The 57,671-nt window shown below is 65.4% G+C and carries 44 protein-coding genes, 1 tRNA gene and 1 CRISPR repeat array; of the genes, 25 read left to right on the forward strand and 20 right to left on the reverse strand.

Annotation, left to right across the window (positions count from 1 at the left end):
- On the reverse strand, positions 1-532 hold a 532-nt coding region (locus IG178_RS04355), incomplete at its 3' end, for a hypothetical protein (protein ID WP_193211299.1).
- Between the two features lie 75 nt (positions 533-607).
- On the reverse strand, positions 608-781 hold the full coding sequence (locus IG178_RS04360) for a hypothetical protein (protein ID WP_193211300.1): 174 nt from the start codon (positions 779-781) through the stop codon (positions 608-610).
- A gap of 125 nt (positions 782-906) precedes the next feature.
- Here IG178_RS04360 and IG178_RS04365 point away from each other — a divergent pair, with 125 nt between their 5' ends.
- The 4 genes from IG178_RS04365 (at position 907) to IG178_RS04380 (ending at position 5,819) form a co-directional block, all read left to right on the forward strand.
- A complete protein-coding gene (locus IG178_RS04365) occupies positions 907-3,258 on the forward strand; it encodes a sensor histidine kinase (RefSeq protein ID WP_193211301.1) in 2,352 nt (783 codons plus the stop codon).
- Between the two features lie 3 nt (positions 3,259-3,261).
- Complete coding sequence (locus IG178_RS04370; RefSeq protein ID WP_193211302.1) at positions 3,262-3,891, forward strand: response regulator transcription factor; 630 nt, start codon at positions 3,262-3,264, stop codon at positions 3,889-3,891.
- Positions 3,892-3,998: 107 nt separating this feature from the next.
- Positions 3,999-4,682 (forward strand): hypothetical protein, encoded by a 684-nt coding sequence (locus IG178_RS04375; RefSeq protein WP_193211303.1) that lies wholly within the window; start codon positions 3,999-4,001, stop codon positions 4,680-4,682.
- Positions 4,683-4,883: 201 nt separating this feature from the next.
- Complete coding sequence (locus IG178_RS04380; RefSeq protein WP_193211305.1) at positions 4,884-5,819, forward strand: archaemetzincin; 936 nt, start codon at positions 4,884-4,886, stop codon at positions 5,817-5,819.
- A gap of 104 nt (positions 5,820-5,923) precedes the next feature.
- Here IG178_RS04380 and IG178_RS04385 read toward each other — a convergent pair whose 3' ends face one another.
- Complete coding sequence (locus IG178_RS04385; protein WP_193211307.1) at positions 5,924-6,922, reverse strand: DUF937 domain-containing protein; 999 nt, start codon at positions 6,920-6,922, stop codon at positions 5,924-5,926.
- Positions 6,923-7,255: 333 nt separating this feature from the next.
- On the opposite strand from IG178_RS04385, the gene IG178_RS04390 reads away from it, so the two are divergent.
- From IG178_RS04390 to IG178_RS04420, 6 genes are all read left to right on the forward strand, one after another.
- A complete protein-coding gene (locus tag IG178_RS04390) occupies positions 7,256-8,353 on the forward strand; it encodes an AI-2E family transporter (RefSeq protein ID WP_193211309.1) in 1,098 nt (365 codons plus the stop codon).
- A gap of 175 nt (positions 8,354-8,528) precedes the next feature.
- The gene (locus IG178_RS04395; RefSeq protein ID WP_193211311.1) at positions 8,529-10,001 is read left to right on the forward strand and encodes a phospholipase D family protein; all 1,473 of its coding nucleotides are present in this window, start codon (positions 8,529-8,531) and stop codon (positions 9,999-10,001) included.
- Between the two features lie 503 nt (positions 10,002-10,504).
- Positions 10,505-11,032, forward strand: a complete 528-nt coding sequence (locus tag IG178_RS04405; RefSeq protein WP_343225924.1) for a phospholipase D-like domain-containing protein — start codon at positions 10,505-10,507, stop codon at positions 11,030-11,032.
- Positions 11,033-11,696: 664 nt separating this feature from the next.
- Entirely contained in the window at positions 11,697-12,068 is a 372-nt protein-coding gene (locus tag IG178_RS04410) for a hypothetical protein (RefSeq protein WP_193211312.1), read from the forward strand.
- A 388-nt stretch (positions 12,069-12,456) separates the two neighbouring features.
- Positions 12,457-12,960: a type II secretion system protein GspG gene (locus IG178_RS04415; RefSeq protein WP_193211313.1), complete on the forward strand. Its 504-nt coding sequence runs from the start codon at positions 12,457-12,459 to the stop codon at positions 12,958-12,960.
- Between the two features lie 297 nt (positions 12,961-13,257).
- On the forward strand, positions 13,258-14,181 hold the full coding sequence (locus IG178_RS04420; protein ID WP_193211314.1) for a TraB/GumN family protein: 924 nt from the start codon (positions 13,258-13,260) through the stop codon (positions 14,179-14,181).
- Positions 14,182-14,192: 11 nt separating this feature from the next.
- Here IG178_RS04420 and IG178_RS04425 read toward each other — a convergent pair whose 3' ends face one another.
- The 3 genes from IG178_RS04425 to IG178_RS04435 all read right to left on the reverse strand — a co-directional run bounded on the left by IG178_RS04425 (position 14,193) and on the right by IG178_RS04435 (position 17,412).
- Positions 14,193-15,230, reverse strand: a complete 1,038-nt coding sequence (locus tag IG178_RS04425) for an LLM class flavin-dependent oxidoreductase (protein WP_193211315.1) — start codon at positions 15,228-15,230, stop codon at positions 14,193-14,195.
- 77 nt (positions 15,231-15,307) lie between these two features.
- Complete coding sequence (locus IG178_RS04430) at positions 15,308-16,363, reverse strand: alkene reductase (RefSeq protein ID WP_193211316.1); 1,056 nt, start codon at positions 16,361-16,363, stop codon at positions 15,308-15,310.
- Positions 16,364-16,380: 17 nt separating this feature from the next.
- Positions 16,381-17,412 (reverse strand): aldo/keto reductase, encoded by a 1,032-nt coding sequence (locus tag IG178_RS04435; RefSeq protein ID WP_193211317.1) that lies wholly within the window; start codon positions 17,410-17,412, stop codon positions 16,381-16,383.
- 109 nt (positions 17,413-17,521) lie between these two features.
- Between IG178_RS04435 and IG178_RS04440 the strand changes: the two genes are divergently transcribed.
- Together IG178_RS04440 and IG178_RS04445 are read left to right on the forward strand one after the other, a co-directional pair.
- Positions 17,522-17,848, forward strand: coding sequence for an ArsR/SmtB family transcription factor (locus IG178_RS04440; RefSeq protein ID WP_193211318.1), 327 nt, complete (start codon positions 17,522-17,524; stop codon positions 17,846-17,848).
- Positions 17,849-17,887: 39 nt separating this feature from the next.
- Positions 17,888-18,586 (forward strand): class I SAM-dependent methyltransferase, encoded by a 699-nt coding sequence (locus IG178_RS04445; RefSeq protein ID WP_193211319.1) that lies wholly within the window; start codon positions 17,888-17,890, stop codon positions 18,584-18,586.
- 14 nt (positions 18,587-18,600) lie between these two features.
- Here IG178_RS04445 and IG178_RS04450 read toward each other — a convergent pair whose 3' ends face one another.
- The 3 genes from IG178_RS04450 to IG178_RS04460 are packed head-to-tail and all read right to left on the reverse strand — an operon-like array spanning position 18,601 to position 21,545.
- Positions 18,601-19,968: a hypothetical protein gene (locus IG178_RS04450; protein ID WP_193211320.1), complete on the reverse strand. Its 1,368-nt coding sequence runs from the start codon at positions 19,966-19,968 to the stop codon at positions 18,601-18,603.
- Between the two features lie 49 nt (positions 19,969-20,017).
- Positions 20,018-20,707, reverse strand: coding sequence for a 4'-phosphopantetheinyl transferase superfamily protein (locus tag IG178_RS26110; RefSeq protein ID WP_193211321.1), 690 nt, complete (start codon positions 20,705-20,707; stop codon positions 20,018-20,020).
- 10 nt (positions 20,708-20,717) lie between these two features.
- Complete coding sequence (locus tag IG178_RS04460; protein ID WP_343225925.1) at positions 20,718-21,545, reverse strand: PP2C family protein-serine/threonine phosphatase; 828 nt, start codon at positions 21,543-21,545, stop codon at positions 20,718-20,720.
- 184 nt (positions 21,546-21,729) lie between these two features.
- Here IG178_RS04460 and IG178_RS04465 point away from each other — a divergent pair, with 184 nt between their 5' ends.
- Positions 21,730-22,752: a glutamine synthetase beta-grasp domain-containing protein gene (locus IG178_RS04465; protein ID WP_193211322.1), complete on the forward strand. Its 1,023-nt coding sequence runs from the start codon at positions 21,730-21,732 to the stop codon at positions 22,750-22,752.
- An 86-nt stretch (positions 22,753-22,838) separates the two neighbouring features.
- Here IG178_RS04465 and IG178_RS04470 read toward each other — a convergent pair whose 3' ends face one another.
- From IG178_RS04470 to IG178_RS04480, 3 genes are all read right to left on the reverse strand, one after another.
- On the reverse strand, positions 22,839-23,237 hold the full coding sequence (locus tag IG178_RS04470; RefSeq protein ID WP_193211323.1) for a cyclic nucleotide-binding domain-containing protein: 399 nt from the start codon (positions 23,235-23,237) through the stop codon (positions 22,839-22,841).
- A gap of 92 nt (positions 23,238-23,329) precedes the next feature.
- On the reverse strand, positions 23,330-26,050 hold the full coding sequence (locus IG178_RS04475; RefSeq protein ID WP_193211324.1) for an ATP-dependent DNA ligase: 2,721 nt from the start codon (positions 26,048-26,050) through the stop codon (positions 23,330-23,332).
- 109 nt (positions 26,051-26,159) lie between these two features.
- Positions 26,160-26,840 (reverse strand): SDR family oxidoreductase, encoded by a 681-nt coding sequence (locus tag IG178_RS04480; RefSeq protein WP_193211325.1) that lies wholly within the window; start codon positions 26,838-26,840, stop codon positions 26,160-26,162.
- Between the two features lie 94 nt (positions 26,841-26,934).
- On the opposite strand from IG178_RS04480, the gene IG178_RS04485 reads away from it, so the two are divergent.
- A complete protein-coding gene (locus IG178_RS04485; protein ID WP_193211326.1) occupies positions 26,935-27,675 on the forward strand; it encodes a zinc metallopeptidase in 741 nt (246 codons plus the stop codon).
- Positions 27,676-27,841: 166 nt separating this feature from the next.
- Here the strand turns inward: IG178_RS04485 and IG178_RS04490 are convergent, their stop codons facing one another.
- Positions 27,842-28,639 (reverse strand): glycoside hydrolase family 16 protein, encoded by a 798-nt coding sequence (locus IG178_RS04490; protein ID WP_193211327.1) that lies wholly within the window; start codon positions 28,637-28,639, stop codon positions 27,842-27,844.
- A 181-nt stretch (positions 28,640-28,820) separates the two neighbouring features.
- Here IG178_RS04490 and IG178_RS04495 point away from each other — a divergent pair, with 181 nt between their 5' ends.
- From IG178_RS04495 to IG178_RS04505, 3 genes are all read left to right on the forward strand, one after another.
- On the forward strand, positions 28,821-30,821 hold the full coding sequence (locus IG178_RS04495; RefSeq protein ID WP_193211328.1) for an ATP-dependent helicase: 2,001 nt from the start codon (positions 28,821-28,823) through the stop codon (positions 30,819-30,821).
- A 112-nt stretch (positions 30,822-30,933) separates the two neighbouring features.
- Positions 30,934-32,343 (forward strand): SLC13 family permease, encoded by a 1,410-nt coding sequence (locus IG178_RS04500; protein ID WP_193211329.1) that lies wholly within the window; start codon positions 30,934-30,936, stop codon positions 32,341-32,343.
- A gap of 92 nt (positions 32,344-32,435) precedes the next feature.
- Positions 32,436-33,413 (forward strand): glycoside hydrolase family 43 protein, encoded by a 978-nt coding sequence (locus IG178_RS04505; protein WP_193211330.1) that lies wholly within the window; start codon positions 32,436-32,438, stop codon positions 33,411-33,413.
- 1 nt (position 33,414) lies between these two features.
- On the opposite strand, the gene IG178_RS04510 is transcribed toward IG178_RS04505, so the two are convergent.
- The 3 genes from IG178_RS04510 to IG178_RS04520 form a co-directional block, all read right to left on the reverse strand.
- A complete protein-coding gene (locus IG178_RS04510; protein WP_193211331.1) occupies positions 33,415-35,043 on the reverse strand; it encodes a beta-N-acetylhexosaminidase in 1,629 nt (542 codons plus the stop codon).
- Positions 35,044-35,141: 98 nt separating this feature from the next.
- Positions 35,142-37,235: a polyphosphate kinase 1 gene (gene ppk1, locus IG178_RS04515; RefSeq protein ID WP_193211332.1), complete on the reverse strand. Its 2,094-nt coding sequence runs from the start codon at positions 37,233-37,235 to the stop codon at positions 35,142-35,144.
- Positions 37,236-37,252: 17 nt separating this feature from the next.
- Positions 37,253-38,791 carry a Ppx/GppA phosphatase family protein gene (locus IG178_RS04520; RefSeq protein WP_193211333.1) on the reverse strand — a complete coding sequence of 513 codons (1,539 nt, stop codon included), beginning with the start codon at positions 38,789-38,791 and terminating at the stop codon, positions 37,253-37,255.
- A gap of 203 nt (positions 38,792-38,994) precedes the next feature.
- Here IG178_RS04520 and IG178_RS04525 point away from each other — a divergent pair, with 203 nt between their 5' ends.
- Genes IG178_RS04525 through IG178_RS04535 form a run of 3 tightly spaced genes read left to right on the forward strand, consistent with a single transcriptional unit; the run spans position 38,995 to position 45,560 of the window.
- The gene (locus IG178_RS04525) at positions 38,995-44,274 is read left to right on the forward strand and encodes a lamin tail domain-containing protein (RefSeq protein WP_193211334.1); all 5,280 of its coding nucleotides are present in this window, start codon (positions 38,995-38,997) and stop codon (positions 44,272-44,274) included.
- A 48-nt stretch (positions 44,275-44,322) separates the two neighbouring features.
- Positions 44,323-45,147, forward strand: a complete 825-nt coding sequence (locus IG178_RS04530) for a polyphosphate kinase 2 family protein (RefSeq protein ID WP_193211335.1) — start codon at positions 44,323-44,325, stop codon at positions 45,145-45,147.
- Complete coding sequence (locus tag IG178_RS04535; RefSeq protein ID WP_193211336.1) at positions 45,147-45,560, forward strand: hypothetical protein; 414 nt, start codon at positions 45,147-45,149, stop codon at positions 45,558-45,560. Before IG178_RS04530 ends, IG178_RS04535 begins: the two co-directional genes overlap by 1 nt.
- 15 nt (positions 45,561-45,575) lie before the next feature.
- On the opposite strand, the gene IG178_RS04540 is transcribed toward IG178_RS04535, so the two are convergent.
- Both IG178_RS04540 and IG178_RS04545 read right to left on the reverse strand, forming a co-directional pair.
- A complete protein-coding gene (locus tag IG178_RS04540) occupies positions 45,576-46,394 on the reverse strand; it encodes a DUF4397 domain-containing protein (RefSeq protein WP_193211337.1) in 819 nt (272 codons plus the stop codon).
- 1 nt (position 46,395) lies between these two features.
- Positions 46,396-49,881 (reverse strand): hypothetical protein, encoded by a 3,486-nt coding sequence (locus IG178_RS04545; RefSeq protein ID WP_193211338.1) that lies wholly within the window; start codon positions 49,879-49,881, stop codon positions 46,396-46,398.
- 533 nt (positions 49,882-50,414) lie between these two features.
- Here IG178_RS04545 and IG178_RS04550 point away from each other — a divergent pair.
- Both IG178_RS04550 and IG178_RS04555 read left to right on the forward strand, forming a co-directional pair.
- The gene (locus IG178_RS04550) at positions 50,415-52,046 is read left to right on the forward strand and encodes a beta strand repeat-containing protein (protein ID WP_193211339.1); all 1,632 of its coding nucleotides are present in this window, start codon (positions 50,415-50,417) and stop codon (positions 52,044-52,046) included.
- An 88-nt stretch (positions 52,047-52,134) separates the two neighbouring features.
- Positions 52,135-53,628: a tryptophan 7-halogenase gene (locus IG178_RS04555; RefSeq protein WP_193211340.1), complete on the forward strand. Its 1,494-nt coding sequence runs from the start codon at positions 52,135-52,137 to the stop codon at positions 53,626-53,628.
- 6 nt (positions 53,629-53,634) lie between these two features.
- On the opposite strand, the gene IG178_RS04560 is transcribed toward IG178_RS04555, so the two are convergent.
- The gene (locus IG178_RS04560; RefSeq protein WP_193211341.1) at positions 53,635-54,285 is read right to left on the reverse strand and encodes a DR2241 family protein; all 651 of its coding nucleotides are present in this window, start codon (positions 54,283-54,285) and stop codon (positions 53,635-53,637) included.
- Positions 54,282-55,094 (reverse strand): CbiX/SirB N-terminal domain-containing protein, encoded by an 813-nt coding sequence (locus tag IG178_RS04565; protein WP_193211342.1) that lies wholly within the window; start codon positions 55,092-55,094, stop codon positions 54,282-54,284. Before IG178_RS04565 ends, IG178_RS04560 begins: the two co-directional genes overlap by 4 nt.
- Before the next feature lie 81 nt (positions 55,095-55,175).
- Here IG178_RS04565 and IG178_RS04570 point away from each other — a divergent pair, with 81 nt between their 5' ends.
- The 3 genes from IG178_RS04570 (at position 55,176) to IG178_RS04580 (ending at position 56,847) form a co-directional block, all read left to right on the forward strand.
- Positions 55,176-55,820 (forward strand): lipoate--protein ligase family protein, encoded by a 645-nt coding sequence (locus IG178_RS04570; RefSeq protein ID WP_193211343.1) that lies wholly within the window; start codon positions 55,176-55,178, stop codon positions 55,818-55,820.
- Between the two features lie 70 nt (positions 55,821-55,890).
- Positions 55,891-55,967 (forward strand) — tRNA-Pro (locus IG178_RS04575).
- Positions 55,968-56,148: 181 nt separating this feature from the next.
- Positions 56,149-56,847, forward strand: a complete 699-nt coding sequence (locus IG178_RS04580; RefSeq protein ID WP_193211344.1) for a hypothetical protein — start codon at positions 56,149-56,151, stop codon at positions 56,845-56,847.
- Between the two features lie 81 nt (positions 56,848-56,928).
- Positions 56,929-57,470: direct repeats of the CRISPR family, unit length 29 nt; unit sequence CGGGTCATCCCCACGTGTGTGGGGAAAGC.
- The last annotated feature ends 201 nt before the right edge of the window (positions 57,471-57,671 follow it).

Raw genomic sequence — 57,671 nt, forward strand, 5'->3', positions numbered from 1 at the left:
CGGTGAAGCGGATGCTGACGTTGCCGGCCACCTCCGACAGCTCGGCGCTGGCGACGTTGGGCTGGGTCATGGCCCAGGCGATGAGGTTGGCATGGTAGCTGGCGGCGGGCAGGGACGCCCACTCGCGCATCTTCGCCGCGGCGCTGGAGAGGAAGACGACCTTCACCTCCTCCGCGACGGCCGGGCCGTAGCGCACCGAGACCAGGTCGGGATCGGCAAGCTCGACGGGGGGCAAGCTGGTGTTGCTGGAGGTGGCGATGCGGGCAAAGCAGCGGGCTCCCTGGGCCGGCAGGCGGAAGGTGACCTTTGCGGCCCGGCCGTCCGTGGGGCAGGCCAGCATCTTGCGCCACGGCGAAGCGAGGTCGGGGGTCATTTCCAATACCGCCTGGCGGGTACCGGCGGGGATCTCCAGCTCGACCCGGAAACGGCCGAGGGAATCGAAGTGGCAGTGCGGGCTTGCGGGGGTGGCGGCGTGGAGGGCCGCTGGGTTCATGCAGGCCAGCGCGATGGCGAGGAGGCTTGGGAATCTCATGATGGGGAAGTGTCGGTGAGCATCGGCGACTACGGTGCATGTCGTAAATGGGCCGAAAGGGGCAATCGGGCGGACTCAGTGGAGCGGCTGGTCGTCGGCGCTGAGGCCGTCGTGGCCGGGATCCGTATGGCTGGACCTGGCGAGCTTGCTGCGCCCCGGCCGGTCGGTGAATTCGAGGGGTTCGTCGGACAGGGTCATGACCGCCAGCCACAGGCCGAGTCCGAAGACGATGACGAGATGGATGTCCATGATGGGGCTCCCGCTGGTGACCGGGAGGGCGGCCACCGTGGGCGAGGCGGGCCCAGGCGTAAATGGGCCGAAAGGTGTAGCAGCCGCGCCTTTCCAAGGGCTGCGGAATCGGCCATATCCCGGCCATGGATTTCCCGTCGGCCAGCGCCCTCGACCCCGCCTCCGCGGGCGGCGATTGGTTCCGCCTGCTCTTCGAGCGGAGCGCGGATGCGCTGGCCTTGCTCGACCCGGTGAGCGGGACCTTCGTGGCCAGCAACCATGCCTCGGCCGTCGCTGCCGGTGCGGGATCCCCCGGGGACCTGTGCGGCCTGCCGCCCTCGGCGCTGGCCCCGGAGTTCCAGGCCGACGGCCGGCCCTCGGCGGACGTCGCTCGGGAAGCGGTGCGGCGGACCCTGGAGCAGGGGAGCCATCGCTTCGAGTGGACGATGAAACGGCTCGACGGGATCCTGACCCACGTCGATGTGACCGCCACCGCGCTCAGCGACGGCGACCGCACGCTCATTCTAACAGCGACCCGCAACATCGAGCGGACCAAACGGATCGAGGGCGACCTTCACGTCTCCGAATCGCGCTGGCAGCGCTTGTTCGACCAGGCACCGATGAGCGTGCAGGTCTTCGCGCCGGATGGCACCAGCCGGCAGGGCAATGCCGCCTTTCGCAAGCTATTCGGACCGGTGTTGCCGGACCTGCATGAATTCAACATCCGCACCGACCCGCAGCTCGAGGCGGCGGGGATGAACCTGCTGATCGAGCGTGCCTTCGCCGGGGAAGTGGTGGTGATTCCCCCGATCCCCTTCGAGATGCGCATCGGCACGGAACGCGAGTCGCGCGGCGTGCGCTGGATCGGCTCGACGATGTTCCCGGTCTTCGACTCCGAGGGGAAACTGGTCGAGGTCGTCTGCGTCCACGAGGATCAGACCGACCGCAAGCGGGCGGGCGAGGAGATCAATGAACTCAACCAGTCGCTGGAGCGCCGGATCGCCGAACGCACCGCCGAGCTGCGTGAGTCGGAGGAACGCTTCAAGGCCTTGTTCGAGCTGTCGCCGCTGGGCATGGCGCGGGTCAGCTGGGACGGGCAGTTCCGCCAGGTGAACCCGTCCTTCGCCCGGATGCTCGGCTACGATCCGGAAGAGGTGCTGGATTTGAGCTACTGGGACGTCACGCCGATCGAGTACCAGGCGCAGGAGGAACAGATCCTTGAGATCGTCCGCGAGACCGGCCGCTTCGGGCCTTTCGAAAAGGAGTATATCCACCGCGACGGCCACCGCATCCCGATCGTGCTCAGCGGCATGATGATCCAGGGCGCCGACGGCCAGAACGAGTTGTGGGGGATTGCCCAGGATGTGACCGTCCGCAAGCAGGCCGAGCAGGCCCTGCGCGAGTCGGAGAAGAAGTTCCGTACCCTTTTCGAGGAATCGAGCCAGGGGGTGATGCTGCACGACGAGAACACCTGCTTTTCCGAGGTTAATCCCGCCGCCGCGGCGCTGTTCGGCATCGATGCCGCGGACTTCGCCGGCCGCCATCCCGCCGAGTTCGCGGCGGAGTTCCAGCCGAATGGCGAGCGTTCCGAGACGGTGGCCCGGCGCGAGATCCAGCGTTGCCTCGAGTCGGGCACCTCGCGCTTCGAGTGGACCCACCGCCATGCCGCGGGTCACAGCGTTTCGCTGGAGGTCGTGCTCAGCCGCATCCCCAACGGCGACCGCTACCTGATGCAGGCGGTGGTCACCGACATCTCCGAGCGCAAGCGCGCCGAACAGGAGCTGACCCGCGCGCTGGAGCGCGAACGCGAGCTCAACCAGCTCAAGAGCAACTTTGTCTCGATGGTCTCGCACGAGTTCCGCACGCCGCTCGGCATCATCCAGTCCTCGGCGGAGATCCTCAACGACTACCTCGACCAACTCGATCCGGAAGAGCGGCGCGAGCAGTTGCAGTCGATCATCAAGAACTCGCGGCGAATGGCCGGGCTGATGGAGGACGTGCTCTTGTTAGGCCGGCTCGACTCCGGCCGGATGGAGTTCACGCCGCGGCCGCTCGACCTCGCCGGGCTGTGCCGCCGCCTGGTCGATGAGGTGCGCTCGACCACTGATGCCCGCTGCCCGATCGAGTTCTCCACCAGCGGCCTCCCGGCCGAGGCCTGTGCCGATGAGCGGCTGCTGCGCCACATCCTGCTCAACCTCCTCAGCAACGCGGTGAAGTACTCGCCGGCCGGTCAGCCGGTTTCCTTCCGCGCCGGTTGTACCGACGGCGCCCTGGTGTTCTGGGTCCGCGACCGCGGGATCGGCATCCCTGAGGAGGACTTGCCGGTCCTGTTCGAGGCCTTCCGCCGTGGCTCGAATGTCGGCCAGACCCCGGGCACCGGCCTCGGGCTGGTCATCGTCAAGCAGAGCGTCGAGCTCCACGGCGGCCACCTGCAGGTCGACAACCGCCCCGGTGGCGGCACCCGCTTCACCATCACCATCCCCCTGTCACCCGCTTGATCCATGAAGAAGACGATCCTCATCATCGAAGACGAACCGGAGATGCGCCGCAACCTGGCGACCATCCTGCGGCTCGAGAAGTTCAACCCGGTGGTCGCCGAGAACGGCCGGGTCGGGGTCGCGACGGCCTTGCAGGAAAAGCCGGACCTCATCCTCTGCGACGTGATGATGCCGGAGCTCGACGGCTACGGCGTGCTGGGCCAGTTGCGTGCCGAGCCGGTCACCAAGGCGACGCCCTTCATTTTCCTCACCGCCAAGGGCGAGAAACCGGACATCCGCTCAGGGATGAACCTCGGCGCCGACGACTATCTCACCAAGCCGGTCGCCAAGGCCGAACTTCTGGCGGCAATCGGTTCCCGCCTGACCCGCGCGGCCCAGGCCGCGGTGAGCGAGTTCAAGCCGGACTTCGATTCGGCCAAGCCGCTGCAGGAGGCCTTTGGCCTGACCCCGCGGGTCGCCGAGACCCTGCTGTGGCTCGCCCAGGGCAAGACCAACGGCGACATCGCCACCATCCTCGGCATCAGTGAAAGCACCGTGAAGAAGCACGTGCTGGAGATCTTCGAGTCGCTCCATGTCGAGACCCGCACCGCGGCGTGTTTGCAAGCAGTGGAGGTGTTGAGCGGCGGAGCTTGATCTTTGATTTCGCTCGAGGCATCAGGGACGAGTCGAGCCCCACGAGGGCGGCGGGACGTTTTATCTGGAGAGCACTCTTTCCATGGTGTTGCCTGTTCGAAGTCGATATGAAGGCGATCCGAATTGTCGTAACTGTCCTACTGGCGGCCGGTTTGATCGCAGGTAGCTACTTTGCTGGCCAGAAACGCTCGGAGACGGCGAAGGTGGTCGGGCTTCGGGCCGAGATCGAGGGGTTGCAAGCTCAGGTGGAGGCACAGAATCGGGCGATCGGATGGCGCGCTGGGCTGAATATCAATGGCATTGACGGCATTGATCCGATCACCCGGCGGCATCTGATTCAGCAAATTTGGTACAGTGATCAGAACTATGGAACCTATCTCGTTGGGTTGCAGACCGGTCACAAATGGGGAAACCGGTGGAACCGGAGGAGTCCACTATCAATCCTTGAGGAGCAGACCGAGGTCATGCGCGAATTCCTCAAGGAGACCCGACGTCTTGAGGAAGCGAGTGGACGGCCGCCGCGATATCCGACGGAAGATCATGTTGATCCACATGACGGGTCGCGGGTTGACTGGCAGGATTTCCTTGCATCGGGGGAACCTCCAGATCGGCGCGTGATTTGGATCGGTAAAAGCAAGAATTCGGGAAAATGGATGGCTTACGAGTATGGAAAAGGGGTCTATGAAGCGGATGGAACTTTACTCGAGCGGATCGCTAGCAGCCAGAGATCGGCTTTTGAAAATCGCGTGGATCCAGACGCGGATCCTTTCGCTCCGGACGGCTCGGAGTAAATGCCTACGGCACGTCTGCCGGAAGGGATTGCCGGTAAAATGGTAGGTTGCCTGGTTCTGTTGACCGGGGAAATGTGTCGAGCAGCGTCCTTTTCGAGGGCTCGGACGGGAATCTTGGTTTTTCCTAGGATACTCCGGGCCAGTCGCGTTGATAGTGGGATGCTTCGGAATCGAGTCCCAGGTCTCCGCCGGTTCTATCTCTTGTCCCTTGTCACCGGCGGGGTGGCCGCGGCGGTGTTCGTCCCGCCGTCGCGCAGCGAGCGTGAGTCGGCCGCCGGGTCCTTGCTTTCGCTCGAACCACCCCTGCGGCAGGCCTTCATGGATCATGGTGAGTTCCAGGCGAAGAAGGAACCCGGCGGCCTGGACTGGCTGGCGACGCATGAGGAACCGGGACAAACCTTCAATGAATACCTCGGGTCCCGGCCGAACGTTCCAAATGCGGGCCGGGGGAAGCTCTACATTTTGCCGATCGGCGGTTTTGAGAAGGGAATCGCTCCGGATCTGGCGAAGCTGAAAGACTACACCGCCGCCTATTATCATCCGATGCCGGTGGAAATGCTGCCGGTGCTGGCGGATGCCGAGGTGCCGGCGAAGGGGCGGATCAATGGCATGTCGGGAAAGAAGCAGTGGAAGAGCACCGACCTCCTGCGCTGGTTGCCAGGGAAACTGCCAAAGGATGGCTATGCCATGATTGCGGTGACCATGACCGACCTCTATCCGGACGAGAACTGGAACTTCGTCTTCGGTCAGGCATCGACGCGGAACCGGGTCGGGGTTTTCAGCTTCGCCCGCTATCATCCGGCTTGGACCGGCGGCGTGGGAGATGCGGGGACGGAGGCCCTGGTGCTGCGCCGGGCCGCGAAGGTGCTGACCCACGAGATGGGGCACATGTTCGGCATCCGTCACTGCATCTACTACGAGTGCAACATGAACGGCGCGAACCACCTCGTCGAAGCCGACTCGACGCCGATGCACCTTTGTCCCGTGTGCCTGCGGAAGCTGCACCATGCCATCCGCTTCGACCCGCTTGGGCGCTACGCGGGGCTCGGGAAGTTTTACCGGGCGAATGAGATGAACCAGGAAGAGGCGTGGGTGGCGGACCGGGTGAGGAAGTGCCAGGTGATCCCTGATCCCTGATCCCTGATCCGTGATTCGAAATTTGAAGTGCGAGATCCGACCGTTGGGCGGGGAATGCGCCAGGGTGGCGGGGGGCGACCACCGCTGGCGGGGTTCCGGGGGGATCAGGCGACGGCGGCGGCGATGCGCTCCATGGCGGCTTGCTCCTTGTCGCTGACCTGGCGGCCGCCGAAGCCGAGGAAGCCGCCTTCCTTGGTGGCCTCGGCGACGTTGCGGGCGACGTCGTTGACGAGGCGGCGGAAGGTGTCCATTTCCGCGGGGGCCTTGGTTTTCACGATCTCGGCACTTTCGTGGATGGTGCGGAGCAGTTCCTGGCCGTCGCCCTGGGCCTCACGCTTGAGCTCGGCGGCTTCGGCGGAGCTGAGACCGCCACCGAAGAGGGAGCCGAGCAGGGAAATGGGGGAGGCGTCCTTGAGGAGCTCCATGCTGACGCGGTTGGCGGCCTTGAACTCGGCGAGGGATCCGCTGAGGCCGGAGGGGGAGGCCTTGGCGATGAAGGCGCAGGCAGCCATCGGGGCGATGTGGACTTCCTCGAGTTCGTGGGGCGTGAAGCGGGCGCGGAGATGTTCGGCCTGGTCACCGACGTCGAGGGCGGCATCGACGAGGGCGGCGCTTTCGGCGTGGGCCGGGTCCTCGCGGAAGGCTTTGAAGCCGTCTTGCAACATTTTGCCGAAGCCGCCGGCATCGAGGCTCTTTTGTTTCACCGCCTTGGCGAGGTGCTGGCCGACGAGGGGCGCGAGCATGGCGGCGAGCGGCCCGACGTTGAAGCCGAGTTTCTTGCTGAGGGCGGAGACCATCGAGTTGGCGCCGCCGCCGAACATGGCGTGCATGCGGTCGGATGCGGTTTCGTCGGGCATATCGCCCTTGAGGGCGGTGAGGAGCGAGGAGAGGAGCCCGGGCTGTTCGCGCTGGGGCAGGGCCTGGAAGGCGGCGCTGGCCCCGGAAGGATGGGCCGCCTTGCGCGCGAGGTTGCCGACCGCGAGGGCACCGAGGATTTTGGCGCCTTTTTCGACCATGCCGGCGTCAACGCCGAGGTGCTTCGCCACTTTTTTGGCGATGTCCGGTGTGACGAGCGCACCGAGAGACTCAATCAAGGAGTTCATATGTCGATTGTTGTGAGGTTGGTTGCTCTCATCGGCTCCACCCGGAGTCCTGCTTTTCGAGCATCGGCGGGCATAGTCCCGCGGGAAAACAAAGTCCAAGAGATTCTGCAGTTCCCGTGTGATGTTAGGTGAAGGGTGCTTCGAATTGTCATGGTTTTGCCGGAGAGATCGGCAAAAATGAGGATCGACGGTGATAGGGCGGACGGCCGATCCACAAGGCCGGTGGATCGTGCGGGAAAGGGGGGCACGAATCGTGCGAATCAGACGAATCGGAGGTGTCCGGCGGCCGGAGCGGACTTGCCAAGTGGGAACGGGAGTGATCCTCTGGTCGCTATGGCCAGCGTCAGGAAAGTCGCGTCGCCGCGGAAGGTGGTGATCCTCGCGTTTGCCTTCGGAATGACGTTCCTGATGTTGTGGATGATCCGGGATTTCCTCCGCCCGATGTTCCTGGGGGCGATTTTCGCGGGGCTGCTCCACCCGACCTACTTGTGGTGGCTGGACCGGGTGGGGAAACCGTGGCTGGCGTCGGGGATCACCGTGATGGGGGTGTCAGTGCTGCTGCTGGGATTCGGCGGGGTTTTGGCGGCGGTCGCGGCGCAGCAGGCGGTGGAGATGTCCGACCGGGTGATGCCGGAGGTGACGAAGCAGCTGGAGCATTCGAGCGTGGACCAGGGGCTGGAATGGATCGAGCGACAGGTGCCGTCGCTGGCGAAGCTATTGCCGACGCCGGAGGTGGCAGCGCAAAAGCTGGGCGAGGCCGGCGGGGCGTTGGCGAACCTCCTTGTGCGCAAGGCCTCCGACCTGACGGTGGGCCTGGCCGGGTTTCTCCTGGAGCTGTTCATCATGGGCTATGCCATGTACTTTTACCTGATCCACGGAACCACGATCCTGCGTCGGGTGAAGAAGCTCATTCCGATGACGGAGTCGAACAAGAACCGGGTGCTGCGGCGGTTCGTGGTGGTGACGCGTTCGACCCTGAAAGGGACGCTGTTGATCGGCCTGATCCAGGGCGGCTTGAACGGTGCGGCGCTGGCGGTGGCGGGAGTCGGTAGCCCGGTGTTCCTGGGGCTGCTGATGGTGGTGTTTTCCCTGCTGCCGGGGATCGGTACGGCGCTGGTCTGGGGGCCGGTGGTGATCCTGGCCTACATCCGCGGGGAATGGATGACGGGGACCTTGCTGCTGGTATGGTGCGGCGGCGTGGTCGGCAGCCTCGACAACCTGCTGCGGCCGAAGCTGGTGGGCAAGGCGGCGAAGCTGCCCGACCTGCTGGTGCTGGTGGGGACGCTGGGCGGGATCATGATGTTCGGGATGATGGGTTTCATCGTCGGGCCGGTGATCTGCTCGCTGTATGTGATTTCCTGGGAGATCCTCGGGGTGGTTTTCCGGCCTGCGTCCAATTCACCGGCGGCGGAGGCCGGGGCGGCGGGGTGAAGGGCTGTGGTTGTAAGGACGGGCTGGATTCGGCTCGACAAGTTTGGTGGCGGGGAGGGATGGTCGAGGGTGGATCGGGACGGTGGAGCCGCCGGGCCGGTCGACCGGTGGGGCGCGGCGTTCAATGAGCTCCCGGACGCCCGGTGCACCGGAAACCCAGCAAGGAGCCGCTACGATGAGTGCCGTCGATCACGCAGGAAGCCCGACCGCGGAATCCCGGACCGCGGGGCGGATGGCGGCGGCCTGCTTGTTCGATGAGGCGGCGGCCCGGCATCCCGGGAAGTCGGGCTTCGCGCTGATCCGGTTCGGCCGTGCGGCCCTGACGGCCCGGGTGGCGCTGACCGAACTGGCGGAGCGGACGCTGGACGTGCAGTACTACATCTGGGGGGCAGACGCGACCGGGCGGATCCTCGCCGAGCGCCTGATCCGGGCTGCCGACCGCGGGGTGAAAGTGCGGGTGCTGTTGGACGACATCAACCTTTCGGGACGCGACGACATGGTCGCCTGCCTGGACGCCCATCCGAACGTCGAGATCCGGATCTTCAACCCGTTCCGCAACCGGCGGGTTCGGGCCTTGGACTTCCTGACGAACCCGGAGCGGATCAACCACCGGATGCACAACAAGATCATGGTGATGGACGGGGCGGTGGCGATCGTCGGCGGCCGCAACGTGGGTGATCACTACTTCGAGGTGGATCCGGATTCAAACTTCCGCGACCTGGACCTGGCGGCGGTGGGGCCGGTGGTGCGGGAGACCACGGCGGTGTTTGATCGCTTCTGGGGCGGCGACTGGGCCGTGCCAATCCGGGAAATCACGGGCCGGGAGCGATCCCCGGCGGACCTCGTACAGGGCCTGGCGGTGATGCGCGGCAAGATCGCGGCCGACCATTATCCCCATCCACTGGAGCGCGACACCGACGCGATGGTCGCATCCCTGGAGGCGATCCGCGACGATCTGGTGTGGGCGCCGGGACGGGTGGTGTGGGACGATCCCTCTTCGATCCGCGAGAAGACCGGCACAGGGCGGATGACCGAGGCGCTCTACCAGCGTCTGGATCGGCTGGAATCCGAGCTGTTGATCGAGTCCGCCTACTTCGTGCCGCGGGAGCGGGCGGTCGAGACCTTGCGCGAGCTCCACGAGAAGGGCCGGCGGGTGCGGATCCTGACCAATTCCCTGGCGTCGAACGACGTGCTCGCGGCGCACGCCGGTTACTCGAAGCACCGGGCGGAGGTGATCGGCACGGGCGCGGAGCTGTATGAATTCCGCCCGGATCCGGACGACATCCGGCAGCGTCTGGTGTCGGCGAAGTCGCTGGCAGGCCTCCATACCAAGGCGATCGTCTTCGACCGGCGGGATGTGTTCATCGGCAGCTTCAACCTCGACCCGCGGTCGGGTTCGATCAACACCGAGGCCGGTCTCTACGTCGAGAGCGAGGAACTCGCGGAGCAAGTGACGGCCTTCCTGGATGCCGGGACGAAGCCGACGAACAGCTACCGGGTGATCCGCGGCGAGGACGGGGCGCTGGTGTGGACGACCGAGGACCACGACGGTCACGAGGTTCGCTACCAGAAGGATCCGAATTCGACGTGGTGGCAGCGGTGGGTCGTCGGAGCGATCCGGTGCTTGCCGGTGGAAAGGCAGCTTTGATGCGGGTGCCGCGTGATCAGAGGTTTGGAGGCCGGATCTGAATTCATGCATTCTGCTTTCTTCCATTTGCCTTTCGTTGTGCTGGACGTGCGGTGAAGGGGCGTTAGCTTCCGCGGCTCAGCCCACAAGGAGGTCATGATGAACGAACATCACGAATACCAAGAGGGTCGGTTTTTTCGAACCGACAAGTAAGCGCAAGCGGGGCTTCCCGTCCGAGACCCGCGTCAAGAGGGGCGTCCGAATTGTCCACGGCGACAAGGAACTCCACGAAAAACTGGGCAGGAACGATCCCTGCCCGTGTGGATCGAGCCGCCGGTTTCAAGCAGTGTTGTCTGCGCGGCGGCCGCTTCGACGGCACGCTTCGGGACCACTACTTTCAGGGACTGATGCCCGGACCGGTAATGTGAGGGAAGGTGGACGATCCGGTTACTCCAGATCGGCATCCAGAGATCTCCGATCTTCAATCCCTTGCCTCCGGCCGGCGATGCGCTTCACTCGATCCCGTGCGCGAATTGATCCTCAACGAGGAGATCCATCCCCGGGTGATCGGGGAATTGGTTCCGTCGGCGCGGCGTTTCCTGTGGATCGTCACCGCCGACATCAAGGACATGCACGTTGCCCGTGGTCGCCGCTCGGTGCCGTTCCTGCAGGTGCTGGCGGAACTCGTCGAGGCGGGGGTGGCGGTGCGGTTGATCCATGCCAAAGAACCGGGGCCACGCTTCCGCGCGGACTTCGACCGCTACCCCGTGCTCGTCGAGAGCGACTTGTTCGAACGGGTGCTGTGCCCGCGTGTCCACACCAAGGCGGTGATTGCCGATGGCAAGCGCGCCTTCGTCGGTTCCCCCAACCTGACCGGTGCGGGGATGGGGGCGAAACATGCCGACAAGCGGAACTTCGAGGCCGGCTTCCTGACCGACGAGGCCGCCGACCTGGTGAAGCTGGTAGAGTGGGTCGATGCCTTGTTCATCGGCGACCACTGCACCCGGTGCCGCCTGCGCGACCGCTGCCCGGATCCGCTGGACGGAGAGTAGGGGTGGCGTTGGGAGACGCTTCCACAGTCTGCAGGAAGGCGAGATGAAGAGAGGTTCCCGATGAAAGCAATCTCGGTGCAATGCTCCGGAGTGCGCTTCACCACCGCCATTGGCACGAACGCAACGAGGCTCTGCCGAGGCAGTCTGTACAGGCAGTAACCATGAAGCGGGGGCCGAACTTTCAGGGCGGGGGAAGAGGTGAGCAGGATCATTCGCTGCAGGTCGATGTGGGCCGGCAAAAGAAACAGGACATGACAATGCTGACGGTTTCGCCTTTGGTCCGTGGTCTCATGCTCCTGATTGCGCGATACAATTGTTTTGTCGATGGGCGGGAGACCGACTCTGTCGATTACCAGGTGAAGTGGTACGAGGTCACACAATGCACGGACCTCGACGCTCTACTCCGCGGCGAGCCGGTCCACCAGTAACGGAACGAGTGCAATCAGTTGGTGGAGTGGAGGTTTGCGGAGACGGTTGCCGCGGAATGGAGCCCGAAATTCAGGAATGGTGAAGAGGTGATCGGATTCATCACCGGAACGCCAAGCCCGGCGTCCGATTAGAATCGGGTAACCCGTCAAAGCCGGGGTGCCCATTTGCTCGACCCATGTGAGGGCGAACGCCAAAATGAGCGCGAATTGAACCCCTGCCTCGCCACTTTCTTGGCATGCGTTTATCGATCCCGCGAAGAATCACCTTCATGGTGCATCCAAGAGTCAAACAGGCAATTGATTGGGCATTTGCCATCACGGCATTTTTCGCCTCACTGTTTTTGATCGCCCTCGTCGGAGGAGTGGTGTCCGGAGCTGATATCAGTCTTCGCTTGGGTGGCTACTTCTACACCGGCCCAATCTACCGTTGTCTGCCCGTCATGGCGGTCGGGCTCTTCGCCGTCGGGGGCACCGTGTTGTACCTCGTCCTTTCCTTTTTGGAGGGGCGATCCGGGACTGAGCATGATGCTGAGGGCCGTGAGATTGAAGGTCTATCGGGTTCTTCCAGATTTGCCGAGGAAACCAAGATCTCGGAGAGCATGGACTAGGCTGACTCGGCGTTGGCCACTACCAGATCATGGTGGCGGCGAGGTGCGACGGTCGTGGGATTTGTCACCGGGAATGCTCTCAAGTGTCCATTTTGCCCGGGGCCGTCGGTGGATTCATGGCTTGAGGGCGGGGTCGGATAGCCTCAGTCGTGCGGGAAGAAAGATGCCGGTTCAGAGTCATCGGCAGTTGGATTCCCCGCCGTGCATTTGCTGTGGCGAGATCACGCGGAAGACGACAAGCGTCTTGGAGTCTTCGGGCTTGTTTCGAGCCGAGGGAGCAAGCAACGAACGATGGACGGCAAGGGCTCGCCATCCGCGTGTGAGAAGTCTGCTGATTGATTCCGCGACTCCTTCAAGCGATTGGTGTTCCAGGTGGATGCGGGAGGGAATGAGAGCATGGATTTTCTTCTCGCTGTCCGCGCCGTTGCTGGGCGGTGGTATCGCCGCGGGTCATCAGATTCGCCCTCTAACTGATATGGCCCTGCTTTCCGCGGGAGTCCGGACGTTCGAGCAGCATGCCGGGCGGTTGCCGGCCGAAGGAGAGGGGCTTGCTGCTTTGGTCGAAAGGCCGGCTACCTATCCGGTCGACAAGCCGTGGATCCAGCTGTTCGACGAGCTGCCCGTCGATCCTTGGGGCAAGCACTACCGCTATCTCTGCCCGGCGGAGACGGACGTCGGGTTCGGCCTGTATTCCACCGGGCCTGACGGGGCATCGCTCTCGGCCGGGAACGATCCGGACGATTGGAATTCCTGGAGCAAGGACCATCGTGGGCGGAAGACCATGGCGTATTATCTGGCCCTTCCTCCGAAGGGCTTCTACCTCGCCCTTGCGCTGTTGGTGCTGGCCTTCCGGCACGTGGTCCGGGGCCATCGGCACGCCGCGGGAGGGTGACGGGGAGCGGCTGTGCCGGCATGCCGCGGATAAGACCACGAACCGGGTCTACTTCTACCGTGCATCATGGTGACGGAACGTCCGGGAGGGCCGTAGTGGGGCAGACGGACGGCATGCGACGATTGAGCGGAGTTGATCCGCGGGGCGGCGGGGAAGCCTCCGTCAGAGTTGGTTTCAGCCCGGATCCACATCGGGGGATTGGGTCGCAAGGCCAGGGGCAAGCGCGGCGTCCGGGCTGGGGCCGGGAGAAGCGAATCCCGGCTCGCCAAGGGCGGAGGGGGTTTGCCAATCTCCGGCATGATTTCCCTTTTGTCCCGGTTGGTGGCTGCGGCGGCGATGTTGGTGCTTCCCGCGATGGCGGACGGTGAGGCTCCGGCGAAGCCTTTGCTGTGGAAAATCGAGGGCCAGGAGGGCGGGGCGGTGTCCTATCTCTTCGGCACGATGCATCTGGGCGACAAGGCGGTGACGACCCTGCATCCGGCAGCGGAGAAGGCTTTCAAGGCATCGACCGTGTTTCACGCCGAGGTGGCGCTGGACATGGCGAGCCAGATGGCGGCGATAGGGGTGATGATGCGCGGCGACGGCAAGACGCTCGACGAGGTCATTGGAGAGAAGATGTCGGCGCGGCTGGACGCGGAACTGAAGGCGATCAACCCGGAGCTGGACGCGAAGCCGTTCCAGATGATGAAGACCTGGATGATGGCCTACAGCCTGCCCTACCTGTCGGAACAGCTGGCGGGGATCAAGCCGCTGGACCTGGTGCTCTGGGAGCGGGCGGAGATGGACGGCAAGAAGACCGCGGGGATGCAGGAGATCAAGGACCAGGTCGCGGGTTTCAACGAGTTGAGCGAGGAGGAGCAGGTCGAGTTCCTGGGCTCGGCGCTGGATTACATGCAGACGGAGCGGGAGGAAAAAAAGGACCGGATGAAGGAAGCGGTCGCGGTCTATTTGTCAGGAGACCTCGAGAAGATCAACGCGCTGGCCAACGACTGGATGGCCGAGCTGGCGGGCGGGGCGGACAGCCCGGTGATGAAAAAACTGATGAAGCGGATTCTGAAGGACCGCGACGTGATCATGGCGGACTACGTCGATGCGGTGCTGAAGAAGAGCCCGGAAGGGGTGCATTTCTTCGCGGCCGGGGCCGGGCACTATGCGAGCCAGGACGGCGTGCCGGCCCTGTTGGAGAAGAAGGGCTACAAGGTGACCCGGGTGGAGGGGTGAGTGGCGGGCGATCAGTGACCGGTCTCCCGCGGCGCCCGGTGCCCGCCCGACGATGCTCGCTTGGCGGCGGCGACGATTTCGTAGGAGCGGCGGCGGTCCTGATGGCGGTGGAAGCCGGAGTGGATGATGATTTCGTCGGCAGCGGTGGATTCGACGAAGGCGGCGAGTTCGCGTTGGACGGTGTCGGGTCCGCCGATGATGGCGGCACCGAGGAAGTCCTGGACGGCGGCCCGCTCCGCGGGGCTCCAGCGCCCGTCCATCGTGGCCACGGGCGGGGGCACGGGGGTGGGGACGTGGCGGATGAGGTTGAGAATTTGCTGCTGGGCGGAGGTGGAGAGGAATCGGGCCTGCTCGTCGCTTTCGGCGGCGATGACGGGAACTCCGACCATGGCGTGCGGCTGCGGCCAGGCGGCGGAGGGTTGGAAATTGTCGCGGTAGATCGCCAGCGCCTGGTGGAGCAAGCGCGGCGCGAAGTGGGCGGCGAAGGCGAAGGGCAGCCCGAGGTGAGCGGCGAGGCTGGCGCTGAAGGTGCTGGAACCGAGCAGCCACACGGGGACGTGGGTGTTGGCGCCGGGGATCGCCTTCACCCGCTGGCCGGGCAGCGGACTGCCTAACAAGCCGATGAGTTCCTGGACCTGGTCGGGGAAATCGTCGGCGGCCGACGGGTCGCGGCGCAGGGCGCGGGAAGTGCTTTGGTCGGAACCGGGAGCGCGGCCGAGGCCGAGGTCGATGCGGCCGGGATAGAGCGTCTCGAGGGTGCCGAACTGCTCGGCAATGACCAGGGGGGAATGGTTTGGCAACATGATGCCTCCGGATCCGATCCGCAGCGTGGTGGTGGCGGCGGCGACGTGACCGATGAGGACGGCAGTGGCGGCGCTGGCAATGCCGGGGATGTTGTGGTGCTCCGCCAGCCAGAAGCGGCGGTATCCGAGCGTCTCGACGTGGCGGGCGAGGTCGACGCTGTTGCGGAAACTGTCCGCGACCGTGCCGCCTTCCACGATGGGTGAAAGGTCGAGCACCGACAAGGGGATGTCCGCGAGCTGGGGCATGAGTTGAGTGCCGGGTGAACTGAGATTTGAAGTCGGCCGGCGCGCGGGGTGGGGCGCGCCGGCCGGAGTGACCGGATTCAGACCGCGGTGGTTTCGAGCGTCGGGTAGTCGGTGTAGCCCTTCTCCGTGCCGCCGTAGAAGGTGGACGGGTCGGGCTCGTTGAGCGGGGCACCGGCGGCGAAGCGCTCGACCAGGTCGGGATTGGCGATGAAGAGGCGGCCGTAGGAAACGGCATCGGCTTCACCGGACTCGACGAGGCGCTCGCCGGCTTCCCGCGAGAGTTCCTGGTTGGCGATGAAGGCACCGTTGAAGGCGTCGCGGAGGCCCTTGCTGAAGCGCGGCTCGGCCTGGAGGCTTTCGCGCACGAAGAGGAAGGCGATGCCGCGGGCGCTGCATTCGCGGGCGACGTGGCCGTAGGTCGCGGCGGGATCGGAATCGTCGCCGGCGTCGGGCGAAAGGTGAAGGCCGACGCGATCCGGGCCCCACACGGCGATCGCGGCGTCGACGGCTTCGAGCATGAAGCGGGCGCGGTTCTCGATGCTGCCGCCGTAGGAATCCTGGCGCTTGTTGATGCCGTCGTTGAGGAACTGGTGCGGCAGGTAGCCGTTGGCACCGTGGATTTCCACACCGTCGAAGCCGGCGGCCAGGGCGTTCTCGGCGGCGCGGCGGTAGTCGGCGATGATGCCGGGGATCTCGGCGAGTTCGAGCGGGCGCGGGGCATCGTAGGGCTTCTGCGGACGGAGCAGGCTGACATGGCCCTTGGCGGGGAGGTCGCTCGATGAAACCGGCTGCGCGCCGTCGAGGTAGTGAGGGTCGGAGACCCGGCCGACGTGCCACAGCTGGGCGATGATGCGGCCGCCGGCGGCGTGGACGGCGTCGGTGACGAGGCGCCAGCCCGCGACCTGTTCGTCGGACCAGAGGCCGGGGGTGTCGGGATAGCCGACGCCCTGCGGCGAGATCGAGGTGGCCTCGGCGAGGATCAGGCCGGCGGAACTACGCTGGCGGTAGTATTCGGCCATCAGGGCGTTCGGGACGCGGCCGTCGCTGGCGCGGCAGCGGGTGAGCGGGGCCATGACGAGGCGGTTGGGAAGCTCCCAGGCGCCGATGCGGACAGGTTGTTGGAGTGTGGACATGAGGATCAGGGATGGTTTCAGGCAACGGGCGAGGGATTTCGTTCGAATCCGGCCTGGTGGAAGTAAGGATAGGCGAGAGGGGTGGCGCTGGCGGCATCGAGGCGGGCGACCTGTTCCTTCGTCAGGTTCCAGCCGGTGGCACCGAGGTTCTGGCGGAGTTGTTCCTCGTTGCGGGCACCGATGACGATGGTCGAGACGGTCGGGCGCTGGAGCAGCCAGTTGATGGCGATCTGCGGGACGGCCTTGCCGGTCTCCGCGGCAATCTCGTCCAGCACGTCGATGACCCCGTAGAGATACTCCTCGTCGACCGGCGGGGCGATGTCGGCATTGAGCTGCGAGGTCATGCGCGAGTTGGCCGGCGGCGGCGTGCCGCGGCGGATCCTGCCGGTGAGGCGGGCCCAGCCGAGCGGGCTCCAGACGACGGCGCCGACCTTCTGGTCGATGCCCAGCGGCATCAGCTCCCATTCGTAGCTGCGGCCGACCAGCGAATAGTAGGCCTGGTGGGCGACGTAGCGGGACCAGCCGTATTTCTCGGCAACGGCCAGCGACTTCATCAGGTGCCAGCCGGAGAAATTGGACACGCCGAGGTAGCGGATTTTTCCGGCGCGGACAAAGTCGTCGAGGGTGGAAAGCGTTTCCTCGACCGGTGTCCGGGCATCGAAGCCGTGGAGTTGGAAGAGGTCGATGTAATCGGTGTTGAGCCGCTTGAGGCTGGCCTCGATCGAGCGGGTGAGGTGGTGGCGCGACGAACCGAGGTCGTTCGGGCCGTCTCCGGTGCGGAAGGTCGCCTTGGTCGAGATGAGGATCTGGTCGCGGCGCTTGCCGATGGCCTTGCCCAGGATCTCCTCGGCCTTGCCCTCCGAGTAGACGTCGGCGCTGTCGAACATGGTGAGGCCGGCCTCCAGGCTGATGTCGATCAGCCGGGTGGCTTCCTTGACGCCGGTGTTGCCCCAGGCGGAGAAGAGCGGGCCGTCGCCACCGAAGGTGCCGGTGCCGAGGGTGAGGACGGGAACATTCAGGCCGGATCCGCCGAGTTGTCGGTATTCCATGGTGGGGTGATTGGTTCGATTTTCATCGAACCTCTAAGCTGGCTTTCCGGAGCGTCAAATAATAATTCGACGATTGTCGAACAAAGGAGCCGTGCTACTTTCCGGCGCGATGAAACCCTACACCCATCCGGCTGCCAGCGAGATGACCCTGCCCGGGGTGATGCAGGCCCTGTCCGATCCGTGCCGGATCGAGATCGTGCGCGCGCTTTTGAACGGCGGCGAACTGGCGTGCAACGAGGTGGAGCTGAAGGTTTCGAAGGCGACCAAGTCCCATCACTTCGCGGTGCTGCGGGACGCGGGTCTGGTGCTGACCCGGTCCGAGGGTACCCGTTGCATGACCTCGGTGCGGCGGGAAGAAATCGACCGGCGCTTTCCGGGGCTGCTCGACCTGGTGCTCATGGAGAAGCCGAAGCGGACCCGGCGGAAGGCCGGTTGATGCGGGCAAGCGGCACAAGGGAAACGGGATTTCGAATCGATGGACAAGGAGCAGATCAAGGCGGTGTTCGACCAGCAGGCATCGACCTACGATGAAAAATGGAAGGGCCTGGCGGCGATCAACGGGGCCCTGCACTTGTTGACCGGGGCGGTGTTGGCGGAGCTTCCGGAGGAGGCGAGGATCCTCTGCGTGGGGGCGGGGACCGGAGCGGAACTGCTCTATCTCGCGGGGAGGTTTCCCGGCTGGCGTTTCACCGCGGTGGAACCGTCCGCGGCGATGCTGGATGTCCTGAGGGCGCGGGCCGAGGAACAGGGGATTGCCGGCCGATGCGTGTTTCACGAGGGCTATCTCGAGAGTTTGCCGGCGGGGGAACCCTTTCACGCCGCGACGTCCGTGCTGGTTTCGCAGTTCATCCAGGACCGGGCGGAGCGCGCGGGATTCTTCCGCGAGATTGCCGCGCGGCTGGTCCGGGAGGGTGTGCTGGTGAGCGCGGATCTTGCCTGTGATTTCGCCACGGAAGAGGGCCGCAGCTTGCTGGGGACCTGGTTCCGCTTGATGAAGGGCGGCGGCGTTTCCGCGGAGGAAGTGGAGCGGATGCGCGGGGCCTACGAGCGGGATGTGGCGGTGTTGCCGCGCGAGGGGGTGCCCGCGATCGTCATGGAGGGAGGCTTTGGCGTCCCGGTGCCGTTCTTCCAGGCGGGAATGATCCACGCGTGGTACGCTCGCGTGGGCGGTTAGAAAATGCAGGGGGGTCAATGCACCGCGGGTCGCCAGTTGGGCGCGACGATGCCGGTGATCTCGAGGTGGGAATTGCCGTCTTCCCGGATCTTGCGGAAGAGTTCGAGCACAGGGGAGCAGGGGGCGCCCCATTCGGTGGCGTCGGCGAGCTGCTTGTGGAGGTCGGAACCGGTGGCGACGAAGGCGTAGCGGGTGCGGTCCGGCATGGGCGGATCGACCCGGAAAGCGGTGAGCTTGTCGATGCCGGGAAAGTTCGGACCGAAGTAGTGGGTGTTGCGGACCAGCAGGTGGAAGGCACCGATTTCGCTGCCTTCGCCCGCGGCGAAGCGCTGGAAGTGATCGTCGCGGAACTCGACGAAGGTTTCCCAATCGACCTTCCAGCCATCGGCCGTCTCGGCCACCGCCACCGGGAAGCCGTCGGCGGATCCGGCGCGGGCGAGGATGAAGCTGAAGAGCCGGGGTGCGCCCGGTTCGGCGGGAGGCGAAGCGGCGACCTTCAGGTTGGCATCGGCGGTGGGGCCGTCGTTGCCGTCGGCCGCGAGGGCTTCCATTTTCGGCCGGACGCGTTCGGGATCCAGGACATAGGCGCTGCGGGCGCGCCAGTCGGGGGCGGCGAGAAAGCTCCGGAGTGCGGCTTCCGCCGACTCTTCGGGCGTGGGCGGAGCCGGTTCTGCCGGAACGGGGGCAGGAGGCTCCTCCTTGATCGGCTCGGGGGCGGGTGGCGTCGGTTCCACCGGGGGAGTGGACGGCGTTTCTGACTGAGGGTTTTTTTCGGCAGGCGGTTTTTCCTCGGCCGGGGGCACGGGAGCTGGCGTGGTTTCGACCTCCGGCGTGGGGTCCCCGGCTGGCGGGGTCGGGTCGGCAGCGGGCGCCGGGATGTTCTTGGTCGACGTGGCGGGGACCACCGGGTTCTGGTTGAACCCGATGAGGTAGCCGGCCATCAGGCCGATGAGGGCGCAGACCAGGCAGGCGAGGATCAGGACCGTCCGCAAGAGGGGCGGTGATCCGGAAGGGGCGGCCGCGGGTGGCACCGGTTCGGCAGGTGCCTCGACCGGCGGCGGGAGATCCGCCGGTGGTCCGGCCGCGGGCTCTTGCGCCGGCAGGGGCATCGGCTCCGTTGCCCTCGCCATTTGGGAAAAGGGAGGCGGGGAATCGCCAAGATCCGGGAATGCCGGGGCGGGCAGTCCGCTCAACAAGCCGTCGTTGGATGGCGGTTCCGGCGGCGGGGTATCGGCACGCCGGGCGTCGAGACCGAGGGCGGGATCCGGCCCGATGATTTCCTGCCGGCAGCGCGGGCAAGGTCCGCGGAAGCCGGCGGCAGCGGGCGGCACCCGGAGGGAAATCCCGCAGGCGGGGCAGTGGAAGTGGATCACGTCAGCCATCGGGTCAATCAGCGCCGGGGTTTTGTCATGATCTGCTGCCGCTGTCGATTCAGGAGCCGTGAAAGCAGCGGATCTCGATCCGCGTGACCGCGGTGGGGACCGCGAGGCAGGCGACATGGCGGTCAAGCAGGGCGTGGACCAGCCGGTGGCGGCGGAAATGACCCAGCCGCGGATCCACGGCAAGGTCCTCCTTCCCGGAAGCCAGCGAGACCGACTGGGGTGCCAGCGACATCCCGGTTCCGAGTCCCTTCAACAGCGCTTCCTTCGCGGTCCAGAGCTCCAGCAAGCGACCGGCCCGAAGGGTGGGATCGGCGGGAAGCTCCTCGATCTCGTCCGGGTGGCAGAAGCCCTCCTCGCAGCCGAGCAGCGTCGGGGCACGGTCGGCGTGCTCAAGGTCGACTCCGACCGGGCCGTCCGCGGACAGGGCAACCAGGGCGAGGTCGCGGCAGTGGGAAAGATTGAAATGAAGGGAGTCGAGCGGAGCCGCGAGGCGGGGTTTGCCATGGGTGCCGGTTTCGAGCAGCAGCGCCGCGGGGTCGGCTTGCAGGGCCTCGCCGAGGATCCATCGCAGGCCGGCGCGGCAGGCGCTCCAGTGGCGGGCGTCCTTTTCGAAATGGAATCGACCGGCCTGCTCCTTTTCCTCCCGCGTCAGGCAGCGCTCGACCCGTTCCGCGGGGATCCGGGCGGGATCGATCACCAGGACCAGGGCATGGCCGGGGGATGGCGGGGAAAGGGTCACGGCGGGGGAATCAGCTCACCTCGATCAGCAGGGCGGTGGTGTTGTCGCGGCCGGATTCAGAAACGGCGAACTCGACCATCTTGACGACGTCGATCTCTTCGCCGCGCGCCATTTCATCGATCCGGCGGTCCCAGAGGCCATCAACCAGGCCATCGGAGCAAATCAGGAAGCGGTCACCTGGCTGGCATGCGACGCGGCCGATGTGCGGGTCGATCTTCTGGTTGCCGCCGCCGAGTGCCTGGGACAGGGAACTTTTTCCGGGATGGGTGCGCGCCTCCCGTTCGTTGATTTTTCCCGAGCGGCGGAGCCAGCCGACATGGGAGTGGTCGTGGGTGATCTGGATCATCTCGCCGTCTTTCGGTAGGTAATAGATGCGGCTGTCGCCGATGTGGCAGAAGCACATCCAGCCGGGCATGAACCAGCACAGGCTGAGGGTGGCGCCCATGCCCTGGCACTCCGGGTAGTAGCGGCCGAGGTCGCTGATCGCGTGGTGGATGCGCTCGAACAACTCGCGGAGGATGTCGCCGAAGCCCGTCTCGAGGTGCTGGGCGGCCATGCCGAAGCTGGCCGGCAGCAGGCGGGTGATTTTCTCCACCGCGATCTTGCTGGCGAATTCGCCCGAGTTGGCGCCGCCCATACCGTCGCTGACAGCGAAGACAAAGTCGGCGTCGTCCATCGAGCCGCGGCCGGTCTTGCCGAGATAGCGGGTCTCGCGGGCGTCGAAATTCAAGGCGAGGAAGGCATCCTCGTTGTTCTTCCGGAAGCGGCCGACGTGGGTGCTTCCCGACCAGTTGAGGATCAAGGGATGGGCGGGTTCTTCGAGGTCGGTCGGGGTCACGTGGGCGCAAATCTTGAGTGGCGCGGGAGGGCCGCGCAAAAAGAAAAAGGCGACGTGGGCTTGAAGTTTGGCTCGTCAACTGCTCTCTCCGCGGCGGTGCTGCTTCACGCACGCACTGGGGGCTTGCATGTCCCCTGATCATCCGCACGAATCCACGCGATCCGAAACACAACCTGAGAATACGATGCCCAAGTTCAAATTGGAGTATATCTGGCTCGACGGCTACACCCCCGTCCCGAACCTCCGCAGCAAGACCCAACTGAAGGACTTCGACGCCTTCCCGACCCTCGAACAGCTTCCGAACTGGGGCTTCGACGGATCCTCCACTCTCCAGGCCGAAGGCGGCAGCTCCGACTGCGTGCTCAAGCCGGTGGCCGTTTACCCGGACGCTTCCCGCAACAACGGCGCCCTGGTGATGTGCGAAGTCATGATGCCGGACGGTGAGACCCCGCATCCTTCCAACTCCCGCGCCACCATCCTCGACGACGAGAACGCCTGGTTCGGTTTCGAGCAGGAGTACTTCCTGTGGGAAAACGGTGCCCCCCTCGGCTTCCCGAAGGACGGCTTCCCGGGTCCGCAGGGTCCGTACTACTGCGGTGTCGGTTACAGCAACGTCGGCGACGTCGCCCGTCAGATCGTCGAGGAACACCTCGAGCTCTGCCTTGAGGCCGGCATCAACCACGAAGGCATCAACGCCGAAGTGGCCAAGGGCCAGTGGGAATTCCAGATCTTCGGCAAGGGCTCGAAGAAGGCCGCCGACCAGATCTGGGTCGCCCGCTACATCCTCCAGCGCCTTTGCGAAAGCTACGGCGTGGACGTGAACTACCACTGCAAGCCGCTCGGCATGCACTCCGACTGGAACGGTTCCGGCATGCACTGCAACTTCTCCACCGAGTACCTTCGCGAGAAGGGCGGCAAGGAGTACTTCGAAGCGCTCATGGCCGCGTTCGCCAAGAACCTCGACGAGCACATCGCCGTCTACGGTCCCGACAACCACATGCGCCTCACCGGTCTCCACGAAACGCAGTCGATCGACAAGTTCACCTACGGTCTCGCCGACCGCGGCGCCTCGATCCGTATTCCGCACAGCTTCGTCAAGAGCGACTACAAGGGCTACCTCGAGGACCGTCGTCCGAACTCGCAGGGTGATCCCTACCAGATCGCCAGCCGCGTGCTGAAGACGATCGCGGAAGTTCCCACTCCCTGATCCGGGACAGGATTCCTGATTCTTCCGACAGCCACCCGGGGAACCGGGTGGCTGTTTTTTTTGTCCTCGGGGTTGACGACCGCCGTTCAGCGGTTGCGCCAGAAGATCGATTCGCCGTCGTCCATCTCCTCGACGTAGTTGAAGGTCAGCCGCTTGACCCGGCCGGCAAGCATCCGCGCAATCTCCAGGGTGACGTCGATGTTGGTGGCGAGCAGCGCCGCGGCGTCGCCGGCGGCGAACATGCGGGTCTTTTTGGTCGCCACCACGGTGGCGGTCGGGAGGATGCCGAGCAGGGCCGAGACCTCGCCGAAAGCGGATCCCTTGCGTGAAATCTTGCAGACCGGCACGTGGTCCTTGGTGATCTGCACTTCCCCTTCGGCGAGGACGTAAAGGCAATCGATGGGGTGATTTTCCCGGATGATTACATCTCCCGCTTCAAATTCGATTTGTGGATGATCCTTGAGGAGTTCGAGAAGTCCGGTCATTCCGGCCAGTGTGAATGCCCGCGTGTTGCGACCAAGGAAGCTTCGGTGAAACTTTCTTCACAAAAGAGCCCCGGGTCCCGTTGGGACGTGGGTCAGACCAAACCCCGGACAAACTGGAGGGTGTCGATGTCCGCGGCAGCCTTGTTGCGGCGGATGCCTTGGATCCGCGGGAAGCGCAGGGCGAATCCCGAATCGTTCCGTTTGGACGGCTGGACCGAATCGAAGGCGATCTCCAGCACCAGGTTCGGCTCGACCTGGTGCCTGCCCCGCTTGCTCTGCAGGGTGTGGCGAAGGAGGTGCTCGGAAAGCTCCGCGGCCTCGGCATCGGTGAGACCGGACTGAACCCGGCCGATCGTCAGGAAGCGGTCGCTCGATTCGTCGCGGACCGCCACGGTGAAATCGCTGAGCAGTTCGGCGCGACGGCCGCTTCCGCGCTCGGCGGCGATCACGACGCAGTCGATGGTGCTGGAACTCTTCAGTTCCAGCCAGGTCATCCCTCGGCGGCCGGGGGAGTATCGGCTGCCGGGTGCCTTGGCAATCAGTCCGCCGTGGCCTCCGGCACGGGCATCGCGGAAGGCATCGAGCAACGCGTCCGGATCCGCCGGGCAGCGCTGGACATCGCCGGCAAGGATCTGTTGCGGAGGTCCGGCGAGCAACGATTCCAGGCCGGCTCGGCGGTCTTCCAGCGGTGAAGCGAGCAGGTCGCGGCCGTCCCGCCAAAGCAGGTCGAAGGCAATGAAGCGCACGGGCGGCTCGTCCGTGGATTCGCCCGGGGCCGTAAAGAGGTCGGTCTGGGCGACGAGGCTGCGGCCGGTTCTTTTCTGCAAGTCCGGCACCGTGAGTTGCCGGCCGTTGGCATGGGCGATGATCTCGCCATCGAGGATGAAGTCGCCGGGCAGCGTCAGGGCAACATCCAGGAGTTCGGGGAACTCGCTGTCGAGCGGGTGGAGGTCGCGTGAAAACAAGGCGACCCGGTCTCCTTGCTTGTGAAGCTGGCCGCGGATTCCCTGGTAGTCGGGCTCCAGCCAAAGGCCGCCGTCCGGGAGGTCGCCGGTGGCGGCCACCAGCGACGGCGCGTCCGGCATCGGGGTGGCGAGCATCAACTTCACCGGGGTGAAGGGGCGCAGGGTCGCTTCGTCGAGCTTGCCGGCGCGGGCAAGCGTGGCGACTTCCCCGGAATCCCCGCTGAGCATGTTGGCATGCCGGACCGCGGCGGCATCGACGGCAAAGGCCTCGGCGATGGCGTCCTCGATCAGCCCCGGTTTGATCCCGATCTTCAGGTCGCCGGCGAGCAGCCGGACCACGGTTTCGCCCTCGGCGGGGTGCAGGGTGCGCAGGCGCTCCGCCAGTTGTTCGATCCGGGCCAGCGAGCCGGGGGCCCGCGCGAGTTGCTCGAAAAACCCGTCGAGGCCGGCTAGGTCGAGGGGTTCGGGTTTCAACGCGAGCTCCTGCAGCAGCAACCGCGCGGCGTGGGCGAGGTCGGTGTGGGCCTGTCCCAGTTCGCGGTAACGCTCTTCCCTGACTCCCGGCAGTTTCAGCAGGGCGCTTCTCAAGGTCAGGGATCCGGCGCGGATGGTGCGGCGGTCCTCGGCGTCGGGCAGGGCGTGTCCACACAGCCAGCGGGTTGCCAGCGAAAGGTCGACGTCCTCGGTCAAGCCGCGCAGGTAGGCGGCGATGTGGCGGATCTTCTCGACCCGGCTGCTGGTTTCGCCGGTCAGGCGGCAGAGGCTGGTGAAATCCGCGAGGGGGCAAATCGGCCGGATGTGGCGGGCGCTGGCGGTGGTGCGGGTCTTGCTGGCAGGCAAGGCGCTGCGGGCCGGCGGCGGGGCGAGCTGGAGCTCGATCTGGTCGTTGCCGGTGGCCGACCAGGCGTCGTAGCCGTGCTGGCGGAGCTCCGCGGCGAATTCACGGGTGTAGCCGTGGACGGTCAGGATCTTCTTCGGGCGCACGCGTTGGACGCACTCGGTCAGGCCGGGGTGGTCGGCGTGGTCGGAAAGCGGGATGGCCTCATCGACCCGGTAGCGGTACGAGGAGCTGGCCATCAGTGCCCAGCCGCTGAGCATTGCGACCCGGCGGTTGCCCACCGAGCGCAGGAGCTTCGAGCGGACCGTGTTGGGCGGGGTAATCACCGCGTGGCCGGGGGGCACGGGGCCCTCGAGGACGAGTGGTTCCGGCAGGCCGCTCACGCCCGCGGCGCGACAGGCGGCGGTCATGTCGGCGACGCTGGGGTGCTGGACCACCGGGATGCCCTGTTCGTGGAGGATCGCAAGCGCCTCCTGCGCCTTGCCCAGCGAGTAGGCGAGCAGGACCGGGACCTCGCCGTCGGCGAAGGCATCGTGGACGAAGCGCAGCACCGCGCCCTCGACCTCCATCGGCGGAGGGAAGGCGAAGCGCGGCAGGCCGAAGGTGGTCTCCAGGATCAGCAGGTCGGCCTGCTGGAACACCGCCTGTTCCGCGGTGCGGCCGCGGCGGACCTTGAAGTCACCGGTGTAGAGCAGGCTGGCGCCGTCGGAAATGCGGGTGACGTGGAGCATCGCCGAGCCGGCGATGTGCCCGGCCGGCAGCAGGCGCAGCCGGTGGCCGTTGCGCTCGATGGCGGTCAGGAAGGGCACCGCCTCGAGCCGCGACCCGGGCATGCCGTAGCGGGAGCCGACCAGCGCGGCGGTGATCTCCGAGCACAGCGCGTTCTCGTGGCGGGCGAAGTGGTCCGCGTGGGCATGCGAGACGAATGCCCACGGTTTCGCGTCCCGGGGATCGAGCCACAGGTCGAGTTCCGGAAGGTGCAGGCCACGTTGGTAGCGGACTTCAATCACTCTCTGGCCGCAGCGTGGGACCGACCGGCGGGGCGGCCAAGCATGAAGCGCGGCTTGATTGATCCGGCTAGGCAGGACAGGCGAAAAATAGCGGCTGCCTTCGGCCCCCTCAGGCCGGCGCGGTCAGCGCCTGGCCGTTATCCTTGGCCCCCAGCTGCTCGAGGAAGGGCACCACCTTGATCGCCCAGCGGGCGGGATCGGGGAATTCCGAGGCCGAGGCGCCGAAGGTGCTGCGCAACATGTCGGTGTCGATGATTCCCGGATTGAGCGCGACCGCCGCGAGGCCGCCGGGGAGTTCCTGCGAAAGAGCCTGCGTCAGTCCCTCGATGCCCCATTTGGTGCAGCAGTAAGGGGCGACCTCGGGTGAGGTCGATCGGCCCCAGCCGGATGAGAAATTCACCACGACACCCTGTCCGCGGGCGATCATCGCCGGCAGGAAGCCGCGGCAGACGAGGTGGACGCCCTTCAGGTTGACGTCCATCACCCGCGAGAAGTCGTCGGGCTCGACTTCCCACAGCGGCGCGTTGCGGTTGATCAGGGCGGCATTGTTGAGCAGCAGGTCGGGGGCGCCCGGACCGGCGAGAATGTCGTCGCAGAGGGATTCGACTTCTTCCCGCGAGGTGACGTCGCAACGGCAGATCCGGTGGCCGTCGCCGATCTCGGCCGCGAGGGATTCGACCGCCGAGGCGTTGGTGCCGCAGCCGGAAACCCGCCAGCCGCGTTGCGCGAACAAGCGGGCCATGGCCAGGCCGAGTCCACGCGTGCAACCGGTGATCAGGACGTGCTTCATGCGCCGACCCTAGGGTTGTCGATTTGAAAAAACAGGCCCGTTTTCCAATCGTCTCCGGGTTGCGCGGGTGGGGGAGCCGGTTTAAGTCGGGCTCATGCTTTTCGAAAATCTCCTTCTCGCCGCCCAAACCCACGCCCAGCAGGGGGGCATTGGGATCGGCTACTGGGTGATCATCATCGGCACCACCCTGGTCAGCATGCTGATCAGCAGCACGCTCAAGTCCCGATTCAACGAATATTCGCGGATCCCGATCCGCATGACCGGTGCCGAGGTGGCCGAGGCGATGCTGCGCCAGAATGGCATCAACGACGTGCGGGTCATCAGCGTGCCCGGGCTGCTCACCGACCACTACGATCCGATCAAGAAGACGGTGAATCTCAGCGAGATGGTCTACGGCATGAACTCGGTCGCCGCCGCCGCCGTCGCGGCCCACGAATGCGGTCACGCCGTCCAGCACCAGCAGGCCTATGCCTGGCTCAATTTCCGCTCGAAGATGGTTCCGGCGGTGCAGTTCGCCAGTTCACTGCAGCAGTACCTGATGATGGCGGCGATGTTCGGCCTCTTCCTGTTCCACAGCCCCTTCATGCTGTGGCTGTTGGTCGCGGTCTTCGCGGTCACGGCCCTGTTCGCGGTGGTCACGCTGCCGGTTGAGTTCGATGCCAGCAAGCGGGCAATGGTGTGGCTGGAGCGCAGCGGCGTTGCCAACCAGATGGAGCACGAGAAAGCGCAGAACGCCTTGTTTTGGGCCGCGATGACCTACGTCGCCGGTGCGGTGGGCGCGGTCGCCCAGCTCCTCTACTGGCTGAGCCTCGCGATGGGCCGCCGGAACGACTGAAATCGTGAACGGAGCGCCGCATTCATTCGGCTTGGACGGCAGGCCTTGACGGCCGGGCGATCCGGTCCCGCGGATGGACAGCTGCAAGGACCAGGCAAACCGGGCGATCCGGAGGCCTTCTTTCCAAGCCGACTGAGTCCGGTGCTCCCGCCACCTCCCGCGCGCCTCAGGGCCGCTGGTAGATGCGGACGTAGTCGATGGTCATCCGCTGCGGGAAAACGGTCGACGCGTCCGGCGGTCCCGGCCAAGCGCCACCGACCGCGACGTTGAGGATCATGAAGAACGGCTGGTCGAAGGGGGCGGGGAAGGGCTTGCCCTCGCTCTTCCACTCCTTCTGGGTCTGGTAGAGCTTGCCATCGACATACCAGCGGATCTCGTCCTTTTCCCACTCGGTGGTGAAGACGTGGAAGTCGTCCGCGAAGGTGCCCTCCTTCAGCTCGAAGGGGGCGCCGGTGTGGATGTTCTTCGGCCAGGAAGCACCGTGATGGAGCGTGCCGTGGACCTTGTTCGGCTCATGGCCGACCAGCTCCATGATGTCGATCTCGCCGCTGGCCGCCCAGCCGCCGTAGGTTTCCTTTTCCGGCAGCAGCCAGATCGCCGGCCAGATGCCCTTGCCCTTCGGCAACTTGGCGCGGACCTCGAAGCGGCCGTAGAGCCAGCTGGCCCGCCGCTTGGTGCGCAGGCGGCCGGAGGTGAACTCCTTCTCCACCCCGCCGGCGTTGAAGTAGCCCTTGCGGGCCTCGATCACCAGGTGGCCGTCCTCGACGCGGACATTCTCGGGGCGGTCGACGTAGTACTGCATCTCGCCGTTGCCACCGCCGTGGCCGTTTTCCTCGGCGGCCCATTTGGTGAAATCGATCTCCTTGCCGTCGAACTCGTCCGACCACACCAGTTTCCAGCCCGGAGGCGCTTCGGCATGGGCGACGACGGTGGCGGCAAGCAGGAGGAAGAGGGTGCGGATCATGGTGGTTCGCGATGGGTTCGGTCGGGTGTGGATACGGGCCGATTAGGTGCGACCGATCATGCGTTGTCACGATAATTGCATTATTTTGCAGTGATGGATTTCTTCAAGTCCGGCGCCCGGCCGGATTTCCGCGATCCTCGCATTGCCAATCCGGCCTGCTCCCGCTTCCATCCGCCCGCGCATGGCAGGTGGCTTTTCCTTCGACTCCCTCAACAAGGCCCAACGGGACGCGGTCGCATCGCTCGACGGTCCGGTGCTGATCCTCGCCGGGGCCGGGACCGGCAAGACCCGCACCGTCACCTGCCGGATCTCGAACATGCTGGAGCAGGGGATCCCGCCGGAAAACATCCTTGCCGTCACCTTCACCAACAAGGCCGCCTCCGAAATGCGCGAGCGCATCGGCGGCATGGTTTCGAAGAAGAAGGCCGAGCAGATGACCGTCTGCACCTTCCACTCGCTGTGCGTCCGGCTGCTGCGCGGCGGCATCCACAAGCTCGGCTACAAGAAGAACTTCTCGATCTGCTCCGGCACCGACCAGGTCGGCATCATGAAGCAGCTGGTCGTGCGCATGGGCGGCAAGGACGAGAAGATCAAGGCCGAGGCGGTGCTCGCGGAAATCTCCCGCGCCAAGAACCGCGGGATCGCGCTGGAGGACATGGACGACGATTTCTTCTCGTCGCTTGCCGTCGCCTACCAGAACGAGTTGCGCGCCCAGAACGCCGTCGATTTCGACGACCTGCTGACGCTCGCCGAGCAATTGCTGCGGGAGCACGCTGATGTCCGCGACTACTTCCGCTCGGTCTACCAACGGGTGACCGTCGACGAGTTCCAGGACACCAACGGCCTGCAGATGCGCTTGCTCCAGCAGCTGGTCGGGCCGCCGTTCCACGTCTGCGTGGTCGGTGACGACGACCAGTCGATCTACGGCTTCCGCGGGGCGGAAAGCGCCAACATCCTCGAGTTCGAGCGCTTCTTCCCGAATCCCAAGATCATCCTGCTGGAAGAGAACTACCGTTCGACCCACGCCATACTCCACACCGCCAACAGCCTGATCCGCAAGAACGTCGGACGTCGGGAGAAGATGCTCAAGTCGACAATCCTCGGCGGCGAGCCGGTGCGGCTGGTGGGCATGCCCGGCGACGAGGAGGAGGCGGTGTTCATCGCCGAGGAAATCCTCGCCGACAAGGCCCGCGGCAACCTGCCATGGGAGGATTTCGCCGTCCTGTTCCGCACCAACAAGCAGAGCCGCAAGCTCGAGGAGGCCCTGCGCGAGCGCAAGATCCCCTACCGCATGGTCGGCGCCCAGAGCTTCTACGACCGACGCGAGGTCAAGGACGCGCTGGCCTACGTCGCCCTGCTCGACGACCCGGAGGCCGACGTGCCCTTGCTGCGCGTCCTCAACGCCCCGCCGCGCGGGATCGGCCAGTCCACCGCGGTGCTGGCCACCGACTACAGCCGCGAGATCGGCCAGAGCGTCTGGCGGGCGCTGACCGACGAGAACTTCCTGTCCCAGCTGTCGACCAAGGTCCGCAACTCGATCGAGACCTTCACCACCCAGGTGCTGACCGCGAAGATGAAGATCGACGGCAAGGTGGCGCCGGCGAACCACGTGCTGAAGGAGTTCCTCGACGAGATCGAGTACCTCGACTGGCTGCAACGCGGCAGCAAGACGGAGAACGAGAAGACCCAGCGTCAGGAGGGCATCGGCGAGGTCCTGTCGGAGCTCGCCAAGGCGATCGGCAAGGGCAAGAGCCTGCGCAAGTTCCTCGACGACAGCGCGCTTGCCTCGGACCGCGAGGACGACGATCTCGACAAGAAGTCCGGTGCCACCCTGATCACCTTGCACGCCTCCAAGGGCCTCGAGTTTCCCAACGTCTTCCTGGTCGGCCTGGAGGAGGGCGTGTTGCCTCACCAGCGCAGCGTGGTGGAAGGCACCAAGGACGAGGAGCGGCGCTTGCTTTACGTCGGCATCACCCGCGCCCAGAAGCGGCTGAGCATGACCTACTGCACCGTTCGTACGAAGTGGGGCAAGGAGGAGTCGTGCCAGCCCAGCAGCTTCATCCTCGAACTCGACGACGAGCACCTGATCCACACGACCTACGACGACATCATGGGCGCCGAGGCGGACGACGAGGAACTGGGCAACTTCTTTGGCGGCTTGAAGGACTTCCTCGGCGACTGAGCGGCGGGTGTCAGGCTTGGGGCTTCCTCGGGGAGCTCCACATGTGCCAGCGTGCGCGGATCATCCCCCGCGGCGACCGGAAGGTTCCCCTGCGGGAACCGTGAGGCTGACGATGGATCCCGAATTCGAAAGAGAACACGAGGAGTTGCCCTTTTTTCGGCGACGCCGGACCTGGCTGGTGCTGGTTGCGATCGCGCTGATGACCGGCGTGGCCTGGTGGCTGCCGCTTGACGGGGATGGCACGGCGGCCGCGGGGCTGGACGTGATGGAGGTGAAGGTCGGCCTCGGGATCTTCGCCGGGGTGGCCTTCCTGTGGTTGACGGAGGCCTTGCCGCTGGCGGTGACGGCGCTGCTGGTGCCGGCCCTGGCGACCCTGTGGCGGGTGTCGGACCTCAAGGCGGCGCTGGTTCCGTTCGCCGATCCCTTGATCTTCATCTTCCTCGGCGGCTTCGCGCTGGCCGCGGCGATGTCCCGCCAGGGCATCGACCGCTGGATCGCCCGCAACCTGGTGAGGATGGGGAAGGGCCGCTTCCTGGCGGTGGCGGTCGGCTTGTTCGGCGCGACGGCGTTTCTCTCGATGTGGATCAGCAACACCGCGACGACCGCGATGATGCTGCCGCTGGCACTCGGACTGTTGGCCAGCGCCAAGGTGCCGAATCCGCGGAATGCCGTGTTCATGCTGCTCGGGTTGGCCTACGCGTCGAGCATTGGCGGGCTGGGGACCCTGATCGGCAGCCCGCCGAACGGGATCGCAGCCAAGCAACTGGGAATCGATTTCACCGAGTGGCTGAGGTTCGGGATTCCCGCGGTACTGGTGCTCCTGCCGGCGATGATCGTGGTGTTGCACTTTCTTTGCCGGCCGGACCGCGAGGTGCATCTGGAAATGGACGGCGCGCGCTTTGCCATGACCGGTCCGCGCCGGGCGACCCTGGGGATCTTCGGGGCGACCGCGGCGTGCTGGGTCGGCGGGGCGTGGATCGCTCCGGCCCTCGGCGTGACGGGATCGTTCGACTCCCTGGTGGCGCTGGTCGCGATCGGCGTGATGCTGTTCTTCGGCGTGGTGCGCTGGCAGGACATCGACCGCGGCACCGAGTGGGGCGTGCTGCTGTTGTTCGGCGGCGGGCTGGCCCTGAGCGCGGTGTTGAAGGAGACCGGTGCCAGCTTGTTCCTGGCGCGGGTCCTGGGCGAAACGATCGGCGCCTGGCCGCCGCTGCTCATCACCGCGGGGGTCGTGGCGTTCGTGATCGGGCTCACCGAGTTGACCAGCAACACCGCTTGCGCGGCCCTGTTCGTGCCGGTGTTCCACGCCTTGGCGGAACAGTTGGGGATGGTGCCGTCGCAGCTGGTCACGCCGCTCGCCCTGGCGGCGTCGTGCGCCTTCATGCTGCCGGTGGCGACGCCGCCGAACGCGATCGTCTTCGGTTCCGGCCAGGTTCCGCAGCGGCAGATGATCCGCGTGGGCCTGGTACTGAACGTGGTGTTCGTGGTGCTGTTGACCTTGCTGTCGAAAGCATTGTTCTGAGGTGGCGCCAATTTCGGCCGCGGGCGGCGAGGGGGCTTGCGGTGGGTCTAACCGGAGTGTTAGTCAACGGGTCGAACGTGTTTTCTTCCTCCATGAATCCGACCCGAAATCTCGCCGCCGTCGCCTTGCTTGCACTTCTCGCCACCTCGGCCGCCGAGGACAAGAAGGCGGGGAACCCCGTCTTCCCCGGCTGGTATGCGGATCCCGAGGGGATCATCTTCGGCAATGAATATTGGGTCTATCCGACGTTCTCGGCGCCCTACGACCAGCAGCTCCATTTCGACGCCTTTTCCTCGACGGACCTGGTGAAGTGGAAGAAGCACGAGAGCATCGTCGACACGAAGGACATCAAGTGGGCGAAGCGCGCGATGTGGGCGCCGTCGATCATCGAGAAGGACAAGAAGTTCTACCTCTTCTTCAGCGCGAACGACATCCAGAACAACGAACAGCTCGGCGGGATCGGCGTGGCGGTGGCAAACAAGCCGGGCGGACCCTACAAGGATCACATCGGCAAGCCGCTGGTCGACAAGTTCCATCACGGCGCGCAGCCGATCGACGGCTTCGTGTTCCGCGACGACGACGGCTCGCATTACCTCGTCTACGGCGGCTGGCGGCACTGCAATGTCGCGAGGCTCGCGGACGACTTCAAGAGCCTGGTGCCCTTCGAGGACGGCGAGACCTTCAAATCGATCACGCCCGAGGGCTACGTGGAGGGTCCCTTCGTGTTCAAGCGGGACGGCAAGTACTACTTCATGTGGTCGGAGGGTGGCTGGACCGGTCCCGACTACCGCGTCGCCTATGCGGTTTCGGATTCCCTGTTAGGGCCGCACAAGCGGATCGGGCTGGTGCTCCAGCAGGACGCCGACGTTGCCACCGGCGCGGGTCACCATTCGGTGATCCACAACAAGAAGGACGACAATTGGTACATCGTCTATCACCGCCGGCCCTTGGGCGAGACCGACGGCAACCACCGGGTGACCTGCATCGACAAGATGGAGTTCGACGAGAAGGGAATGATCAAGCCGGTGAAGATCACCTTCGATGGCGTGACGGCGGACCCGCTGAAATAGATCACTCCGGAACGTCCGGATACTCCGGCTTGGCGCCTCGGTCAGTCACCTCCGGGGTGTCCGCGAAGGGGTCGTAGGGGCGGATGCCGTGGGCGCGCAGCCACTCGAGCTCAGCGGGCAGGCGGCGTTCGAAGCTGTGGAAATCCTTGCGCTCCGCCGGCGTCCAGGCGGCTTCGGCGAGGGCGACGAGACGCGGCCAGGTCATGAAATCGCGGCGTTCCTGCGTTACGGTCGTCTCCGTCCAAAGGCAGGCCTGGATGCCACGCACGCGGCGCTCGTCGTCCGGCGTGAGCTTCAGGGCCGCGGGAAAATCGAAGGTGTCCTGCAGCGGGTTGAAGCCGCCCCAGCGGCGGCCGGTCTTGTGGGAATCGTGCTGCACGAAGTCGAGGTAGCAAGGGCGGCGCGGACAGAGCACGACGGAGTATCCCTTCTCCAGAGCCTGTCGCAGGACCTGGGGTTTGTCGTGCCGCCACCAGAAGACCAGGGTCCGGTCGCGCGGCAGCTCGCGCGCCACGATTTCATCCCAGCCACCGGTTTCGAAGCCGAGCCGGTTGACGGTCCCGGCCATGCGCCGGTTGAACCAGGTTTCGACCGCGGCGAGGTCCTTGAGTTTCTCCTTCGTCATCAGGTCCTGCACCTCCGGCAGGTCCTTCCAGTGGTGCCAGCCGAAGTGCACCTCGTCGCCGCCGAAATGGATGACGCCGGCCTCCGGAAATAGGGCCGCGACCTCGGCAAGGATGTCGTCGAGGAAGGCCAGGGTTTCCTTGGCGGCGGGGTTGAAGGTGAAGCGCGGCCACTTGTCCTTGTTGCCCTTCTGCACGAATCCGCCGCCATCGTGCTGCGGGTAGGCGCGGACCGCGGCGTCGGCGTGGCCGGGCATGTCGACCTCGGGGACGATGGTGATATGCCGCGCTTTCGCGTAGGCGACGATCCCGCGGATCTGCTCCTGGGTGTAGAACTGTGCCGGGGCGTCGGGCGATTGGTCGCTTTCGTTGCCGCGGCCGCCGATCGCGGTGAGCGCGGGGTATTTCTTGATCTCGATCCGCCACGCCGGGGAGTCGGTCAGATGCCAGTGGAGGCGGTTGAGCTTGTAGCGGGCCATGGCGTCGAGCAGCCGTTTCACCCCGGCCTCGCCGGTGAAATGGCGGCTTTCATCGAGCATGAAACCCCGCCAGGCGAAGCGCGGGGCATCGACGATGAATGCGCCGGGCAAAAGGACGGCCCCCTGGTCGTCGCGCTCCGCGGCGCGGAGCAACTGGGCGAGCGTCTGCAGGCCGTGGAAATGTCCGGCGGGAGTGGCGGCGTGGATGTTGGCGCATTCGGCGACGATGCGGACCACGTAGCCCTCGCCCGCGGGCACGGGGAAGTTGTCGGGCAGGGAATCCGCGGACAGGAACTGGATGGCAGCCGGCGCATCGGCGGGGGCCGGGCCGAGCGGGAAACCCGCGGCTTCGGAAAGGGTCGCCAGGAACAGGTCGCGCGCCGCGGGATCGGCGACGTGCACCCTCGCCCCGGCGGCAAGTTTCAGTGGCGATCCGGATTCCTTCACCCCGGCCGCGCGCGGGATCAGCGGAAGCTCCGCGAGTGCGGGAAGGGACAACAGGAAGAGGCCGGCGAGCAGGACTTTCATCGCGGGTTCCTAGTCCCGCGGCCGTGGCGGCACACGCAAAACCCGTGGCCGTGCGCGCACGGGATTTGCGCTTTTGCGAGGGTGCCGGACGCCGGCGGCTACTTCGGCACGTGCGGCTCGAAGGTCATCGCGCGTTCGTGGCCGCGGGCCTTGGCGGCGCGGCGGGCTTCCTTGAAGAAATGGTCCTGGGCGCGGAACTTCTTCTCGCCGCCGACCGGGCGGATCGGTTCCGAAGAGCCGTCGGGAAGGATCCGCGACGCCTGGGTGTTGTCCTGGAAGAAGGCCTCGAGGATCCGCAGCAGCCGGCGGCGGGCGCGGCTGTCCTCGACCGGGATCATCAGCTCGACCCGGCGGTCGAGGTTGCGGCCCATCCAGTCGGCGGAAGCGATGAAGATGTCGGGGTCGCCGCCCTGGTGGAAATAGAAGATGCGGGCGTGCTCGAGGAAGCGGTCGATGATGGAGACGACGCGGATGTTCTTCGAGTGCTTCGGGTCGCCGGTTTTCAGGCAGCAGATGCCGCGGATGTTGAGGTTGATCTCCACCCCCGCCTTCGACGCCTGATAGAGGGCGGCGATGATCTCGGGGTCCTGCAGCGAGTTCGCCTTGGCGAGGATGCGGGCGGTTTCTCCCTGGCGGGCGCGCTCGGCTTCCGAGGCGATGAGGTCGAGCAGGCGCGGCTTCATCGCGGTCGGGGCGGGGACCAGGCGCTGGAAGCGCAGCAGCTTCGAGCGGCCGGTGACCGCATTGAAGAACAGCGAGGCGTCGGCGCCGTACTCGGGCCGGCAGCTGAGCAGGGAGATGTCGGTGTAGAGGCGGGCGGTGCTCTCGTTGTAGTTGCCGGTGCCGAGGTGGACGTAGCGGCGCAGGCGGCCTTCCTCGCGGCGCACGATGAGGCAGATCTTGGCGTGGGTCTTGAGTCCCTTCACACCGTAGACGATCTGGGCCCCGGCGCGCTGGAGCTCCTCGGCGCGGAGCAGGTTGCGGGCTTCGTCGAAGCGGGCCTTGAGCTCGACCAGCACGGTGACGCTCTTGCCGTTCTCCGCGGCGCGGATCAGCGAGTCGATGATCCGCGATTGCTTCGCGGTGCGGTAAAGGACCTGCTTGATCGAAACGGTCTGGGGATCGTCCGCTGCTTCCTCGAGCAGTCGCATGACCGGTTCGAAGCTCTGGTAGGGATGGTGGAGCAGGAGATCGCGGCGGGCGATGTCGTCGAAGATCGAGTCGCCGGGGGTGAGGTCCGGGGACGGTTGCGACGGCCAGTCCTCGACCCGCAGGTGGTCGAAGCCAGGGATGAACGCGAGGTCCATGAAGCCGGACAGGGCGAGCGGGCCGGCAACGCGGTAGACTTGTTCCGAGCTGGTGTTGCACACCTGCTGGATGAGCTTGCCGAGATCGCGCGGCAGGCTTGCCGGCAGTTCGAGCCGGACGGTGTCGGAAAGCATGCGGGCGGCGAGGACGTCCTCCATTTCGCCGGCGAGGTCGCTGGCGTCCTCTTCCTGCACGGCGATGTCGCCGTTGCGGGTGACGCGGAAGCAGGCGGTGGCCTCGACGTCTTCGCCGGGGAACAGCTCGCCGGCGTGGTGGGCGACGAGATCCTCAACCAGGACGAACGAGGCGCCGTCGCCTTCATCGCTGACCGGGACGCGGCGGCCGATGCCGTCGGGAATGGGAATCAGGGCGTGGCGGATCTCGCCGGTCTCACCGTCGGCAATGCGGCAGGCGACGACGAGCTGGAGTGCCGGGACCAGCGGCGGGTCCTCGCCCAGCACCACCGCGAGGGGGGTGAGCAGGGGCGAGATGGAATCGTGGAAGGTCGCGGCGACCTGATTCGCTTGGACCGGGTTGAGGTCGCGGGTCGCGAGCAGGCGGATGCCGGACTCGTTCAAGGCGGCGCAGAGCTCGCCGGAGAAAAGCTGATACTGCGCCTCCACCATTTTCTGTACCCGGCGGCGGATCGCGGCGAGCTGCTGCACCGGGGTCATGCCGGAGGGATCGGGCGCCTTGCGGCCGCTGCGGCGCAACAGGATGAGGCTGCCGACGCGAACCTGGAAGAACTCGTCGAGGTTCGATGCGGTGATCGCGAGGAACTTGATCCGCTCGAGCAGCGGGAGATCCGCGCGCAGGGCCTCGTTCAGGACGCGCTGGTTGAACTCCAGCCAGGACAGTTCGCGGTTGATGAAGGGAATGGACATGGAAGGAGGTGGAGGGGTCAGCTGGCGTCGTCGATGGTGACCTCGAGGCCGAAGACCTGTTCGAAGAGATCGCCCTTGGACGCCATGGCCAGCCGCTCGACGGCGGCGTCGGTGACGCCCGGCAGGACGAGGCGGAGCCGCCGGTCGTCGCGGCGGACGACGATTTCATGGACGCGCTGGTCGTGGGTCCGCTCGAGGGCGTCGGCGACGCGGAGGATGGCGGAAAGCTTCGACATCCGGATACGGTCGTCGGTGTCGAGGTCGCGGTAGTTGGGGTGGTCGAGCCGCGGGCCGGAGTGGCGGTGATAGCGGGCGATCATCGCGATCATCGAGATGTCGAGGCGATCGAGCCCGAAGATCTCGCTGTTGAGGATGATGTATTCCGAGTGCTTGTGGTGGGCACGCGGGCTGATGAAGGTTCCGACCTCGTGGAGGATGGCGGCGACCTGGAGCAGCATGGCATCGTGCTTGGTCATGCCGTGGAGCTCCTGCAGCTCGGAGAAGAGGTGGCCGCAGATGGTGGCGACGTGCTCGCCGTGGCGGGGGTCGGATTGGTAGCGGGAGGCGAGGATCCGCGCCGAGCGCAGCACTTCCTGGTCGAGGGTTCCGGCGAGGTGGCCGGAGACGAGCAGGTCGAGGAGGATGCCTTTTTCGTATTCGCTGGCGGGAATGTGGATTTCCTGGAGGCCGAAGGTTTCCGCGATGGCGAGGTTGGTCTCCAGGGCGGGGAGCAGCGCCTCGGCGGTCTGGTAATCGACCTGATAACGGGTGACCAGGTCGAGCTCGCTCATCTGCGAGGCCTCGACGGCGACCTTCTTGAGCGCCTTGGTGGTGGCCACGCTGCCGCCCTTCGACAGCTGGCGGGGGATCTGTTGGATCTCGTAGCCGATGACCACCAGGGCATCGAGCTGCACGTCGTGGTAGTCGAAGCGCATCTGGGCGAGGTTGCCGCTGGTGTGCTCGCGGATGACCCGCAGCATCGCCGCGCCCTCGGCATGGGAACCGTCGATCGCCTCGCGGGTGCGGTGGGTGCCGAGGCGGTAGCTGGTGTAGCGGGTGATCGCGCCATCCTGGAACAACAGCGCGCGGGTGTTGCCGGGGCCGATGTGGACGACCAGCGTGCAGCGGCGCTTCATCGCCGGGGTGTCCTTGAGGCGGCGGCGGGTCTTGAGATAGATCAGGCGGGTCATTTCCCCGTCGTCGATCGGGTTGATCGACAAGCCGCAGGCAATGCGGATGCGGTTGAGGAAGGCGTCGTGGTTGGTTGCCTCGACCAGGATGTTGGTGGCCACCGCGCGGGTGATCTTGCGGCCGTCGGCGCCGTACTCGGCGAGCGCGGTTTGGTAGTCCTTGAGGATGGCGACGATGCGCTCGGTGGTCTCCGAGCTGACCCGGCCGTGGCGGAAGACGTCGCGCGCCAGCGGGGCGGGTTTTTCGAGGAAATCGACCGCGCGGTGGGAGCCGTCCGGTTGCGTCTCGGCGATCAACATCGAGACCGAGCTGGCCCCGACATGGATCGCGGTGACCAAGCATCCGGGAGCAGTCGTGTCAGGCATCGCCCCAGCCTCGTTGGCGGCCGGGGTGCTTTCAATGACGAATATGTGACGGGAGGGCGAGGCGGGCCGCTGGCCGCGAGGCTCAACGGGCCAGGAGGCGATCTGGTTGCTTGAAGCGATTGATTCTCAACAGTGGATATTTGAGTCCTGTTACCAAAACGGGTTTGTATTCGAGTGGCGAATTCGTCACCCCCTGCAACCTGATGACCCTCAAGATCCCTACCTGCCTGCTGGCTTTGTGCGTGGTCCGGGCGGGCGCCCAGGTCCAGGTGAACGAGTTTCTGGCCGCCAACACGCAGGCACATCCGGACATCGTCGATTTCGAGGACTACCCGGACTGGATCGAATTGAAGAACACCAGCGCCGGAGCAGTGAGTCTCGCCGGCTACTATCTCAGCGATGATCCTGCGAAGCCGTTCAAGTGGCCGTTCCCGCCGGCCGCGTCGATCCCGGCGAACGGCTACCTGATGGTATGGGCCGACGGTCACGACGCGTTGCCCGGCCTGGTCCGGCCGCGCGGCTATTGGCCGTGGCGGAATTTCACAACCGAGGGTTATCACACGAATTTCTCGCTATCGGCAGACGGCGAAGCGGTGGTGCTGACCCGGGCGAACGGGATCGCGACCAGCAGTCTGGTGACGGCGGCGGATCCGATCCCGGTGCCACCGGCGGCTGCCGCGGTTTGGAAATACCTCGATGACGGCAGCGCGCAGGCCACCCAGTGGCGGGCTCGCTCGTTCGACGACTCCACCTGGGCATCCGGCTCCTCGAAACTCGGCTACGGGGATGCCGGAATGGCGACCACGCTTTCGTACGGTGCCGACCCGAATCAAAAGCACATCACCACCTACCTGCGCCACACCTTTCATGTCGCCAATCCCTCGAATGTCGCCAGCCTCAGCCTGAAGCTGCTGGTGGACGACGGAGCGGTCGTCTATCTGAACGGCGAGGAAGTCGTGCGCCAGAACCTGCCGGCGGGGACCATCCAGCCGAACACGCTCGCCAGCCTCGGCGTGGGCGGAACCGGCGAACTGGCCTTCACGACCTACAACCTGCCGGCCACGGGGCTGGTGGCAGGCGACAACGTGCTGGCGGTGGAAGTGCACCAGGCGACGGCGGACAGCTCCGACCTCAGCTTCGACCTCGGGTTGAGCGCCACAACCTTGAGTTCGTCAGACCAGCTGGATCTGATCACCTACGGTCCGCAAGTGGATGACATCTCAACCGGGCGGAATCCGGCGAACGCGGCGGAGATCGTCCGCTTCGCCGTGCCTTCGCCCGGCGCGGCGAACAGCGGCGCCATCGTTCCGGCCGGGACGGTGCAGGGAGTCGGGCTGTCGTTGCTTCCCGCGGGAGGATTCTACCCGGCGCCGCAGGAGATCACCCTCCATGCCGAGGAGGGCGAGATCCGTTACACGCTCGACGGCAGCTTGCCGCGGGTCACCTCCGCGCTTTACACCGCGCCCATCCCGGTGTCATCGACAACGGTCTTGCGCGCCCGGGTTTTCGCGGAGAACAAGCCACCGGGGCCGGTCGAGTCGCGGACCTACTTTATCGGCGAGACGCCGGGCGACGTTCCCTACGTGTCGGTGGTCGCCGATCCGGTGGCGCTGTTCGGCGATCAAATCGGGATCTATCAGAACCAGCACGAACCCTATGTCTCGGGAAGCTCGGGTCCCCGGGATGTGTACAAAGGCAAGGATGCTCCCGGATCCCTCGAATTCTTTCCCGCCGGCGGGGCGCCGGGGTTCCGGGTCAACGGCGGCTACCGGATCGGCGGCGAGAACAACTGGGCCAGCAACGCCCAGCACGCGCTGAACTTCGCGCTGCGCGGGAAGTACGGCGACGATGCGATCAAGTACAACCTGTTTCCCGGTTCCGGGGTGCCGCTCCACACCGGCTTGACCCTGCGCGAAGGGGGCGACGCCTGGGGAAAGGAGATGCTCCGCGACGGAATGTGGGCCTTCCTGCCCACGGGGCAGATGAAGGCGGAGGGGGTCGACTACCGGCCCGGCATCGTCTTCATCAACGGCGAATACTGGGGCATCCACAACCTGAGGGCGCGCTGGGATGACGCCTGGTTCTTCGAGCACAAGCGGGTGAGCGCCGACGACATCGACCACCTCCTGTATGGGCACGTCGACTCCCAGTCGGTGTCGCTGGGAATTGAAAAGGGCAATGCGGACGACTGGCTCGACCTGATGGATTTCCTGACCACCCGGGACCTGACCGACCCGGGCAACTACGCCTTCGTCGAGTCGCGGATCGACATCGACAGCTTCATCGATTTCGTGGTCGCGGAGTCCTACGGGATCAACACCAGCTGGCGCCACAACCGCGAGTTCTGGCGCGAGCGCAAGGCGGGTTCGAAATGGCAATGGCTGCTGCCCGACATGGACCAGACATTCCGTGTCTCGCAACTCGGCACCAGCGTGTTCAACCAGTTGCTGGGCAGCGAGGAGGTCCTCGTGCGCTTGAAGGCGAACAGCGGGTTCAGGAACCGGCTGGCGCAGAGGTTCGCGGCGCATGTCGCCTCGACCTTCAAGCCGTCGCGCATCGAGGGAATCGTTGACGGGATGGCGTCGGAAGTGGCCGGCGAGGTCGACCGCCACAGTGCCCGGTGGGCGGCCAGCGGGGGCATGACCGCCGCCAGCCGGGCCTCCTACATCCAGGACACCAAGGATTTCGCCGTGAACCGAAATGCCAACGTCCACGCCGAGATCCAGTCGAACCTCGGGCTTTCCTCCGCGGTGGACCTCACGCTGGGCATCGGCCCGGCCAGCGGGGGCAAGGTGCGGGTCGAGGGCGTGCCGGTCGAGCCGGGGGGGCTGCGGGTGTTTCCCGGGATCCCCCTCGAACTCGTCGCCGAGCCTGCCCCGGGATTCGAGTTCGCCGGGTGGAGCGGGGCCTCGGGAGACGCCGCGACCACGGTGCTCCTGAGTTCGGCGGCAGCGATCACCGCCAATTTCACGGCCTCGGGTGAGACGGTCACGGGCGGGGTGCTGGCGACGGACACCGTATTCAATTTGCAGGGGTCTCCCTACGTCCTGGACGAGGACCTGATGGTGCCGCCGGGCGTCACCCTGACCATTGATCCGGGCGTGATCGTGCGCATGCCGGCGGGGAGGAACCTCCGCGTCCAGGGCGCGCTCGACGTTCGGGGCTCCGCTGCCCAGCCGGTGCAGGTGCTCGGCCGCAATGGCGAGCGCTGGGGTGGCATCAGCTTTGAGAACGGCAGCCGCTTCTCCTATCTGTCGAACCTGGTGATTCGCGATGCGACCCGGGGATTTGATCCGGTGACCTATCCGGCGGCAGTCTCCGCCCTGGATGCGACGCTCGTTGTGGACGGGATCGACATCGACAAGTCGGAGAGTCCGGTATTCGCACGGGGCGGCGTGACCATCGTCTACAACAGCCGCATCCACACGCCCTACACCGGGGACTGCATCAACGTGAAGGGCGGTTTTGCCGAGGTCAGCGACTGCGTGTTCTTCGGCAACAATGCGCCCGACACCGATGCCATCGACTACGACGGGGTCGCCGGAGGATCGATCCTGAACAACCGGATCTACCGCTTCCAAGGCTCTAACAGCGATGGCGTCGACATCGGCGAGCAGTGCTCCGGGCTGAACATCCAGGGCAACCTGATCTACTACTGCTCGGACAAGGGATTCTCGGTGGGGCAGGGATCGACGGTGGCACTTTGCCGGAACCTGGTGGTTGGCTGCGAGCTGGGGGTGGGGGTGAAGGACAGCGGCTCTGCCGCGGTCGTCGACCAGAATACCTTCGTCGATTGCAAGGAGGGCGTGAGCGTGTACGAGAAGAACTTCGGCAATGGCGGTGGCGCGGCGACCGTCGAGAACTGCATCTTCTCAAACTGTTCCGGGGGTGCCGTCCTGTTCGATGGCTTGTCGACGGCCACGGTGGACTATTCCTTGTCGGATACCTCGGAGTTGGCGGGAGCGGGCAATCTTTTCGTGGATCCCCAATTCGAGGATCCGGTGGTGCTGAACTTCCAGCTCCAGCCGGGTTCACCGGCCGTCGATGCCGGAAATCCGGGCCATGCTCACGATCCGGACAGCAGCCGGGCCGACATGGGTGCCTACTACCTCTACTCGGCGGGCGACTATCCGTTCGTGATCGGCGAGACGGTGGTGATCGAGGAGGTGCTGGCGAATTCGGGCGAGGACCCGGATTGGATCGAGCTGCACAACCGCTCGGGAAGCCCGATCGACATCGGGGGCTGGTTCCTCAGCGACAGTGGCTCGAATCTGACCAAGTACCGCATCCCGGCCGGCACCGTGATCGGCGCGGGCGGCTATCTTGTCTTCTACGAAGACACGGCCTTCGGTGCGGCGAGCATTGATCCCGGCCGGATCACACCCTTCGCGATCAGCGACACGGGCGAGACGCTCTACCTCAGCTCCGCGGTGGGTGACGAGCTCACCGACTACCAGTCGAAGGAGGACTTCGGCGCTTCGCTGGCGGGGGAATCGCTCGGCAACCACTACAAGCCAAGTAGCCAGAGCTGGAACTTCGTCGCCCTCGTCGCGCCGACGCCCGGGGCGCCCAACAGCGGCCCGCGGATCGGGCCGGTGGTGATTTCCGAGATCCAGTATGACCCCGCGGGGGACGCGGATTCGGAATACTTCGAGCTGACCAACGTGTCCGGCCAGTCCGTGACGCTCTACGATGCCGACAAGGGCGCGGCGTGGCGGATCACCGACGGGATCGAATACGAGTTTCCCGCCGCGGTGCCGCTGGTGATGGCGCCGGGCGAGCGCATCGTGTTCACCCGGAACCTGGTCGAATTCAACGCCGCCTTCAGCGTGCCGCCGGGCACGCGGGTCTTCGAGTGGATCTCCGGCAAGCTCTCCAACGATGGCGAGCGCCTGCAACTCGCGCGGCCCGCCGGTCTCGATGGCTCGAATGTCCGCCAGTATGCGCGGGTCGACCGGGTGAACTACGAGCCGGCCTCGCCCTGGCCTGCCGCCGCCGCGGGAACCGGTCCGTCGCTGACCAAGGTGTCGGTCGCGGATTTCGGCAATGATTACGCCAACTGGATCGCCGCCACGCCGAATCCCGGAGCGGGGGCTCCCGGCCCCTCGTTCGCGAGCTGGGTCGGTGGCTTCGGTTTGCCGCTTGATCAGCTCGATCCCGAGGACGATCCGGATCGCGACGGTCGGGCGAATCTCGTCGAGTATCTGACCGGATCGTCGCCTTCGGTCCGCGATGCCGCGCCGCCTTTCAGCATGGATTTGGATGATGGCTGGGTGGTGATGTACTACGATCTGCGGACCGATCGCCCGGGTGCGACCGCGGTGATCGAGCACTCGGAGACGATGGCAGCCGGGGGCTGGTCGGTGGTCGGCAGCGTGGCGCTTTCCACGGGGCCGACCGTGCAGGAGCGTTACGCGGAGTTTCCGGTTTCGGGGTATTCCAAGGGCTTCTTCCGCATGCGGGTGACAGAAACAGCGCCGTGACGACTCGATGCTTGCCAGTCCGGCGCCCTGCCCGGAACATGGGCTCCGATGAAGATCGGCGAAGCGGTGAAACGCTACCGGGTGAAATCCGGCCAGAAGCTCGACCTCGGGTCGATCGAGACGGGAGAGATCTCGCTATACACGGAGGGAGGAAAGGCGAAGTCGCTGGAGTTGTTCGACAAGCTCCGGGATGAGTTGCAGGCGCTGCAGAAGGTCCTCTACGCCCAGAACAAACACCGCCTGCTGGTGGTGTTGCAGGCGATGGACACCGGCGGCAAGGACGGTTGTGTGAAGCACGTCTTCTCCAGGGTGGATCCCCAGGGCGTGCAGGTGAAGGCATTCAAGAAGCCCAACGAGGATGACCTGGCCCACGACTTCCTCTGGCGGGTCCATCCCCATGTGCCGGGCAACGGCCAGATCGTGATCTTCAACCGCAGCCACTACGAGGACATCCTGGCGGTGCGGGTGAAGAAGCTTTTCGGCGACGAGGTCTGGAAGCGCCGCTACCGCCACGTGATCGACTTCGAGCGGATGCTCGCCGAGGAGGGGACCACGATCATCAAGATCTTCCTGCATATCTCCAAGGACGAGCAGAAGCGCCGGCTCGAGTCGCGGCTGGCGAATCCGGGCAAGCATTGGAAATTCAATCCCGACGATCTCGCCGACCGCGCCCGCTGGAGCGAGTTCCAGCGCGCCTACGAGGACCTGATCGAAAAGACCGCCGCCGACCACGCGCCGTGGTTCGTGATTCCCGGGGACCGCAAGTGGTACCGCAACCTCCTCGTCGCGCAGATCATGGTGGACACCCTGCGCAGCTTGAACATGGACTTTCCCCAGCCGGACTGGGACCCGGCCTCCGTGGTGATCGAGTGATGGCCTGGAAGCGATGGATGTGGCTGGGTGTCGTCCTGCCCCTGTTAGCGGGATGCGGTGGCGGCAAGCCCGAACCGGAGCCGGAGCCCGAGGCTCCGCTCGATCCCTACCGGGCACCGATGGCGCGGCGCATCAACGAGGTCCTGTACGCCAGCGACAAACCGAAGAAGATCCTCGAGGAGCTGGCGCTGATGGGGGTGGTTCCCGGCCTGAGTTTCGATGGCTTCAAGGAAACCACGGGGATCGACGACTGGTTCGCGGAGGAATGGGGCTACGACAAGCTCCGGCAGACGTCCCTGACCTGCGGGCTGTCGCCGGTGGTCGGTGACGACGGCCGGATGGTCGTGCTGTTCCGCAGCCGCAAGGTGTTCGACGGCAAGATGTATGAGGAACTGCGGCTCACGCCGGAGTGATCCTGATGGGCCTGCCTACTCCGCGGTAGGGGTGCGCCGGAGGAACACGATCTGGAGAAATCCTCCACTCGCCCCGTCGGACGAAAGGAAGAACGAGTTGTCGCTTTTCAGGATCATCATCTGGACCTGTTCGTTTCCGGGCAACGGGATGATGTTGTTCTCCTGCATTTTCCACTCGTCCTTTGCCTTGTAGGCGAGTTCGTAGACCACCTGTTCGTCGCGCGCGCGGACGAGGTGGGTCTCGCGGTTCTTCAGCTCCTTGCTGTCATTGCCGTTGCAGCGGATCATGACCGGATAGGGGCTGAGGTTGTGGATGCGCATCTGGCCGGGCGGTAGTTTTGACGGGTCGTCGTCGATGACATGGGCGGAGAAAGTCCCGTCGTCGGCGGGAGCCAGCAGCACCGTCGCGCGGCGGCATCCCCCGGCGGGCAGGGCGGCGAGGGCGACGAGATCCGGCTTGTCCTTGCGGCGCTTCTCGAGCTCGAGGGCGAGCCCGGTCCGGGCGGGTTGCGCGGCGGCCTCGCCCTGCCGGGCGGGAGTTCCTTCAAGCGGGCTGATCTGGTGGGCCTTGTCGTCCTCCGTCGGTTCGGCCGCCGGCCGTGAGGTGCCGCCGCCATGCTGATAGATCTCCATCAGCGCCGGCCCCTTGTAGGCGACGGGTTCCGAGTAGCAAAAGCTGCGCGCGGTGAGCAGCTTGCCGGACTCCCCGGATTTCAGCGACAAGCCGCCGATCTCATCGCCCCAGGCGACCAGGTCGAGCTTGATCGAAACCGCGGCATCCTGGGCAAGGAGCGGGGCGGCGACGAAGAGGAAGGCGGCGAGGAGCCACTGCATGTTAGATCTCCCCGCGGGACAGCCAGCGGAACGAGACGATTTTGTATTGGCGGCCATGGATTTGGTTCAAGGGGGTGAGGGAGCTGCCCCGGTCGGTCGGGGCGTTGGACGGATCGACGTAGTCCGGGATGCGCTGGACGAAGGCCTCGCAGTAGGCTCTTGCCGCGGGGTTGCCGTCGGCGTCGAAGGCTTCGCCCATGGTGCGGATGCGGAAGGTGTCGGAGCGGGCGGTGAGGGCGGGGCCGATGACCTGCAGCACGTCGGCCTGTGTCAGCCAGCCGGGGATGCCGGTCGAGCGATAGCCCTGCTCCGGCTTGAAACGGGCATCCTTGAGCATCTCGCGGTCGGCGAGGATGCTGGCGACCGCGCCGTAGTTGTTGTCGCGGGAGGTCCGGGCCCAGTCGGGATCGCCGGATGAATCCGGCGGGCGGCCGTCGGTGTCGGTGCCGTCGAAATCGGCGCGGGGAGCACCGTTCTTTTCGCGCAGCGTGACGGCGTCGGTCCGGGGGTCGATCCCGCTGAAGCCGTTGCGGCTGCCGTCGAGGCTGATGTTGGCGCCGCTTTCATCGATGGCCACCTGGAGGGCGCCGGCACGGGTGAGGGCGGGTTCGGCCCGGAGGTCGGCGAGGGCCCGGTTGACAAAATGGGCGACCGAAACGAAGGGGCCGCGGAGCCGGACCTGTTTGACGAGTTCCTCGGCAATGGCGTCCAGCTCGTCGTCGCTGACCCGGCGGAACCCCGCGAAAGAGTCGCTGTCTCGGCCGCTGGGCGGAGTCGCGGACGGACTGGTCTGGGCAAGGCTGCGCGGAAAGGCGGCGCCCTCGTCCGGGTCGGTGTCGGCGGCATGCTCGAAGTGCCGGGCGCTGGCGAGGAAGGCCTTCCAGGCGGTCTTGTCGGTCGAGTTGACGTTGAAGCCGCCGTCGACGACAAGGTGCGAGGCAGCGGCGACCGGATCGCGGAAGGCCGCGGGCGTTCCGTGATCCAGCGGGAGCAGCGCCGGGTTTACCGGGGTCGTGCCGCCATCCGGGACGGTGGAGAAGAAGAACGAGTCCCACAGCACCGCGTTGAGGAGATAGGAGATGTCGTAGTATGTGGTCCGGGTTTGCCGGGCTCCGGAAGGATTGGGTGAGCCGATGAGTTCGTAGTCGGCCCGGGACTGGGACGTCTGGCGGCGTTTGACGAAGGGGGTGGCGTAGGAGTTGCCGACGGCGTTGCCCGGTTGGTGGCCGATCGACGCCATGGTGTCGTCACCGGTGAGATCGGCGTGTTGCAGTGCGGCGAGGGACGACAAGGTCGAGGGCAGGGAGAACAACACGGTGGTTTCGCTGCCCGAGGTGGAGTGTCCCCAGCGGACCGGCGACAGGGCGAGATTGCGGGTGAAACCCCCGCCGGTCTGGCCGCCCGGCGGACTCGCGGGCAGCTGGGACTTGCTGTCGTTGCTTTCGACGAAGAAGGGCGGGGGATTGTAGCTGGCAATCGGCTTGCGGAACCGGGTGGCCTGGAGATTGAAGTCGGTGAAGGTGCGCAAGGTCGACGAGCGCTGGCCGGCTTCGTAAAGCGATGGCATCAAGGGCGTGTAGTCGGTGCCCGGCTGGCTGATCTGGAAGCTGTAAAGCATCAGCGGGAACGGCTGCGTTATCCGTGCGGCTTCCGGGGCGGAGAAGGTGCGCTGGTTGGGATAGAAGTAACCGTTGTCGAGTTCGAAGCGCTCGATCTGGCGCAGGACTGAACGGCTGGAGGTGCCCGCCAGCCGCATCTCCACCATCGCAAGCGTGGTCTGCCAGCTCTCGCGGACGTCCATCACGAGCGGCGCGGTGTAGCTGTTGGTGTTGGTCATCACGACGCAGTTGGTAAAGCTGTAGGGGCGGCTCGACTCGAAGGGCGCCAGGTCGACGTTGGTCCGGCGGGTCGCGGTCCGGGCGTCCCGCACCACGGTGCCTGCGATGGTGTAGGCGCGCGCCTCGCCGGGTGGGAGCGTGCCTGCTTTGATGCGGAACACCGCATTGTTGAAAACCGCGGGCTCGGACGGATCGCGGGGAATGTAGGCGGGGCCATTGCTGCCGCCGAGCGGCCAGATCCGCGACGGGTGGTTGCCGGAGGGGGTCTGGTTGAGCAATTCGATTTCGAGATCATCGTTCCAGGTCAGCGGCCGTGCGTAGGGATTGGCGATCGCGATGGCGATCTTGCCACAGGGGTCGACATAAAAGGTCGACGAGGACGACGAGCTGCCGGCGCGGATCCTGGCGCCCATGAGGATCCTGAAATCGATGATCAGCGGGGCGATGGCGGCGGTGAGGTTGCTGTCGCTGGGTTGGACGACCAGCTCCCCGGCATCCCGGGTGCGATCATGAAACTCCTTCACCGCGTCCCACAGCGGGGCCCTCATGGTGCGGGCGGCCGCGCGGGGAATGATCCTCGCGCCCTTGACCGGGTAGGTTTCGATCTCGGATTCCGGACTGGCCGTGGGCAGGTCGCCGTCTAGCAGCGAGGTCAGGTCGACCTTCAGCCCGCCATGCAGTGCATCGGCCAGCAGGGTGCGGCTGGCAGTGGTGGCGGAGTGGAAGATTTCCTGGCGGGGGCTGCTTCTGGTGCCACCGGATCCCGGGATCAGCAGCTCCGTTTCCCCGAGCGTGATGGCTTTCGGCAAATCGTCGTGCGGTCCGGACAATGGTGTCGGGTAGTCTTCGAGGCCATCGATCGTTTCCCAGCCCCGCCGCTGGGCGACCAGGGACGCGTCGCTGGTATTGTCGTCGAGGGTCCGGGGAATGTCGATGCGCGCCTTGACGCCTTCGTCGCCGATCCACCAGGCGTACGAACCGGAAGGCGAGGGGGCGCCGGTAGCGGCGATCGGAACAACGGGCGCGACCACGTAGCGGTCGATGCTTCCGGGTCCGGTGCCGGCCGATGCCCCGCCGACCAGCACCACGGCCTTTTCGGGATCGCCCACCTTGCCGCCGGCGTCAACCGCGAAGGTGGCATCGGAAGGCAGGAGCGACGGGCTTCCCGGCGGCGTTGCCCCGTCACGGCTGCTGACCAGCCAACTGACCACGGCGGGGCTGGGCGTCTGGGTGTAGATGGATGAGGGATCGTCGCGGTTGTTGAATACCCCGGTCCAGTGGCGGGTGCCCGTCTGAATCGCGGTCAAGCCCTTGGTCTTGCGGTTGACCGAAGTCCCGTTTTGGGGCTGCGCCCCTGCGGGCAGGCGGGTGCCGTCGTCTTTGCCTGCGATGTCGGCCAGAGCCGTGACGCGCTGGTCCCGGCCGGTCTGCTTCTGGAGGTCGCCGATGGCCAGGATCAGAGCCATGTGGGCGTTCTGGCGGGCGGTTGCCATGGCCGTCGAGCCCGAGGCAGCGCGCAGGGAGATGGAGGAAAGTGTAAGGAGTCCCACGGCGATCACCATGAGGAGCGTCATCAGCGCGAGGGCGATGATGAGGGCGAATCCGCTCACTTTATGGGTGAAAACCTTGGTTTTTCGTGCCTTGAGCATGAAGAGAGAACTTCGTTGTATTTACATGATCAATGATCCTGTTTTTCGGCAATCAAAATGAGGGTTGGTAGGGAATGGAGATTATTGGACGTCGGCTGATGCCATTGGTCCGCGGATCTAGTCCGGGCCAGAAGAGGGCGCGTCTTCTCTGTCCCCGAGTGGGATTCATCAGGGGAGGAGACGGGTAAGGCGACGGAAAGATACCTATCCGAGGCGTGGGCATCCCCACGGCCGTGGAGGGGGGATTCTTGAATGGAGAGGAGGATTGCTGTCGGGAACGTTTGTTTTCGCAAGGATTTGCCTGCTGGGACGGGGTTGTTATTTGGGGCAATGTGGTGATTTCGGCGAGTTCGTCTACCACGTTCGTGGGATCTGGATCGAATGGGTTGGTGAAAAAATACAAATCTCGGGCGTCATCCACCTAGCGGCTTTCTGAGCTTGCATGCAAACTTTGGCACAAGCTCCGGACGGAGCGTCCTTGGCTCGCGGCCAGGAATTCGTCCGCGGCCCAACCCGAGAAACCCAAGACATCAATGAGACAAAGATTGCTGAATACCGCGGCCCTGGTCGGCATGGCATCGGCCGCCTATGGCCAGACCTGGACCAATGGAGGTGGAGACCAATTGTGGGAGAATGGATCGAACTGGAGCGGCGGCGTGGTCCCGCAGACCGGCCTTCTCTACATCAACACCGCTACCCCGGGCCAGACGCCGATCCTCTCCTCCGCCGTGGAGCTCAAGTCGGCGGACAGCTTCATCGGCCAGGGCGCCGGTATCAGCGGGGTGCTCGACATCAATGCCGGGGGTTCCGTCGATACCTCGACGAAGTGGATGTTCATCGGTGATGCCGGCGGGACCGGGACGGTGAACGTCAATGCCGGCGGCAGCCTGAGCTCGGACAACCTGCTGCGCCTCGGCAACGGCGGCGGAACCGGTTTCCTCAACATCGCCGCCGGCGGGGTGGTCAATGTGGCGGGGGCCTCGAACCTTTCCGCGACCAGCAAGATCAGCATCACCGGCGACGGTTCACTCACCACCACCGCCAACAACCGAGACATCCAGAATCTCACCGCGACCTCGTTCACGGGCCTGATCAGCAGCGGTCGCGACGTGGAGTTCGACACCATCACCAGCGACGTTTCCGGCGGCACGGTGTCGGCCGGCGGGCAGATTTTCATCGGCCGTGGCGAAACCGGCCAACTCGACCTGAACTCCGGCGAAATCGGCTCCGGGGCCTGGCTGGTGGTCGGGATCGGGGCGGGAGGCAATGGCACTTTCAACGTCAACGACGGGACCATCAACAGTTCCCAAACCAGCGGCTTCACGACGATCGGTGCCGACGGTGGCACCGGGGTGGTCAACCAGAGCGGTGGCACCTGGACGGAGTTCAACAAGACCATCCTCGGCGAGAATGCCAACGGTAGCGGGAGCTACTACCTGACCGGTGGAATTCACCAGACCGGAGCCATCGAAACCGGGGGCGGAACGGGATACTTCGAGCTCAATGGCGGCACCCTGCGCGCCGGCCGCAATGAGAGCAACTTCATCAATGCCACCACCAGCGTGGTCGTCGGAAGCAGCGGTGGCGCGATCGACACCAACGGCTTCGATGTCAGTTCCAACGCCGATCTCACCGGCACCGGAGCGCTCGCCAAGCAGGGCGGGGGATCGCTCAACCTGGCCGGTGCCGCCAACAGCCTCGGCTCGGTGAGCGTGTCGGCGGGCACCCTCTTCATCAGCGGTGCCCTCGGCACCACGGATGGCGTACTTGTCGGAGCCGGGGCGGCGATCGGTGCCGGCGATCTTGATGGCGGCGCGCTCACGGGGGATCTCGAAATTGCCGCGGGTGGCCTGATCGACATCAGCCGAGGCCTGCTCCTGGTTTCCAGCGGCACGGTCACGTTCGGAGACTTCGGCTTCGGGGACATCGTCGGCTTCGACGTGAACTCCGCGGCCAACGGGACCTACACCCTGATCGACGGCGACTTCACGCTCGATTCATCCAACATCGCGAACTTCGGGGAAGGCAACGCCCTCGATCTGGGCGGCGGTCGTTTCGCCTATTTCGGCGAGGGCAGCCTGACCGCGATCGTGGTGCCCGAGCCGTCGATCGCCCTCCTGGGCGGTTTCGGATTGCTCGGCCTGTTGCGCCGGCGCCGCGCTTGAGTTCATGCCGAGTTGATCGGGTTGCGCCGCGGATCCCGGGTCCGCGGCGCGACCTTGAACTCCCATTCATCCCGGCACAGCATCCGTCGTGATCGAGAAAGTGATTGTCCTGGGCTCGGGCAGCGCCGGCCTGTTGGCGGCCCTCACCCTGAAGCGGAAGATCCCGAAGCTGGAGGTCGAGATCGTGCGCGATCCCGACCTCGGGGTGATCGGGGTCGGCGAAGGCACGACGCCGTTCTTCCCCCATCACCTTTTCGACTACCTCGGCATCAAGCGGAAGCGCTTCTATCAGATGGCGGAACCCACCTGGAAGCTGGGCATCCGCTTCTTGTGGGGGACACGGGGAGCCTTCGACTACTCGTTCTCCCAGCAGCTGGACAAACAGTTCGCCGGATTGAAAATGCCCAACGGATTCTTCTGCGACGACGAGTTCACGGATGTCGACCAGCCGGCGGCCCTGATGCGGGCCGGCAAGGCGTTCACCCGTCTGGCCAACCAGGCCCCGGACATCCAGGGGTGGCACGCCTTCCACATCGAGAACCACAAGCTCGTCGAAACCCTCGAAACTGAAGCCAGGGAGTCGCGGGTCAAGATCACCGACGGCAAGATGGCCGGTGCGGAACGGGGCGAGGCGGGGATCGCGGCCATTCATCTGGCCGACGGCCGTCGCCTGGAGGCGGACCTGTTCGTCGATTCGAGCGGCTTTGCCAGCGAGTTGCTCGGCAAGGCCCTCGAGGAACCGTTCGAGGATTTCGGCAAAACCCTCTTCTGCGACCGTGCGGTGGTCGGCGGATGGCAGCGCGGCGATCAGGAATCGATCATGGCCTACACCACCGCCGAGACGATGGACAGCGGCTGGTGCTGGAAGATCGAGCACGAGCACTTCATCAACCGCGGCTACGTCTACTGCTCGGACATGATTTCCGACGAGCAGGCCTTCGAGGAGTTCCGTCGCAAGAACCCGAAGGTGCCCGATGCGCCGCGCATCGTCCGCTTCCGGTCCGGATTCTACCGCCGCAGCTGGGTCGGCAACGTGGTGGCGATCGGCAACTCGGCGGGCTTCGTCGAGCCCTTGGAGGCCACCGCGCTGATGATGGTCTGCGGTGCCTGCCGGACCTTGGTCGACATGCTGCAGCAGGCACTGCTGGATCCGACGCCGAGCTGCCGTGACCTCTTCAACGAGATCAAGCTCAAGGAATGGCGGATGATCCGCGATTTCCTCGGCCTGCACTACCAGTTGAATAATGCCGACGACACGCCGTTCTGGCGGCGCTGCCGGGAGGAGACCGATCTCTCCGAATTGCAGGGGCTGCTGGAATACTACACCGAAAACGGTCCCTCGGGTTTCTGCCGGAACCGGATTCCGGGGACGACCAATGACTTCGGGCTGGAAGGATTCCTCGTCATGCTGGTCGGCAACCAGACGCCCTACCGCAAGCGCTACCAGGCGCCCGCCCAGGAGCTGAGGGTGTGGAATGAACGGCGTTCCCTCCACGCGAACCTGGCGCGGAAGGGCATCGACGTGAAGGAAGCCCTCGCCTTCGTACGCCACCCGGGCTGGCAGTGGCACGGCGACAGTTAGAGTCGATCAGCCACCGGCCGCTTCGTGTTCCGCCTTCGCGGCCTTGCGGGTCTCAGCGACGAAATGGTTGCAGGCCTCGCGGCAGAGCAAGGGGATGGCCGCCGCGTGATTGATGTCGCCGACGACCCCGTCGAAACGGGTCGCCTCGCTGTCATCCAGCGGGGTGTCGGCATCGATCTGCCACAGGATTTTCTTCACGCAGCAATGGCCGGGGCCGCAGACCTCGCGGACCAGCCGCTGGGCGCCATCGTCGCTGATGTTGCGGGCGAAGCGATACATGCCGGTCTGGCGGTTGAGCTTGTCGCGGAGGTGCTGGACCTCCAGCCGGTCCGCCTGCTTGGCGAACCACAATCCGGCCGCGGCGGGGTAGAAGGCGTCCAGCGCCTCGTGGAGTTCAGCCGCGGACCCGAGACGGAGTTGCCAGCCGCGCTTGAGCGAGAGCTCGCCCTTGGTGAAACGGTAGTGGCCGTCGTCCGCCCAGGTCGCGATCTCGCGGGCCGCGGCGGCTTCGTCGCGGGTTTCGAGCAAGGCGGGATCGGCGTTCTCGTCGTCGATGTGGCGCAGCGTGAAACCGTCGCCGCTCGGCTGGATCGAGATTTGTCCGATGCGTCGGACGCCACCGCTGACGGCGCGGGAAAGTTGTTCGGCGAGCTTCATGATTGTTTCGCGTCGAAATCGGCGACCTGGTCGAGGATGACATCGGCGAGGTGGCGCTCGGTGCCGATCGCGGAGGAATAGTAGAGGGTCTTGCCGCGCAGGGCGTGGGGATTGTGGCGGAACACCTCGCGTTTGCTGGCGGCTTCGCCGGGCTCGGCCTCGATGCCGAGCAGCACCGGGATGTCCTGGTAGCTGTGCAGGCCGTCGGCGATGAAGAAGGGGACCACGACCACGTTCGGGGTGGTGGCGAGCTTGTCCCAGTCGGCGATGAAGGGCTGTTCCTCCATGTAGGCGTCCAGCACCTCGGCGTAGCCGGCGCCGGAGGCCTTGATCTGGGCGACCTGGTCCTTGATCGCCTTGGTCGAGTTCTGGTTCAGGCCGGTGCCGTGGCCGACGATGAACAAGGTCGTCTCCGCCGGGTCGGCGAAAGGCGCGACGTCATGGGCACGGCGCAGCAGCAGCCCGGTCATCGACGGGTGAACGCCGACGGGAAGCGTGTAGTGCCAGGTCTTTCCCGCTCGCCGGGTGGTCGGGCCGTCGAGTTCGAGTTCGCGCGGGATCACCTCTTGGGTGAAATAGCCCTCGCTGATGAAATCCGGGACCACGTAAACCTCGTCCGCGTCGATCATGTACGGCGCCTCGCGCATCGACGGCTCCTCCTTCCAGAAGCAGCAGTGCACTTCGCCAAACGCTCCCTGGCGCCGGATCTCGTCGGCGTGGTCGAAATAGGGGGCAGACGAATCCGGGTTCTCGGTCGAGCCATGGCCGACGATCAACAGCGCGGCGTGTGGCTTGGGCGTGAAAGGCATGCCCCGAACGTGCGCAGCGAGCCGACGGATGCAAGACGGGCTTTTGTTGATCGCCGGAACTTTTCGGCCCAGCCTCGGCGCGTGCTGCCGCAGCTACGACTTTGGATCGATGACACGCCGCGCGACGGCCCACAGAACATGGCGGTCGACGAGTGGCTGGCGGCGACCAGCGATCAGGCGGTGCTCCGTTCCTACCGCTGGCAACCGGGGTGGGGGAGCTTCGGCTACTTCGTGAAAACGGCCGAGCTGCCGGCCGGCGGATTGAAATGGGTCCGGCGGTGGACCGGCGGCGGGATCGTGGACCACTCCGCCGATTGGACCTTCACCTTGTTCATCCCCCGGGGGCTCGGATTGGCCGAGGCCAAGGGGGGAGAAAGCTACCGGATCATTCACCGGGCGCTGGTCGATGCCCTGCGCGGCGCGGGCGTGGTCGCGAGCCTGGCGGGGACCATGCCGCCCGCAGCGGGCGGCGAGTGTTTCATCCGGCCGGTCGAGCACGACCTCCTCGACCCCGGCGGGCGGAAAATTGCCGGTGGCGGCCAGCGCCGGACCCAGCGCGGCTTGCTGCACCAGGGATCGGTCGCGGTTGCATGCCGGCCGGAGCGGGAACTGGCGGCTGCCTTGGCGGAGCAGGTGTTGCCGTGGTCCGATGAGCCGGATGACGGGGTACTGGCGCTGCGGGTGCAGCAACGTTACGGGCGCCCGGAATGGACCGGTAGGCGCTAGCAAGATAATCCCCGCGCGGGCGGCTTTGGTCTTGCAAGTGGCAGGGGCCTTGAGGATTGTCCCGCCCGTCCGGGGCGTAACTCAGCCTGGTAGAGTGCCTGCTTTGGGAGCAGGATGTCGTCAGTTCGAATCTGGCCGCCCCGACCACTCACTTTCAATAAGTTGCGAAATAAATCGGGCAGGTGGATGAAAGTCCTCCTGCCTTTTCTCTGCCTTTATTCGGAAAACCGTGGGCATAGCGGCTCAAGCCGGGGAATCCAAGGAATGGTGTTCACCCGGGAGAATTGGACGCTTGTAACCTGAAGGCAGTTCCTGAGAAGAGATGGGGATGGGCAAGTTGAGCCGGGGGAAAACCGAGGAGCAAAGGGCGCAAGCCAAGGCCAGCCTTTCCAAAGGGCGGAAGCGAGCAATCAAGCTCTCGGAGTCGGAACGCTTCGAAGTCCAATGGCCATTTGGACACCGCTACCCCGATCCTGCAACGTCGGATGAGCCTGACTATGCATCCCTGGCGCGATGGCTCTTGCTTGCGCAAGACGCTGAAGCGAAAGAGTTTCCCGAGGGAATGAGTCCAGGTAAGAGAGGCTGGTACCTGGAAAATCGCAGTCGGCGGGACGAGATCCTGGCGTCGAAGGTATTCCAGAGGCAGGCTAGCATTGGGGTGGATCAACTGCTTTTTCGGTTGGGGTCGCCAGCGGACTCGAAAGCTGAGCGACGACGACGGGGTTGTGAGGCGATTCTGAACCTTGGGCTGTTGGTTGAACGTGTCGCTCAGACCGGCAATCCGGAACTCCCTGACGAGAAGAAATGGTGTCACGACAAGGTGGTACGTTGGAACCACGGTGATCCCTTGGGGAGCTATGCTTCCTCCCGCTTTGATTTCTTGGTGAACGGGGCCGATCAAGTGACGCTCGAGGAGGCGAAGGTCTTTGCCCCTATTTTCATCGTTTGGGAGCGCTATTTTTGCTCCAGGTCGTTTTCGGGCTCGCGGGGAGGCGCAGTTAAAAAAGGAAGTGCATCTCGGGGCTGATGCTCCACCTGCAAGAGTCCCAGGTTGGCGATTGCCAGGTCGAGGATCATGGTGCGGAAGAATCCTGAGAATCTATGTTGCCGGGTCATCCCCACGTGTGTGGGGAAAGCTGGTCCTCCAGCAGGTCGTTTTGTTCCTCCAGCGGGTCATCCCCACGTGTGTGGGCAAAGCCGCCGGGCGTCGTTGAACTCCTCCTTGGCCTTCGGGTCATCCCCACGTGTGTGGGGAAAGCTTCGAAGGAGCTTGGAAGGGCCTTGCATACCCCGGGTCATCCCCACGTGTGTGGGGAAAGCCGGGCAGGAGGCGTGTATGTGCTCTCGACCGACGGGTCATCCCCACGTGTGTGGGGAAAGCGACGTCAACGCCGTTCAATCGATGGCCGATAGCGGGTCATCCCCACGTGTGTGGGGAAAGCCATCCCCACGTGTGTGGGGAAAGCCGTCGGCGTGCTTGGTGGTCGTCTCCTCGATCGCGGGTCATCCCCACGTGTGTGGGGAAAGCCCACCTGCGGGAAGTCGGTCGGTTGGTCGTAGCGGGTCATCCCCACGTGTGTGGGGAAAGCTCGTCCACGGCGATCCACGCCATGAACCAGTTCGGGTCATCCCCACGTGTGTGGGGAAAGCCCTGGGATTCGAAGGCCGCGGGCCATGACGTCTCGTGTTTGTAGAGATCCGCAGCGTCGTAGATGAAGGGCAGCGTGCCGGCCTGGTGGACAAACCCGAGCTGCGGGATGAAGCCCATAGAGCAGCAAACGGCGGCGGTTAGGGCGTAGAGCGAGGCATTCGAGGCTGCTGACATTCCGGGGCCTGGCAACGATGCCAATA

Source organism: Neoluteolibacter marinus (genome assembly GCF_014904755.1).
In the GTDB taxonomy this organism is placed as follows: domain Bacteria; phylum Verrucomicrobiota; class Verrucomicrobiia; order Verrucomicrobiales; family Akkermansiaceae; genus Haloferula; species Haloferula marina.

What these genes read in the sequence shown, in the direction of transcription:
- IG178_RS04360 (WP_193211300.1), bottom strand. Translation starts at nt 781, where the DNA reads ATGGACATCCATCTCGTCATCGTCTTCGGACTCGGCCTGTGGCTGGCG.
- IG178_RS04365 (WP_193211301.1), top strand. Translation starts at nt 907, where the DNA reads ATGGATTTCCCGTCGGCCAGCGCCCTCGACCCCGCCTCCGCGGGCGGC.
- IG178_RS04370 (WP_193211302.1), top strand. Translation starts at nt 3,262, where the DNA reads ATGAAGAAGACGATCCTCATCATCGAAGACGAACCGGAGATGCGCCGC.
- IG178_RS04375 (WP_193211303.1), top strand. Translation starts at nt 3,999, where the DNA reads ATGAAGGCGATCCGAATTGTCGTAACTGTCCTACTGGCGGCCGGTTTG.
- IG178_RS04385 (WP_193211307.1), bottom strand. Translation starts at nt 6,922, where the DNA reads ATGAACTCCTTGATTGAGTCTCTCGGTGCGCTCGTCACACCGGACATC.
- IG178_RS04390 (WP_193211309.1), top strand. Translation starts at nt 7,256, where the DNA reads ATGGCCAGCGTCAGGAAAGTCGCGTCGCCGCGGAAGGTGGTGATCCTC.
- IG178_RS04395 (WP_193211311.1), top strand. Translation starts at nt 8,529, where the DNA reads ATGAGTGCCGTCGATCACGCAGGAAGCCCGACCGCGGAATCCCGGACC.
- IG178_RS04410 (WP_193211312.1), top strand. Translation starts at nt 11,697, where the DNA reads ATGCGTTTATCGATCCCGCGAAGAATCACCTTCATGGTGCATCCAAGA.
- IG178_RS04415 (WP_193211313.1), top strand. Translation starts at nt 12,457, where the DNA reads ATGAGAGCATGGATTTTCTTCTCGCTGTCCGCGCCGTTGCTGGGCGGT.
- IG178_RS04420 (WP_193211314.1), top strand. Translation starts at nt 13,258, where the DNA reads ATGATTTCCCTTTTGTCCCGGTTGGTGGCTGCGGCGGCGATGTTGGTG.
- IG178_RS04425 (WP_193211315.1), bottom strand. Translation starts at nt 15,230, where the DNA reads ATGCCCCAGCTCGCGGACATCCCCTTGTCGGTGCTCGACCTTTCACCC.
- IG178_RS04430 (WP_193211316.1), bottom strand. Translation starts at nt 16,363, where the DNA reads ATGTCCACACTCCAACAACCTGTCCGCATCGGCGCCTGGGAGCTTCCC.
- IG178_RS04435 (WP_193211317.1), bottom strand. Translation starts at nt 17,412, where the DNA reads ATGGAATACCGACAACTCGGCGGATCCGGCCTGAATGTTCCCGTCCTC.
- IG178_RS04440 (WP_193211318.1), top strand. Translation starts at nt 17,522, where the DNA reads ATGAAACCCTACACCCATCCGGCTGCCAGCGAGATGACCCTGCCCGGG.
- IG178_RS04445 (WP_193211319.1), top strand. Translation starts at nt 17,888, where the DNA reads ATGGACAAGGAGCAGATCAAGGCGGTGTTCGACCAGCAGGCATCGACC.
- IG178_RS04450 (WP_193211320.1), bottom strand. Translation starts at nt 19,968, where the DNA reads ATGGCTGACGTGATCCACTTCCACTGCCCCGCCTGCGGGATTTCCCTC.
- IG178_RS04465 (WP_193211322.1), top strand. Translation starts at nt 21,730, where the DNA reads ATGCCCAAGTTCAAATTGGAGTATATCTGGCTCGACGGCTACACCCCC.
- IG178_RS04470 (WP_193211323.1), bottom strand. Translation starts at nt 23,237, where the DNA reads ATGACCGGACTTCTCGAACTCCTCAAGGATCATCCACAAATCGAATTT.
- IG178_RS04480 (WP_193211325.1), bottom strand. Translation starts at nt 26,840, where the DNA reads ATGAAGCACGTCCTGATCACCGGTTGCACGCGTGGACTCGGCCTGGCC.
- IG178_RS04485 (WP_193211326.1), top strand. Translation starts at nt 26,935, where the DNA reads ATGCTTTTCGAAAATCTCCTTCTCGCCGCCCAAACCCACGCCCAGCAG.
- IG178_RS04490 (WP_193211327.1), bottom strand. Translation starts at nt 28,639, where the DNA reads ATGATCCGCACCCTCTTCCTCCTGCTTGCCGCCACCGTCGTCGCCCAT.
- IG178_RS04495 (WP_193211328.1), top strand. Translation starts at nt 28,821, where the DNA reads ATGGCAGGTGGCTTTTCCTTCGACTCCCTCAACAAGGCCCAACGGGAC.
- IG178_RS04500 (WP_193211329.1), top strand. Translation starts at nt 30,934, where the DNA reads ATGGATCCCGAATTCGAAAGAGAACACGAGGAGTTGCCCTTTTTTCGG.
- IG178_RS04505 (WP_193211330.1), top strand. Translation starts at nt 32,436, where the DNA reads ATGAATCCGACCCGAAATCTCGCCGCCGTCGCCTTGCTTGCACTTCTC.
- IG178_RS04510 (WP_193211331.1), bottom strand. Translation starts at nt 35,043, where the DNA reads ATGAAAGTCCTGCTCGCCGGCCTCTTCCTGTTGTCCCTTCCCGCACTC.
- ppk1 (WP_193211332.1), bottom strand. Translation starts at nt 37,235, where the DNA reads ATGTCCATTCCCTTCATCAACCGCGAACTGTCCTGGCTGGAGTTCAAC.
- IG178_RS04520 (WP_193211333.1), bottom strand. Translation starts at nt 38,791, where the DNA reads ATGCCTGACACGACTGCTCCCGGATGCTTGGTCACCGCGATCCATGTC.
- IG178_RS04525 (WP_193211334.1), top strand. Translation starts at nt 38,995, where the DNA reads ATGACCCTCAAGATCCCTACCTGCCTGCTGGCTTTGTGCGTGGTCCGG.
- IG178_RS04530 (WP_193211335.1), top strand. Translation starts at nt 44,323, where the DNA reads ATGAAGATCGGCGAAGCGGTGAAACGCTACCGGGTGAAATCCGGCCAG.
- IG178_RS04535 (WP_193211336.1), top strand. Translation starts at nt 45,147, where the DNA reads ATGGCCTGGAAGCGATGGATGTGGCTGGGTGTCGTCCTGCCCCTGTTA.
- IG178_RS04540 (WP_193211337.1), bottom strand. Translation starts at nt 46,394, where the DNA reads ATGCAGTGGCTCCTCGCCGCCTTCCTCTTCGTCGCCGCCCCGCTCCTT.
- IG178_RS04545 (WP_193211338.1), bottom strand. Translation starts at nt 49,881, where the DNA reads ATGCTCAAGGCACGAAAAACCAAGGTTTTCACCCATAAAGTGAGCGGA.
- IG178_RS04550 (WP_193211339.1), top strand. Translation starts at nt 50,415, where the DNA reads ATGAGACAAAGATTGCTGAATACCGCGGCCCTGGTCGGCATGGCATCG.
- IG178_RS04560 (WP_193211341.1), bottom strand. Translation starts at nt 54,285, where the DNA reads ATGAAGCTCGCCGAACAACTTTCCCGCGCCGTCAGCGGTGGCGTCCGA.
- IG178_RS04565 (WP_193211342.1), bottom strand. Translation starts at nt 55,094, where the DNA reads ATGCCTTTCACGCCCAAGCCACACGCCGCGCTGTTGATCGTCGGCCAT.
- IG178_RS04580 (WP_193211344.1), top strand. Translation starts at nt 56,149, where the DNA reads ATGGGCAAGTTGAGCCGGGGGAAAACCGAGGAGCAAAGGGCGCAAGCC.